Below are 57,671 nucleotides of genomic sequence, written 5' to 3' on the forward strand. Positions count from 1 at the left end.
TGGAATTTAGTCTTTCCGCAACAATATTGAAAAAGCAAGATTTTTCGTGGGTTTCTAGCTTTATTTACACCAAAGCGAAAAACAAGATTACGGCTTTGGAAAACAATAGTCGAGTTGCAGACTTAATTGCTGCTGGCGGATATGGACGGGTTGGTTATCCCGTAAGACCGCTATTTTCCATTCCATTTAATAGACTTCTTCCGAATGGTCTGCCCGTCTACAATTACATCGATGGAGCAGAGACAACAACGGGGGTTTATTTTCAGGAACGCAAGCAAATTGACTGGTTGAAGTATGAGGGGCCAACTGAACCGACCGATATGGGAAGTTTTGGGAACGTATTTTCATATAAGAATTTTAAGCTCAATGTATTTATCACCTATTCTTTTGGAAATGTAGTTCGATTGGATCCAGCATACAAAACAGGTTATTCCGACTTAAATGCTACACCAAGGGAATTTTGGGATGCCTGGACTGTTCCTGGAGAGGAAGCATTTACGAATATTCCTGTGATTTTGGATAGACGTTTTATCCGAAACAATAGTCAATACGATTATGCTTATAATGCCTACAATTATTCAACGGAAACTGTTGCAAAAGGTGATTTTATTCGTTTGAAGGACATTTCCTTGTCTTATGAGCTGCCAAAATATTTTGTGCAATCTCTTAAGATGAGCAATCTTGGTGTACGGTTCAATGTGATCAATCCTTGGTTAATTTATGCGGATAAGCGCCTTAATGGGCAAGATCCAGAATTTGTTAATTCAGGAGGTGTGGCATTACCAATTGCGAAACAATATACATTAACCTTAAAAATGGGATTCTAGCATATGAAAAAGAGATTATCATATATATTAATTGCAGCGGGAATAATAGCGACAAGCTTTTCTTCCTGTAAGAAATATTTGGATGAATTGCCCGATAATAGGGCTGAACTAAATACAACAGACAAAATTGGGAAAATGCTCGTTGGGGCTTATCCAGAGAATGCTTATGTTATGGTAGCTGAGTTATCTTCTGACAATGTGGATGATGTTGGGCCAGTTTACTTAAACTACGCACGCTTCATAGAACAAATATACAAATGGCAAGATATTACTGAAACGAGTAATGATGGAATCGATCGTATTTGGGGAGCGTGTTATGGAGCGATTGCTAATGCAAATGCTGCATTGCAAGCTATTGATGAACAGGGGAATCCAGCGAGCTTAAAAGCACAGCGTGGTGAAGCGTTGTTGGCACGGGCTTATAACCATTGGATTCTTGTAAATATGTTTGCACAGAATTATTCGAAAAAGTATTCAACAACAGATTTGGGTGTTACTTATATGACGAAAGGAGAAACTACCCTAAATCCAAAATATGAACGTAATACTGTTCAGGAAGTTTACGATTTTATTAAAAAGGATATAGAAGAAGGTTTACCATTAATCAATGACGCTTCTTACGCCAACTCTAGTGTTGCAAAATATCACTTTAACCGAGCGGCAGCTTATACCTTTGCATCGCGTGTTGCATTATTTATGGAAGATTGGACAAAGGCAGTGGAGTATTCCACCGAAGCGTTAGGAAACAATCCAACAGCGACTTTACGTGATTATGCAACGATTGCCTCTTTTTCTGCTGCGATCAATAATACAACGAGAGAGTATAATGCGAGCTCAGTGAAAGCTAATTTCTTAGTAGCTACGGCTTATTCGGCGATGGGGACAACTTTTGGGGGGTATTCAACCAACAACAGAATCAGTCACGGTGGATCTATTGCAATGACGGAGACAGCGTTTGCTGCTCAGCCTTTTGGGAAAGCTACGACATCAACGGATTATAGAATTCGTGCATTTTCCTATACGAGTACGACGGCAAATAAAGTGATTTTTCCACATGTTGCCTACATTTTTGAATATACTGATCAAGTTGCGGGAATTGGATTTTCACGAGGAGTCTATACGCCGATCACGTCGGAAGAAGCTTTATTGAATAGGGCGGAAGCAAATATTCATCTTAAGAATTATGCGGCAGCCATTACTGATATGCAAATCCATATTAATAACAATACCATTAGCAAGCCTGGGACAATAAGTGAAGCTTCGATTAACAATTGGGCGAATTCATTTACATATTTTACTCCTACAGCTCCAACACCGAAAAAGAAATTGAACCCAGATTTTCAGATTGAAAGCGGTACACAGGAAAATATGATCCATGCAGTATTATCGCTTAAACGCCTTCAGTTTCTTCATACTGGCTTAAGATGGTTCGATGTAAAACGTTATGGCATTGAAATAACCAGAAGGGTCGCTCCTGCGGTCAACAATGGAACGATGACTTTTACGGTTACCGATAATACGCTATCGATCCGAGATCCTCGTCGTGCAATTCAATTACCTCAAGATGTGGTAAGTGCAGGTTTAACACCAAATCCTAGATCAAATGAAATTAAGTAATAAACTATTTATGTTATTAGCTTCATGCGGAGTGTTGTTTTCTGCATGTAACAAAGAGGATAAATTAAATCCCAATAGTGTTTTTGTAGATTCAACAATACCAAAGAACGCTTTGGACAATTACCTCTATAAAAACTATATTCTACCCTACAATGTCGAGATACTGTACAAGTACGTCGATAAAGAATCTGATATGAGCTATCGATTGGTACCTGCACCTTTTGAATCTTCTATAAGATTGTCCAAGCTTATGCTTTATCTTGTTATGGAGCCATATTCAGAAGTGACTGGAGGGAAGGAGTTCCTTAAAAACAACTTTCCAAAATTAATTACGTTTACTGGTTCAGCTCCAATTCAAACAAACGGTGTCATGATTTTGGGAACAGCAGAATCAGGTACAAAAGTATCTTTGTATAATTTGTTGGAATTAAATGAAACCAATGGTAAAAACCCGGCTTTTCTGACGGGCCGATTTTTCAAAACAGTTCACCATGAGTTTCAACATATTCTAAATCAGAATAAGCCTTATCCAAGTAATTTTAAGGAGATCACAGGTACTAGTTACGTGGAGGATGACTGGAATGCGAAATATCCTGCCAATGCTACAGGTATAGGAGCCGCGATCGCAGCAGGCTTTATCTCACCGTATGCTTCTAAGGCCGATACTGAGGATTTTGCTGAACTGTATTCGTTCTATGTTACGCGGAGTCAAGCTGATTTTGATGCCATGCTGAATGTTGAAAATTCTACGGCAGCGGGAAGGGCTTTGATCCTTTCAAAATTAGCAATTGTGAAAAACTATATGAAATCTGAGTGGGGAATTGATATGGATCTCTTAAGAGCCAATATTCTTGCTCGTTATCCTAATCTTAGCACGTTTGATCAAACAACTTTAAATTAAGAAAAAATGAAATTTAAACTATTTATTTTAGGAATAACCATTTTGTCTTTGGGCGCAAGTTGTGAGAAGAAGATGGATCGTATTTTTGAAGACAGTCCGAGTGACCGTCTAAACGCGAGCGTGGCTAATGTATACTCTACTTTACAAGCGAATAAAGATGGCTGGATAATCAAGTATTTTCCAAGCAGCGGATTAGAATTTGGAGGATATACCTTATTTGCCAAATTTAATAATACCACTGACGTTAGCATTGAAGGTGATTTTACAACACTTGCTGCACAGGTAAGTACTTATACTGTCGCACCTGGTGCTGGCGCAATTTTGACCTTCGATACCTATAATCGCATATTTCATTATTTTGCATTGCCTGCAGTCTTTAATAGAGAGCCTGCATATCAATTACCCGGTTTCCTTACAGCATCAATTGGTGCGAGTAACGAGGGGATGAAAGGTGAAAATGATTTCTTGGTAACAAAGGCATCAGCTGATTCCATTGTCATGGAAGGTAGAAAATCGTACAATAAGGTTGTGATGGTCCCGATTAAATCTTCAGAGGCTTCTACAATTATAGCGACCTACCGCGCTGCGCTTACAAAATTCCATGCATTTTCAAATTACAAATTTGAAGTTGGGACAGAATCCTTCGCAGCAACATTTTCAACCGCAGCAACGAAACGAGCATTATTGATTGCAGGTAATACTAAACCATATGCTTATCGTTATACGCCTACTGGACTTGAATTTTATACGGAATATGACGTAAATGGAGTGAAGTTTAGAGAATTGAAGTATGTAGAACCAACAGGAGCGTATACCAAAGGTTATTTTACCAACGATGCAGGAACGATCAAGTTAGTCCCACAAAGTTAAAAAGCAATTTTCTCCCTGCGAAATCAGGGAGAAAGTTTCATATGTTTATTTAGTGGCCCCTTCAGAATATTTTTTGGAGGGGCTTTTTTGCAAATATTTTTTTCCATGTAATGGATCTATTGATTTAGTTGTCATAATGATGTAGGCCTTTGCCATAGTTAGTTTAATTGATATAAACCAAAGTGTAAATTTTATGAAGTATTTTTTTAGTGCCCTTTTACTTGTTTTTGCAGCTCAGTTATTTGCGCAACAAAAAACCAATCAGACGAAACATCTGCCATTTGAGACGATCTATTTTGCCGGTGTTCAATTTAACAACGCCAGCAATCTGAATAGGATCTTGAAAGAATATGATTCCGGAAAGGTGCCTGGGTTTGGTTGGAATGCAGGCGCCGGACTGGCATACAGGACGAAACAAACCCTTATTGGCGTGAATTTTAGCCTGTCGACAAGCAGTAAAAACGACAATACGATGAACACAGGAGATTTTACGGTTTATGTATCTACCAATGCGATACGTACAGGCAGATTGATCTTTAGTCCGCAGCTGGGAGTCGGTACGCAGTCTACTACTTTTACGGTTCAAAAGAAAAATCTGAATGGAGAATTTAGAGACTTTTTGACCACGCAGTCCAACCAAACTAAAATGGAGCATGATGCTGCTATTGTCGATTTAAGTGTTACGTTGAAAACATCCAATTCCGAACGCACTAGCTTTCGCCCGGAATGTAGAATAGGTTATAAATCTTCTATTACACAGAATGAATGGAAAGTAGTGAATGCTGCGGTTTCAGATGTTCCGAAGGATAGACTGGGACATTTCTATGTACAGTTAGCTTGGGGTATTGGACGATAATAATACGATACTAAGGTTTATAGTGCTCCAAAATCTTAGTATTCATAGCTAGAGCCGCTGTATTTAAAACAGTAGCCAAACCTCTTGTTTTGCTATTGTTTTAAATACAGACTGTTTAATATCAGGTCAATGAGTTCATGCGCTTTTTGTGCGTCCTGTTTTTTGACATAAATGGTTCCCATAACTTTAAATTTTCCCTTGTTGTCTTGAACCAAAAAGCTTTTATAATTGCTACGCGTTTTAAAGTAATCTACCAATACCTCAAAATTATTCATCGATTTTATTTCGCTGAAATAATCATTGGCAAGCGTACGGTCCGGTGTTGTTCCTGCGACATACACTATTTCAGGAGCAAGAGACTGCCGTAAAGCCCTCAAATTCTCTTTTGGGGAAGTTGAAGTACTTCGCGTAACCATTGTAACCAACATTCCATCAATCCACCAAAATTCCCCAACCATCTCATTTACATTTTTCTGAACAGGTTCTGGATCTACTTGGTTCAATTTTAAAAAAGCATCATCTGCTGTTATTCGTGAGCTGGGAGGTAGGAGGTCACAATGTGCCGCATCGCTTAATGGAAGGACATTTGTTCCTTGTAGATAAGTCTGTGCATAAGCGGTTGGGAATATCGCCAAACCGCTTATAATATAAGTTAAAAATAAGATGTACTTCCGCATATAGAGCTAAGCTTTTCTACTGTTTAAAATACAGACTATTTAATATCAGGTCAATGAGTTCATGCGCTTTTTGTGCATCCTGTTTTTGTGCATAAATAGTACCCATAACTTTAAATTTTCCCTTGGCATCTTGGATCAAAAAGTCTTTATAATTACTACGGGTTTTAAAGTATTCAACCAATACCTCGAAATTATTCATCGATTTAATTTCGCTGAAATAATCATTGGCAAGCGTACGGTCCGGTGTTGTTCCTGCGACATACACTATTTCAGGAGCAAGAGACTGCTGTAAATCTCTCAAATTCTCTTTTGGGAAAGTTGAAGTACTTCGCGTAACCATTGTAACCAACATTCCATCAATCCACCAATATTCCCCTATCATTTCATTTACATTTTCTTCAACAGATTTTGGATCAATTTGTTTCAGTTTTAAAAATGCATTGTCAGCTGTTATCCTTGTATTTATCGGTAATAAGTCGCAATGTGCCGCATCGCTTAATGGAATTACATCAGTTCCTTGGAGATAAGTTTGTGCATAATTATTTGATAATATGCCAATATAAATTATTACAAGTAGGATAAATTTCTTCATAAAATTGTTATTAATTACAGTTATTGATTGAAATAAACTTTCTAAATGTATTTGGATCGATTTTGGAGTTCAATGGTTTAAAGTTAGCAGTTCCCGATTCCGAGCTATAGAGCTGTATCATATCCCCATAGAGATCTATCAATGCAAGTTCCTGCGAGGTATAAGCATTATTCCCCATACGCCTGTATCCTCTAGTTAATCTTTTGTACTCTTCAAAATCAGCCTGCCGATTTGGATACCTGTTTACCCATTTGACAGGATCGGTAATGGTAATAGCATAGTCGTGATTTGCTGTCATGACATTAATGCTGTGATAGCTAAGATATACCTGTTTTTGAGCTGGGCTCAATACATCCATATTTGCATTGCTGGTCGCCATATAGATCCCGATACCTGAAAACACATCGATGGACGAGGGAGCACTCTCAAAACCATGGGTATGGGTGTAGTCTACCGTTACCTCGACCTGGTCATTGGCCTTCCATTGCCACCGCTCATGAGAGGTGACTTCGTGGACACCGTCCCCCAATTCGTATCCTACGTCCACATTTGTATAATTTGTTACTTCTTTCGTATTGAGATTCATATAGGTATTATAACCATGCTCTTTGCCAGTCTGTAAAGTTAGATTTTTTATTTCATTGTTTTTAGCTATGGTACTTTGCTTGGTTTTACGGTCATTCAGAGCCGCTCTGTCTGCACAAGGATCTATCTTCGCCAGCTTTTTCAATGTGACTTTTATCATTGATTCCCACCAGCCGTTTAAATTGGGTATAGCTATCCCAGACCCAATGTCTAAGCCAAATCCTCCATTCCCACAACTGGTCGTACTTTTCGGTTTGGCGACAACTCTCGTGACGACCACCTCATCCAGCGTATTCATTCCGCTAAATGAAAATGTGTTTTGCAGGAAACTGCCGAGGTAGTTTGAACTTCCGTTACCTCCGTATTCATCTGTTGGAAATTCGGGATCGCCTATATTTTTCTCCACGCAGTTGGCATTGACATCGTACATGATGGATTCAACTTCAATATCTTCTGGTGGAGCTTCCACATCTTGTGCTTTCGAATCAATGATCATGAAAAGACCAAAGGAAAAGACTCCTAGGGATAAAATCTGTAATAATACTTTTCTTTTCATCGTCTTAATTATAGGTTAGTACATCTCCTACCTTACCCATGGAGACCTTTATCAGTTTGAATGCTTTCCCATCTAAATTAAAGACGACAATATGACCGTCAAATTTTTCATTGGCCAATACTTGCTGATACTCCGTGTAGTCATAATTGGTCATGCTGATATTCTTTACCTGACACAGGCTATCAATGTATGAAGGCCGGGGCCGATATTCCCGTAGTCGGGCATATACATTCTGTTGGTTTTGATCAGAATAAAAATTAATCATCCGATAGCCTTTATCAGCAATGTAATCAGCAATTTTGTCCGTTAATATACCGCCAGTTAAGGGAATTAGATAAGAATATTTCGTGTCGTTTACGACTTCCTTCACCGCATAATCCCAAAGTAATTGATCCATCACACTCCCATTTTCAGGAGCGTTGGAAACATTCGCTTTTGTACCAGCTTTTTTAGCAAAAAGTGCTTTTTCTTCTATAGACTTTGCTTTTGTGAATTTTTTGAGCATTGCTAAATTAAAACTGCTCTTTGGCTTTTTTGTATTGGGCTCCTTCTCCAAACGGTCTCTTTGACAGCTCATAAGACTGATCAAAATACTGGTTAATAATAAATACTTCTTCATAATTCGGTGATTTTCATTTTAAAAGACTATTTTTAACTGCTGTTTTTGGTTTTAGTAATTGTCTTAGCATATGTGTCCTAAATAAATTTTAGGATTGGATTTCTGTGGTACAAGCATAGCTTTTTTCATCATTTCGATATTGACCCCTATTTTTCAATCTGCGAAGATCTTTAGCTGTCCCTTTTTTCCTTTTATAGGCGGCCTGAGAAAGGGATCATCTATCCATTGCCAGATGTTTATTTTCACGAAGATATTCATTCTGATGAATGCGACCAGATTGGACAGGTTCCAGTCATATTTGGCCTTTTTTTGCAAGTATTTTAACAGTAATATGCCAATGAGTGAAGTTCAGATCTAGATCATCACTGCATTTTCAGAAGTCCCTATGAATGTCGATACTTTTAAGCGCTGCTTTAGATGCTTGAAGAAGACTTCGATATGCCAGCGTTGTTTATAGATGTTTGCCACCAAAGAAGCCTTCCACTTCGTATTATTGGTCAAAAAGTGGTGCTCATTGCCAGTGGTGCTGTCCCAAAAGTGGACTAGGCGTAGCGGCTTGCCGTTGTATTTATTGCAGGCAGCACCGGATAGCTCAATGAGCTCATCCTTAAGGATCCCCTTTTCGATGAGTGCTTCACTCTGATAGGACTTGATAACCTTGTACTTCATATTAACTTTACTCCTGGTAACGAAGTAACCCCCCCTGCTGTCCAAATCCCCAAGCCAGCTGTAATCCACGTAGCCACGGTCCACTACCACCACGCTTCCCTTGGAAAAACTGTAACTACCGGCTCGCTGGCTCTCATGTACTTTTCCATCGGTAATCTGCATAAAAACAGGTAGGCAGCCATCATAATCCAAGACAGTGTGCAGCTTTACGGCACCTTTGGTGCTGCGAAACTTTGCCCAGTCAAATACAGATAGACATAAGGGGATGATGCTTGCATCCATCAGATATACTTTACGCTTTAGCTGACCAAGATCTTTGCGAAAATGGGTGTCCTTTTGCCAAAGCCTATCCAAAACAGAATAGTAAAGATCTTTGAAAAGTTCATGGGTACGGTGTGTGTTGATATAGGATATATTAGACTTACTTGGAGCTCTTACTACACAAGACCGTTGCAAAATAATGTTGATATTTTCTGATCGGTTATTTTTGCTTTTTTTTTGCAGTTTTTTCCGATTTGGATTCGGAAATCTAGTTGCGTTTTCTTGAAAAATCCTCTTTTTGAGGCCTTTTCAACTGCTTAATTTGTGTTTTTTATTGCATTGGACACAAGTATCCCAGGTGATCTGTAAAGATTGTACGCCATGGCTTCCATTAGATTTTGTGTATGCATTTTGGCGATCCCCTTATACCTTGCACAGCTTGAGTTGAACCATCGCCGGATGCTCCCGAAGGTCCGTTCAACTTTGAACCTGATCTTGCCGATCAGTTTGTTTCTTAACTTCTCTCTTTCGGTTAACGCTGTTCCTTTCTTTGCCTTATGCAAGATCCTGCTTTTTAGCTTTCCTGATTTGATCAATTCCTCATTTTTAGAGGAACGATATCCCTTGTCAGCATAGATATGGATGCCCTTTGGAAGGTCAGCCGAAGATATTACCTGTTGAAGATTGGCAATTTCATTTACATTTGCTGGAGTGGTTACCACGCCCAGAACCAGGCCTTCTGTATCGGTGACATAATGCTTTTTATAGCCATAACGTGTTTTCCCAGCCTTCTTTATCCAACGAGCTTCATGGTCAACACCCGGGCTCTCTTGTTGGATCAATAACTGTTCACTATTCTCTTTATCCAGCTCAGAATCTTCGCGAGGATGTTCACTACGGTCACTTTCGATCTCGTAAATAACTTTGCCTTTTGGTTTTAGCGGAGAATCAACAATACTGGCATCAACGATAGCTCCACGTTTTACCAATATTTTATGTTTATTCAACTGCTTGTTCAGCTCCTTGAATAGATTCTCATAAACACCCTTTTCTGTCAGCGAGCTGCGAAAACGGCTAATAACACTGTGATCGGGAACCGAATCGTCCAAACTGATGCCAACAAAGCGACTAAAGGAGATACTGTCGTTTATACGGTCTTCTACTTCGTAGTCACTCAGACCATACCAGGTCTGTAGAAGTGTCATTTTGAAGAGGACAAGACCAGAATAACTAGGGCGTCCCATTTTGCTTTCCCCTTTGTGGTAATGCTTGTTGATAATATTTGAAATCGGACGCCAATTTACCAATGTATTGATCTGATCGAAGAATTCCTGCTTGATTTTCCGTCTTTGAACCATGTAATCAACAAAGCTAACTTTTTCTGTCTTTTCCATACCTTAAATATAACGAAAATCAACAAGAAACAAATTAAAAACTTGAATATCAATAAAATAAAAACCAAACACTTTTGCAACGGTCTTTACACCTAAGTGGTTCAGATTACCAGTGGTACTGCGTAGACCGTTACTAATATCACGAACTGAATCTGCCGAGGAAAAATGACAGAAAAGCATACTGACTAGATGCGTCCAGCTGTTGATCCCTTTCTGATGTTTGTCACTTTTGTGCTTTGAAACCAAATCTTTGAATAATTCGCGGTCGATAAGAGATAAAATCTGACTAAAAACATTTAAATTTATCATGGCGGTGTGTTATAATTTTGCAATTTAAATATAGCAACTTTGCTATATCCAAACACCGCCACTTTTTAAACGTTTAGGACGCAAGTGTTGTCTTAGTATCTTGGTTGTCTCAAATATAGTTTTTTTGTTTTATTATTTTATTTTTCTTTGTTTAAATTTATTATTGTTTTTTTAACCAAATTATTAGTGTTCACGTCATATGCCGTTTATAAAAATTATGAAAACACACCGTAAGTTATTTTTTCTTTACTGCCTTATTATGCTAGTAATTATATTAAGTCAGCAACTTATTGCCCTTTACTTTCGAGGTGAAGTAGCGGAGTTCACTACAGGTCGGATAATCGCAACCTTTATTTATCTGATCATGGGAGCATTAACGCTTACATTTGTGGAAATAAAGACAAAGAGAACTAAATAGATTAGAATCTCTAAATATAGCTGCTATAACCGCAGAAAGTGATACCTGGGGAAATATGGGAAAGCTGATTATTTAACCAAAACAAATGATGAAAAGATTATTGTTTCTTGCCTCTTTGGCTGTTTTCTTTATGATGGGATGTCAGAAAGAAAAAGACGAGTTGAATCCTCTTTTGGGCGATTGGAAAATTAAAAGTATTTATATGAAATACACCGATCCGGTTAATGGCTTAGTAGAGGAAACTGTAGATGTAAATAAATTTCTGTCTGAACGAGGGTTCTATCCTACGTTAGTTAAGGAAATACATTTCTTCGATAAAGATAGTGTGATATTTATAGCTCCTGAACGTGGTAGTGTTTTCTCAATTGGTGAAAAATATCATATTCAAGATCCGGGTCAGTCAAGTGAAGAATCAAGAGGTACCTTCGGATTGGAAGGTAATTTTATCAATGTTCAGTTCAAATATGATGGTGGACAATCAAATTCCAAATACCGTTATGCTCTTGACAAGGGAGGACTTCAATTGATAACAAGGGATATTGATCAAAAAGTAGAGGGACGACAGGTAACCCATAAAGAAATTTGGTTTTTGGAGAAATGAGATAACAAAATATTGCAGAGCCATTCTTTCGGGAATGGCTTTTTTCTTTCTAATTCCAAGATGGTGTAACGAAATTTAATTTGTCAATAATTTGTACGTATCTTTGTACAGATAAAAGTACTTGTTATGTTGATTGCTAGTGTATCTGATTTCCGGAAAGACATAAAACGCTATCTGGATAAGGTTTCCAAAAACTTTGAAACCTTAATTATTAATCGAGGTAAAGATTCGGGTATTGTTGTTATGTCGCTTGAAGAATATAATTCCTTGATGGCAACAAACCATGAATTATCTTCCCGAACAAATGAACAGCGTCTTGATGCAGCGATTGAAAAGTTGAAAGCTGGAAACTCGTTTGAGAAGCAGTTGTCGGAGGAGTAATATGAAGTATGTTTTCGTGGATGAATCTTGGGAAGATTATCTGTACTGGCAACAGACAGATAAGAAGAAACTGAAAAAGATCAACGAACTGTTGAAAGATATCGCAAGGACCCCATTCGAAGGGTTGGGTAAGCCGGAACCCTTAAAACATAAGTATTCCGGATTCTGGTCACATCGCATTGATGAGGAACACCGACTGATCTACAAATACGAGGAAAACCAAATTTTAATTGCTAAATGCAGGTTCCATTATGATTGATCAAGAGATAGCTAAAGAATATTGAGTCTTGAACAAATCTAAAAAATTGTAAAAGATTTATTCTGATGAAGCATCTTGATGAGTTGGACGGATTACCTAAATATTTGGATAAAGGAATATTCTCGCGTATTTTCATCCGACTTAATAATATGTATAAAGCGGATGAGAGATCGCTAAACTTCTTTCGTATTGAAATTTAGCTTAGTTTTGCCATAGGAGAACTGGCAAATTTAACGCCGGAAGAGAAAATGGCATACATATCAAGCTTGGAACAAAAACGTGTCTATAATGCCACGATTGCATATGCTGAAAAGGAAGGTATGGAAAAGGGTATGGAGAAAGGTATGGAAAGAGGTTTAGAGCAAGGTCGATTGGAAGAGCGTGCCAAAGCTGAAGCTGAGAAATTAGCTGAAAAGCTTAAATCAGCGTTAGAATTTAAGAAAATTGGTGTAGCTGTAGAAGATATTGCTAAGGCTTTAGGGCTGACTATCGAACAGGTAGAGGAGCTGAAATAGAATTTTTTATTTATAAAATATTTTTGGAGCCATTCTTTCGGGAGTGGCTTTTTTTTGTATTTAGCCATCATAACCAGTTACCTAATTATGATGGCTGAGTAAAATATATAAGCAAATATTTGAATCCCAGCACTGCAGAATCATTGATTATCGCCACCACTCAAAATTCTTTTGAGAGGGGAAGTGAAAATATGGAGGAGGAAGACTAAAGCTTTCGTATATAGTATTAAAGGGGTAGAGGTATAGCGTCTTTACCACGTCTTTGAAGAATTGTAGAACTTGTAATTTCAATGGAGTTTGTCTTCCTCTCCGTTAATCACTTGGCTTATCCACCTTAGAGAAATCTAAAAGATCATTTGGGGTCACTCCAAGTGCATCTGATATCTGGACCAGAATAAATGCTGTAGGGTTTGCTCCCTGACGTTCATAACGATTTATAAATTGTTTATCTTTATTTAATATGGAAGCTAGCTCTCCCTGTTCTATTTTTTTCTCAATTCGAAGTTGTTCAATACGTTTTCCTAATTTGGTGCGAAATGCTTTTTGATTTTGATCCATTTAGTTAAAATCGACATATTGAAAAAAAAATGGTCAACAAATTTGTTTACTATTGTGTTGTTTTTTATATTTGTCTCATTAGTTTGTTAATTAGAATATGATATAAGTTTTAATTAAAATATTGAAAATATAGATATTTAAAAGTCTTGCAGCTCCATTCTCAGGCCAAGTGGCAAGGCAGCAGAAATATCTCACGCTTTCAATGAAAAGTGCTATTTTTGCATTTAATTCATTGAAGTGTGGGGCTGCTGTTCACCCGGCGCAACTTTAGGCCTGAGAATCTTTTGGAGCACGGGATGCAGCCCCCTCTTTAATTTAGCTGCCTTCCAGCAAGACTCGTTTAACCATAAAAACGAGTTATGAACAAAAAGCAACAATCAAAAAACATCATTGCGGCCCCCGAGTAGCTCGGATGGTCTGGACAAATAAGATTTGTCTTCCCTTGCCATGGAACGCGTAATGCCAATATATATACCTTTGTGACCCCTCAATCAAACGCGCTCTGGCTTCCCAGAATGAATTAATTTTTACTTATGTAACCTGAGCATAGTCAGGCCCCGTAAAAAACTGATTTCGGTCGGAAAGGGACTCTATGTGCTTTAGGTTGCGGTTTGCAATACTGAAATATGAACAGGATTTTGGCGCTACAATTCGCTTTTGACCGTTTGATTTATGATGTTCACAAGGCCGATTACGACCCTATAAAGGAGATCGAAACGTTTTGGAATAGATATGCACTGGATACAATATCTGACAATATCTTGGAGCTATTGGGTGCATATGTGAATGACGAAATGCAAAAAGACTGGTCTTACATAGATGAAGAGATGTACGAGTTCGCAACGGAATTGTATCGTGTATTGATCGCATACTGTGTCGCCAATTATCGCCCTACCGATCTCACCAAGCTCGAACTCTCGGCCAAAGCCAGGGAACGTATAGCCAAGGAGTTGGAAATGAGCAAAAAAATCGTTGACTTTTTCGGTCGTTTATCGAAATAACCACTAACAAACAAGATTATGAATACCCTTAAATTATTAGCCTTCCTAAGGCTTTATATCAGCTATATATTTCAAGTGCTTGCCAAACACTACTTAAGAACAAGGCCTGTGCAAATCAAGCGAATGTTAAGGCCACTTTCTTCTGTCTTTTGCCTGACCAACTTCGCCCCAACTTCTGCCTTTTATGCTATTGGCTCCGAGTTTTCATCGGGATTTCATCGGGCCATACCGATTAAAACCCGATGCCGACCCGATGAAAATCCGATGAAATGTAGAAATTCGGCAGGTATTGGTCGGGTAATGCTCTGTTGCATCGCAGTAGTTTCTATGTTTAGTTTATCGGCTCAGACGCCCCGCAAGGACAGTGGGGCGGATGGGCTAAATAGCATCAAGCCATTACAGATCGGTGATACGATCCCAGAAGTACTATGGAAAATGCCACTTGCTGTCATCAACCATCCCGATGGAAAGGAAATAATTTCTTTATCCGATTACAAAGACAAGAAACTACACATCTGTCCTAAATAAATTTTAGGATTCGATTTCTGTGGTACAAGCATAGCTTTTTTCATCATTTCGATATTGACCCCTATTTTTCAATCTGCGAAGATCTTTAGCTGTCCCTTTTTTCCTTTTATAGGCGGCCTGAGAAAGGGATCATCTATCCATTGCCAGATGTTTATTTTCACGAAGATATTCATTCTGATGAATGCGACCAGATTGGACAGGTTCCAGTCATATTTGGCCTTTTTTTGTAAGTATTTTAACAGTAATATGCCAATGAGTGAAGTCCAGATCTGGATCATCACTGCATTTTCAGAAGTCCCTATGAATGTCGATACTTTTAAGCGCTGCTTTAGATGCTTGAAGAAGACTTCGATATGCCAGCGTTGTTTATAGATGTTTGCCACCAAAGAAGCCTTCCACTTCGTATTATTGGTCAAAAAGTGGTACTCATTGCCAGTGGTGCTGTCCCAAAAGTGGATCAGGCGTAACGGTGTGGAATTGTATTTATTGCGGGCAGCGCCGGAAAGCTCAATGAGCTCATCCTTAAGGATGCCCTTTTCCTTAAGGGCATCGCTCTGGTAGGACTTGATAACGTTGTACTTCATGTTCACTTTACTCCTGGTAACAAAATAACAACCCCTGCTGTCCAAATCCCCAAGCCAGCTGTAATCCACGTAGCCACGGTCCACTACCACCACGCTTCCCTTGGAAAAACTGTAACTACCGGCTCGCTGGCTCTCATGTACTTTTCCATCGGTAATCTGCATAAAAACAGGTAGGCAGCCATCATAATCCAAGACAGTGTGCAGCTTTACGGCACCTTTGGTGCTGCGAAACTTTGCCCAGTCAAATACAGATAGACATAAGGGGATGATGCTTGCATCCATCAGATATACTTTACGCTTTAGCTGACCAAGATCTTTGCGAAAATGGGTGTCCTTTTGCCAAAGCCTATCCAAAACAGAATAGTAAAGATCTTTGAAAAGTTCATGGGTACGGTGTGTGTTGATATAGGATATATTAGACTTACTTGGAGCTCTTACTACACCTAAGTGGTTCAGATTACCAGTGGTACTGCGTAGACCGTTACTAATATCACGAACCGAATCTGCCGAGGAAAAATGACAGAAAAGCATACTGACTAGATGCGTCCAGCTGTTGATCCCTTTCTGATGTTTGTCACTTTTGTGCTTTGAAACCAAATCTTTGAATAATTCGCGGTCGATAAGAGATAAAATCTGACTAAAAACATTTAAATTTATCATGGCGGTGTGTTATAATTTTGTGATTTAAATATAGCGATCTCGCTATATCAAAACACCGCCATTTTTTAAACGTTTAGGACGCAAGTGAAGAAACTAATCATACTTGATTTTTGGTCTACCTGGTGCGGTTCCTGTATAGCAGCCATGCCGAGGTTCCATATTTTAAATGATATGTTCGAGGCAGATTTGGAAATTCTGCCGATCAATAGGCAATCCAAACGGCATATCGAAACTTTTTCCAGAGGTAATAAGATATTGGATTCCCTAAGATTATATTCCGTTACAGATGCGGAAGCTGTTTCATTATTTTTTCCGCATAAAATGGTTCCCCACGAAGTCTGGATCAAAGATAGTATTGTCCAAGGAATCACATATGCTCGGGATGTCAATGAGGAAACGATCAAAAAGATCCTTGAAACCGGAGTCCTGAAGACCACCAGTAAAATAGATCAATTGGACTTTGACAGCAACAAGGCATTTTTGATTGATAATAACGGAGGTAGTGATTCTACTTTTAAGTACAGGAGCATTTTTACCCCATTTAAAAAAGGGATACCATCAAGAACAAGTATAGTTATTGGAGCAAATAGAGAAAAATGGCGCATGTCGGCAACCAATATGGGTATATTGGGTCTTTTTGGACTGGCATTTCCTCAATTGAATCGCCTTCCACAGGAGCAGCTAATCATCAATTTCCCTAAAGATAAATTAAAGAGGCAAAAGGACGATGGGTTGTCAATTGAAGCTTGGAACGCTGAAAATTTATATTGTTATGAACTCAATGTCCCACCAATGGATAACGAGCAATGGCGGAAAATGATCAGGCAGGATCTCGAAAGATACCTTGGTCTTGTAGGCCGTATTGAGTATCGAAATGGTGCCGAATATTTTGTGCTAGAACAAGTTGAAAGAAAATACAATACTATAAAATAGTCAAGAGATGAAACAGTTCTTATTTTTTTACTGGCTGCTCTTTGGCTTCGGTATTTTGACGGTGACAGGACAGCAACAGCAATATATTTTAGGAAGAGTAATCGATGGATATACCGATGCTCCTTTGAGTGGGGTAAACCTACGATCCCCGAACAATGAATTTAAGGTACAAACGGATAAAAATGGATATTTTAGGATGGACGCACTTGTGACAGATTCGTTGATCCTATCACATTTGGGATATGAGGAAACTCGTGTTAAGATTTCCGATGGGAAACTGGTCAATGGAATATATCAGTACCATATACTAGCATCTTCCCGTCGCATGGATGAAGTAGTGGTATCAACAGGGTATCAGACTATTCCGAAAGAACGCTTGACTGGCTCATTTGATGTAATAGATAACGATCTACTGAATAGACAGGTGTCAACAAATATATTGGAGCGTCTTGATGGGAACGCTAATGCTGTGTTATTTGATAAAAGGGGGCTAACAAATGACAATATTACAGTGCGGGGGTTGAGCTCGATCCATGCAACAACTTCCCCTTTGATAGTTCTGGATAATTTTCCTTATGATGGAGATATTTCCAATATAAATCCTAATGATGTAGAAAATATTACGATACTCAAAGATGCGGCAGCGGCCTCAATCTGGGGAGTCAGGGCTGGGAATGGTGTAATTGTAATAACGACAAAACGAGGAAGGCGTAATATGCCTCTCAAAGTGTCAGTAAATTCTAACTATACAGTAACGGAGAAACCCAAGCTATTTTACCAGTCTCGGATGTCTAGTTCTGATTTTATTGATGTTGAAAAATACCTTTTTGAAAATGGATTCTATGTAGGTGCTGAGAGTGATCCCGATAAATCCGCACTTTCTCCCATTGTCGAATTACTGATCAAGAAAAGGGATAATCCGGAGCAAGCGGCTGACATTGATGCCCAAATAGAAAAACTTCGTGCCAATGATGCACGCAGGGAATATTTTGATGGGGTATATCAGAAAGGACTTATGCGACAGTCGTCTCTTGCATTGCGAGGTGGAACTGATCGATTGTCTTATGCATTTTCGGTAGGATATGACCGAAATGACGGCAGTTTAAAAAGTCGTTATAAACGAACAACCCTGCGTTCGGATAATTCCTATAAAATTACATACCACTTGGTATTTGAACTGGGGATGCAGTATATTTCTGCAGAAAACAAAGAAGGAATTACTCCCTACGACAATCTTTATTTTACCTCAGGAAAATATTTATTTCCCTATGCAAGGTTAACGGACGACGACGGCACTCCAATGGCAGTGAATAAAGATTATGAAGGAAGTTTCAAACAGGAAGCATTGGCAAAAGGGCTATTAGATTGGGAATATCGTCCAATGGAAGAGGTATCATTATTAAATAATAAGACAGTGAACAGTGAGCTGCTTGTTAATTCGGGAATGACCTATAGCTTTCTAAAAAATTTTCGCGCAGAAGTAAAATATCAATATGGAACAGCTTCTGCCGATCGAAGAAATTTAAAGAATAGGAACTCGTATGAAGTGCGAGACCTTGTAAATAGGTATTCACAGATCTTATCGAATGGTAGCCTTCAAAGAAATATCCCTGACGGCGACATTCTTGCATTTTCCTCAAATAAAGTAAAGAGCCAGTCTTTGAGAACCCAACTCAATTATAGTTATTCAGGTCTCAGTACCGATCTTGATGCATTAGTTGGTACGGAACTTAGACAGGTCAATTCAATTGGTGCAAGAGGGCAGACTTATGGTTATGATGATGCAATATTGACTACCTCTAGGGTCGACTATGCTACGTCTTTTCCTTTATATACAGGCGGTTCTGGCCGAATTCCTGATGCTACAGGTTATTCTGATCAGATGGACCGAATGCGTTCTTTTTATTTGAATGGAGCATATACTTATGCCAAGAGATATGCTGTTTCATGGAGTGCTAGACAGGATGGATCAAATCTTTTTGGTGTAAAAAGCAATCAGAAGCTTGTTCCCCTGTGGTCAGTTGGTACAAGCTGGAATATTGGTAGAGAGTCATTCTATAGATTTGAACCTCTACCGATACTAAAGTTGAGGGCTACCTACGGATTCAATGGAAATGTTAACAATAGTCTCTCTGCTTTGACAACAATTAGGTATTCGAGTGGCAATCTAGCTAATTTACCATATGCATCGATAGAAAATGTACCCAATCCAGATCTGAGATGGGAAAAAGTAGGTGTACTCAATCTTGGGCTCGATTTTGAATCGAAAGGTGGACTTATTTATGGATCCATTGAGTATTACAATAAAAAAGGTGTAGATCTATTTGGAAAAACCTTGCTTGACCAGACGACTGGCGCGATCAATCCCAATCTCACTTTTGAATATATAACCAATTCTGCTAGTATGAAAGGGAAAGGGCTAGATATTCAGCTACATTCTGTAAATATGAAGAGACAATTGAGGTGGCAAACTGATTTAATGTATAGTCTTTCAACGAACAAGTTGGTATCCTATGAAAGCGATATTACTGATCCAAGGCTATACGTTAACGGTGGCTATGCTGTTAATCCCATCGTGGGGAAGCCGTTATTTGCAATATTCAGCTATAGATGGGGGGGACTAGACACACATGGTAATCCACAGGGATATCTGGGGAATAATTTGAGTACAGATTATTCGGCAATTTTAAATAATACCAAAGCAGAGGAATTAATATACAATGGGCCTGCGATGCCTACTAGTTTTGGAGCGTTTAGAAATAGCTTTACCTATAAGAGTGTGTCCCTCTCTTTTAATATAACTTATAGATTAGGATATTATTTTGTGACTAATTCGATCAATTATAATAAGTTATTTAATGGTTACGAATCTCATGGCGATTATGTGCGGCGATGGCAGAAAGATGGGGACGAAAGTCAGACTTCCGTTCCATCTATGGTATATCCGAATGATCCGCTGAGAGACAGTTATTATAGTCAGTCTTCGGTGTTGGTAGAAAAGGGAGATCACATTCGCCTGCAAGATATTAACCTCAGCTATATTTGGAAAAATACAAGCCAAAAGACACCTTTTGAAATGGTACAAGCTTATTTCTATATAAATAATCTGGGAATATTATGGCGGGCAAATAAGAAAGGATTGGATCCTGACTATGTTGTTGGATTACCTGCCCCAAGAGCTTTTTCACTGGGATTAAAAATGTCGTTAAAATAATAGCATTATGAAAAAATTGATAAAAATAGCTGCCATTATCCTTGCTACATTGGTCATGAGTTGTACTAAGGATTTTTTGGAAAAGAAACCTGACAAAGCATTGGTGGTTCCGCAAACATTAGATGATCTGCAGGCTCTTCTTGATGATACCTACACGATGAATCAGCGTTATCCTGCAACAGGGGAAGTTGCAAGCGACAATTATTACCTAAATGATCAGAACTATAATGCAGTAGCAGGTTTAGTCACAAAAAATGCATATATATGGAAGAAAAATGTATTCGATGACGGTGATCGAAATGATTGGTCCCTATGCTATGCGGTAGTATTTTATTCTAATGTAGTGCTTGAAGCATTAAATAAAATTACTCCAACAATACAGGAAAAAGAAAAATGGGAGACTATCAAAGGGACAGCTCTCTTTTATAGAGCGTTGGCATTTTATAACCTCTCGCAGCTCTTTATGAAACCATATGATAATGAAAATGCAGGTGAGGAATTAGGAATTGTCCTCCGTTTGACGCCGGATATTAACGAGCCCAGTCAACGTTCTTCGATGAAAGATACCTATGAGGCTATACTGAATGATCTACATGTTGCATTGGAGATCTTACCGAAGACAGTTCTTGCAAAAACAAGACCTAGTGTAACTGCTTGTAAGGCTTTGTTGGCCCGAGTGTATCTTAGTATGGAAAAATATCAAGAAGCGGCTAACATGGCTGATGAAAGTCTTAAGGATTATGATAAGCTCATAGATTACAATACCATCAGTAAGACATCCATTAGACCATTTTCACTCTTCAATGACGAGGTTATATTTCATTATACCCTTTTTGGCCAACCGATCAGTTTAGCCCGTATAGAACCTACTTTATACGATCAATATGAAGAAAATGATCTCCGCAAGGTACTTTATTTTAGAGAAGCACCGGGAACAGATTTATATAGTTTCAAAGGAAGCTATCAAGGTGGAAGTACTATGTTTGGTGGGCTAGCCACGGATGAACTTTATCTCATCAGGGCTGAATGTGCGGCTAGAACAGGTAATATTGAGTCGGCATTGAATGATCTAAATACCTTACTGCAGAAGCGGTGGAGTAAGGTTGTCAAATATAATCCCTTGTCGGAATCGAATAGAGATGTCGTATTGGCAAAAGTTTTGGCGGAAAGGCGAAAATCGTTGGTATTTAGAGGGCTGAGGTGGTCAGATCTCCGAAGGCTCAATAAAGATCCTAGGTTTAAAACGGTTATCTCGAGAAATTTGAATGGAGAGATTTTTCAGTTAATGCCTGAGAGTAGCTCTTATATCTTTCAAATTCCGCAAAAAGTGATTAACAATAATGGTATGATGCAGAACGAATAAAAGGATAAATAAAGGCCTCCCAAACTCGACTTTAAGTTTGGGAGGCCTTTTTGAATCAATAACAGCTGAAATTTATTGTGCTCTGTTGCGGCTAGCGACAACAGTGGACATGTCAGGCTGATTAGGATTGCTAGTTGATCGTTTAGCTTTCACAGCACATCGGATGTCGTCTCCTTCTGGACAGTCTGGTTCTTCTGTGCCATCTCCAGCAAGATGATAATTAGTTGAAATATTGTAGTCCGATGGCGTTGTAGAAGAACTCGTGTAATCGAACCATACTTCCTCTTCTAAAACCTTCTTCTCTACCTTTGCTTCTTCCTTCTTCTCCATCGCCTTTACTACCCAAAAGGCTCCAATCAATAAAAAGAAAGATAATACAAGACCGGTACGTAACCAGTTAATTTTTAAAGTGCGCATATGCATCTTTTTAAGTTTATATAATTTTATTAGTTATTGTTGCATTTCGGTTTTGCCTCACAGCCATGCGATCGAGGGATCCTAGGTTGAGGTCAGCCAACTTCCTTGAAACCGGGAGACCAATATAATCGGGAATAGTGCAAACTTGCGCGGATACCACATCTTGTCCACGACTCTCTTTAGGGCTAAGGATAGACAGATAGGGGCATAGCATAGCTCCCTGAACACAGGAACGACACTATACCTAAACGGAAGGACAAACCGCCCAAACAGCCTGATCCATAAGGACTGGAACACTGGCCCTAAGCGTAGGCCAAGTCGTTTGATTGTTTCTTTCGCTGTTTGTTGACTTTTCATCTCCGTTTATTTTACCTATCCATAACCTATTGCGCAGCGGCACAACCTTGGCGCGGCCTGCCCTATGTTTTGCTTTGCACTTTGTCGCTGTACCCGCGTCCCTATTTTATATTGCTCCAGCGATCCCGCCAAACCCTTCACAAGCGTACTGAAGATCGCTGGAGCGCCCCGTCGGGAAATACGGTGTGGATTTAACAGCAGTACGCTCGCCATTTCGTTATTATTTATTATCGTCATCTTTTGATAGCGATGTCTTTACCTTGAAAATTTATGCAAGACATCGGCTGTTTATCTCAGTGTCTGAAAGCAAAAGAAATATAAGCTTGATCTTTTTCCATATTTATTGGTTGATATTCATAATTAGCGTGTAAGAAATGATGAATCAAATTGAATAAAAATCTAAATAGTTGATTTTTTAGCATTTTTTTGATATTATAGTATATCGTGTTAATTAGCTGTTAACCATTAGCCAAACTGTATAAATTATGGAATCTGTAAAAAGTACCGAAAGCACAGATGGAGATTGGGACCTCTCGATCAATCATTGGAGATCCAGAACGATATGGATCCTTATTTTTTCTTTTTATAATGCTTCTGCCGGATATCGTATCGGTGCGGGATGGAAGATCTACAAATACTGCTTGTCCAACACAAATTTCTATGTCGATTTCCTTTGGAGTATCTTTTTTCTTTCTGTCATGGTGGAGTGGACCATGCAGACGACAGCATATTTTGATCAAAAGCAACCTTGGCGCAACGAATTTCTAAAACGTTTCTTTATTCAGATCATATTTATCTATCTGCCGACCATTTTTTATCTCGAATGTATGGACCGATTATATCTTCAAATAACGGATCGCGCTCTTTTTCGGATTCCCCAAAATATTCTTCAATTGCCATTCTCCATGGGTATATCACTGATTTATACATTGTTCTATAGTTTGGCTTCATTGTATAGAGAATATATGGCTGGAATTGGGGAAGTTGAGATTTTAATAAATGACGAAAAGCAGGGAAAGATAGCAGCTATCAAACAGAATAATTTACAGGATAATCCGGTCATAACCATACGTGATGGCAAAGATATCCGACTGATGGATTTGGACATTGTTTTAATCTGCAATAATAATGGGATGAATACGATCTATGAACGTAATCCGGCAAATCCACCTATTCAGGATAGCCATGCGTTAAAATACCTCGTCGAGAGGTTAGATACGAAGGAATATTATCAGATCACTCGCTGGGAACTGGTACACCGAAGTGTTATAAAAGGATATGAAGTAAATGGCGATAAAAACTTTAGACTGCAATTAGATTTTCCACTTGAACAGCAGCTTGTGATCAATAAAGATAAAATTGATGATTTTGCGAAATGGTTGTTGGACGAAAATGATGGGTGATTTTGAGTTTTCCACATGATGTTAATAACAATGTGGAAAACGTTTCCCCCTTTTAGTATGTAAAATCAAAATTTGTGGCTGAGCCTACCTAAGCTAACAAGTTGAGGCTTCTTCTCCAGTAAAGTTCAGCATTTTTTTGTATATTAAGTTGTACTATATTAACCCTTGACTAATGAAAACCAAATTTATACTTGTTTTAATATTGTCCTTCATCGTCTGCTTTTCAATAGCAGCTGCTGTATACTATTTCCTAGATGAGAAATCGTCCATTCCCGATTCCTTGTTCGTGGGGGCTATATCAAGCTCTATCGTGATTACATTATTCTCAAAGTTCAATACAGCCGCTCGACGCAAATAATTATATTTTCCTGACAGCAACTCCATACCAACTTGCGATCAACTCCGTACTGTAACCACCTTGTGTGCACAGTGAGTCCACGTTGAGTCCACCTTTTAGGGGTGCTTGCACTGTACAGACATCCTGTCTGCATCTTGCTCGCAATTAGAAGGTGGTTAGGAATTGGTTATAACTAATCCCCAAAAAGGTATCACTAAATTTTCAAATTTATAATTGCTATTTGCTGCAGCTTCCGAAATCCTTAAAAATGAACAAGATACTTGACATAGGGTCGTTTTGGTGGTATATTTATTGTATGGGAATAAATGATAATGGCTATATCCGTGGACTGGTTGGCCCACTGGTAAGCAGAAAGGTAGGAACAAAGAACTACATTCAAGGTAAACCACACCGTGTAAAACAAAACGTCGACACGAAGAATGCTGGTAAAGATTTTGGACAGGCAAGTCGCGCAGGCGCTGCAATTAGGCAGGCTTTTGGGTTAGTGCATCAGGAACTGCATGATGGACAGATGGGCAATCGCTTGAATAGACAGATTTATAGGGCAATGAAGACAAATATCAATGACGATAGGGGAACACTTTGCCTAAACAACTGTAAGCTCGACAGATTGGTGAATTTCCAATTCAACGAAAATTTCCATATGCAGGATGCGCTGAATATCGATCCAATGGTTAACTTAACCGAGGAGAGCAAGATCGAAATATCATTTCCAATATTTGACATTAACCGAGCATTGCTGCTACCCAAAGATTGTAATGCTATCGCCTTTAAATTCCATACCTTTTCTTTCAATTTCAAAGAAAGGGAGTTCACTGAGGTAAAGGATGAAGAATGGGAAATCGATATCGTCTATGGGCAGGATCCAATTCCGGCCAAGACAATCAGCATTCCATGCAACGAATTTGTTGGTACGCCGATCCTGGTTGGATTTACGATCATATATCTTCATAAAAATGGCCGACGGTGCAATGTGCTGAATGAAGTTGATTGTACGCCTGCAACTATTCTAGCTGCTTTCCAGTTATAAAAGTAACGTTAACCCATACCTGTGTTTTTTCCTACCGGAGCGGATATCCATTTACCGCTCCTTTACCTCCATTTACCGACTTTTTTATTCCGTTGATCTAAATGTAATAAAATGGGATGCTGCGTTGTCTTACTTTTGAATCAGAATCTTAAAGGAAATGATGCAACAAAATCAACTTCCTTGCGACAATAAGAAAAGAGATAAAAAAACTAACAATATAAAGTATAGCAATTATGAAAACTTTAGTAAAGACATTCGCAGCAGCAGCATTGATTACACTATCAACTTTCGCAATGGCAGCAGCTGACCCTGGCAAAGCATTGAACCTTTCCACAGCCGATTTGGCCATCGATAGCTATGTGTCGGTAATGACAGAAGGTGCATCTCAGGGCGTAGAAAAATTGTTCGCATCGGAATTCAATCAAAAATTTCAGGGAAAAGCTGCACGCACCAATAGCCGTTCGGAAGTCATTTCGTTCCTAAAAAAGCAAAAAGGTGAAAAATTGAACTGCAGTACAAGTACCGAAGTACTCGAGGAGTCTGAAAACTATAGGGTAGCACGTGTCACCATGAAGTTTGAGGATTTCACGAAAACAGATTTGGTGACATTGATCAATGAATCGGGAACCTGGAAGGTTGCAAGCTCCGTAAACTCGTATAAATAGAAACTGTTTAATTAAATTCATATGTTTATTTTAGCCACGTCGGGATGATGTGGCTTTTTTTGTTCCATCTTTGTTAATGGATCTGTTTAACTAAGTATAACCGAAATGGATGGTCACAAAGAACATGCTTCACAATCTCTTAGCGAATCTGAAATTGCTTTATTGAGGGCCGGACTTAATCGTACTTATAAGGAGCGATTTGAAATGACTACCCGTCTCTATAAAATTCAACAAACGCTTAAAAAGGCAAAAATTATTCATAAACCCTTTTATCAGAAATAGTGTATGGATATTTTTGATCAGGAAATTTTAGAGTTTTGGCAGAATTTAGAGGAATCAAATGTAGCGTACATTATGATTGGGGGGTATGCAACTAATTTGCACGGTTTTCAAAGGTTTACTGGTGATTTAGATATTTGGATAAAAGACTCATTGGATAATAGAAAACGGTTAAGGGAAGCATTCAGGCTATCTGACCTTGGTGATATTCCACAGCTGGAAACTATTCCTTTCGTAGTTGGCTGGACAGATTTTCACTTGAATAATGGGCTTCGCTTGGACATTCTGACGGATATGAAAGGTTATATATAAACCAGCTCATCGCTAATAAAAAGGCAATCAATAGACCAAAGGATCAGATCGATGTTCAGGCATTGGAAGAAATTGTCAGACTTCGAGAGGATGAAGGTGAGTAGGTTTTCTAAGTTATCAACAGTGTTATTAACACCCTGTGGAAAACTTAATGGTATGCAGCCGTGCCGGCCATAACAGAAATAAACATTATTTAACCGATTAATTTTTTAACTATCCTAGATATTTGTTATTATTACCCCTGTATTAACAATTATTATGAAGTATTATTTAGGCTTTTCGACGAAACTTATTTGTTTTTTTCTATTGAACCTGTGCGGATTGAGCCTTTCGGCACAAGTTACTTTTACCACTTACCATAGGAAAGATGGGGAGGAGACTAAGAAGCAAGACTCGGCTTATTTTTTAAGAGAAATTCATATTGATGCGTTGGGAAAGGATAAAGTTTATCGAATAGCGGAGTACTACCTACGTAATGACTCACTAAAGCTAAATGCGATAAGTAAGAGTGGACACCCACCTTTCAATTTTCTAGATAAAAAATATGAATTCTATGAAAATGGTACATTGAAGAGTCTTGAGAAGTTCAGTGATGAGAGTAAATTGATAGATTCTGCTTTTTATCTCTATCCGAATAATAAGTTGAAGATGATTGTATTCTATCCGAGTGAAGTGAAGGAAAAGAAACTACTGATAAAGAAGCCAATCTATGTGGTGTATTATGATTCTTTAAACAATAAAAAGTTAGAAAATGGGAGCGGTTTTATTCGTTTTAGTATAGATGAACAGGACGAAACTGAAGAAGGTCAGCTGGTCAATAATTTGCGCGAGGGGGAGTGGCGAGGAAAGAGGGGACCTGATTCTTTTGTCGAGCATTATAAGGAGGACAAATTACGCTCAGGCACTAAAACAAAAGAAAACGGCACTGTCATTTCATATGATTCTACTACCTATAGAACACAGCCAGAATACCCTGGAGGTGTCAAAGAAATGATGTATTTTGTGGCAAGAAATTACGAATATCCAAAACAAGCTATGATGAATGGTATAAGCGGTACTGTAGAAATAGCGTTCATTATAAATCAACAAGGGCGATTAGAAGATTTGAAAATAAAGAACGATTTGGGTTTCGGTACAGGGGCTGCTGGTATACAAGTCGTCAAAAAACTTAGAAAATGGAAACCTGGTATGCTACGTGGTGAGCCTGTGCGGGTTGGCTATACATTGCCGATAAGGTTAAACTTGAGGGGAATATAATAACAGCCTTCCTATTGGAAGGCTGTTATTTTTTTACGATACTTTATACGTTATTTTCTCAAAGCTGCAGCGCCTTTAACGATACCCTCCACAACAGCAGGATCTTGAAGTGTCGAAGTATCACCTACATTGGCGATATCGTCTTCGGCAATCTTGCGTAAGATACGGCGCATGATTTTTCCTGAGCGTGTCTTTGGTAAATCATCAACAAATTGGATAATGTCTGGTTTAGCAATTGGACCGATAATACGTGAAACAGTTTCCATGATATCCTTTCTGGTGGCTTCTGCATCGGTATGGTGATTCGCAATGACATAAGCATAGATACCCTGGCCTTTTACTGGGTGCGGATATCCGACAATGGCCGATTCAACAACGTCAGCGTGCATATTGATGGCATTTTCCACTTCTGCTGTACCAATACGGTGACCCGAAACGTTCAATACATCATCTACACGGCCTGTGATTTTATAATAACCCTCCGGACTACGGAAACACCCATCGCCTGTAAAATACATATCCTTATACGTCGAGAAATAGGTTTGACGACATCTGTCATGATCCCCCCATGTCGTGCGTAGCATACCTGGCCAAGGGAACTTGATACATAGGTTTCCTGTGACATCATTGCCTTCGATTTCTTTCCCATTCTCATCCATCAAAGCGGGTTGAATGCCCGGCATCGGGAACATCGCATAACTTGCTTTTTCCGGTGTTACTCCCGCCAATGAAGTGATCAAATGGCCTCCATTCTCTGTCTGCCAATAGGTATCAACAACAGGACAATTCTTTTTACCAACTTTTTCGTTAAACCAGTTCCAGGCTTCTTCGTTGATTGGCTCACCTACAGATCCCAAAACGCGCAAAGATGAAAGGTCGTTCTTGTCGACAAATTCGTCACCAAAAGCCATCAATGAACGTAAGGCGGTAGGGGATGTATAGATAATATTGACCTTGAACTTATCAACAATGTCCCAATAACGGCTCGCATCTGGGAAGGTTGGAATACCCTCAAACATTAAAGAAGTAGCTCCTTGTGATAACGGCCCGTAGACGATGTAACTGTGTCCTGTAATCCAGCCAATATCTGCTGTACAGAAAAATACATCGTTTGGCTTATATTGGAAGGTATTCATAAAGGTATAGCCTGTATACACCATATAACCACCACAAGTGTGTACTACACCCTTAGGTTTACCTGTGGATCCCGATGTATAAAGGATGAATAAATTGTCCTCAGCATCCATCTCTTCTGCTGGACATGCTGGATTTCCCTGTGTTTCTACTTTTTTGATCTCATCTTCCCACCATACGTCACGTCCTTTGATCATCGATACCGGTGTACGCGTACGTGTTAAAACAATTACTTTTTCAACAGTGTCACATTGCATTAAAGCATCGTCCACAATGTTTTTTAAACCAATGGTTTTATTGCCGCGGTAACTACCATCTGAAGTGACGATCAGTTTGCATTCCGCATCGACGATACGATCCGCGATAGATCGTGCTGAAAAACCTCCAAACACCACCGAGTGGATAGCGCCGATACGAGCACAGGCTAATACAGCAATAACCAATTCAGGAACCATTGGCAAGTAAATACATACCCGGTCTCCTTTTTTGATGTTATTATTTTTAAGTACGTTGGCAAATTGCTCTACCTTTTGTAGTAATTGCTTATAGGAAAGAATGCGGTGCGCTTCATTGGGATCATTAGGTTCCCAGATGATGGCTGGTTTATCACCATTAGCATAAATATGGCGATCTAGACAGTTTTCTGTAATATTTAATTTAGCACCCTCAAACCATTTGACATTGGGTTCCTCAAAGTTCCAGTTCAGCACTTTATTCCACTTTCTCTTCCAGAAAAAATGATCTGCAATGCTCGCCCAAAACTCCTCAGGTTGTTCTACACTTCGCTTATATTCACTTTGATATTCTTCAAATGATTTTATTTGTAGGCTCATCGTTATTAGGATTATTATGAATTATTTTAATTTATATTGTTATCGTTGCGAAATTGTTTTTGATATTTCGATTTCGGTGTACAATTTAGCGGTTTTTGCCCATTTTATCAAAAAATTGATGTTTAATATAATGTTAAACTACTTTTATCTATAAGATTGTTATCTTGCATCAAGATTTACCAAGATGTCTTTTCTAAGAAAGCTATTCTATATTACAATCTATACCAATCTTCTGATCGCCATGGCGGCCATGGCGCAATGTGCACTGACTTATATCATATTCGAACGATCTATCAATTGGTATATTGTTTTAGTGGAAGGAACGGCGACTTTGTTGCTTTATAATTTTAGCCTGTGGTGGTCCAAACCGAAGCACCCAAAAGAATCAAAATTCCCCCGGACACGCTGGATCTTTAATCATGAATGGGTCATGTGGTTAAACAATGGTATCGCTTTGCTTGTGCTTGGTTATTGCTTGTGGTTTATTCATGTGTATTCCTTTTTGTTTTTGGGATTTATTGGAATCCTGAGTCTACTATACGGAATGCCTCTATTTACCTTCCGTGACCGCAAAGTGGGGCTTCGACAGATACCCGGGGCCAAGATTTTTCACATTGCCCTGGTCTGGGTCTGCAGCAGTGTGGTGCTCCCTTATGTGGAACTAGCCAACATCGGTGTCACAATAGATCAGTGGGTTTTTATTGCGCTCTGCGGATTGAAGTTTATATTTTTGGTTATCTGTACATTGCCTTTCGATATTCGGGATATCCAACAGGATTCCTATTATCATCTACGCACTTTACCTAATATGCTGGGCGAACAAAAAGCTAAAAATCTAACCTATGGACTATTAGGCCTGCATTGTGTTTTGATCTTGACCGTGCCTTATACAGCACCTATTAAAATCGGATTGATTCTGACCAACGTACTCATATTTGCCTTGCTTAAGTTGGCTGTTTTCAAAACAAAAGACCATTACCACTACGCTTATCTACTGGACTGTAGCTTGGTGCTTCAGTTTCTGATTGTTGTTGTTGTCGGTATCTTTAGCCCTGGAACCTGATTTTTTAGAGCTTTCAAGAGCAATGGCTTACTTTAATCTCCTGCACCTGTATGAATAGGGGGTACTAATTGATTACTTGCTCGCTTGCTCGCATGATTGATTGAAGATTTTGGCAAATAACTCTTTGCCAAAATTAAGACGTCAAAAAGGCGACGATCTTATCTGCGGCGACTTCCGACAATTTATAATAACTTTCAAAGGTCCATCCGGCAACATGCGGCGACAAGATTACATTGTCTCTACGGATAAGATCTGCATACCAGCTCTGTTCGGCGAGTTTTGGGAACTTTTCTACGGGCAACACATCAAATGCTGCTCCGATAATGGAACCGGAATCAAGGCCGTTTAATACTGCAGGTACCTGTACAATACCGCCTCGGGCACCAAGTAAGAAGAAAATGGGTTTCTCAAATTTTGCCAGATAATCCACATCAATCATACCTCTTGTTTCATCCGTTAAGGGGATATGGAAACTGATCACATCGGCTTCTTTGCAGATCTTTTCCATGTCTGCTGCCGATGCATATTGATCCGTATAGTCGATTCGATATTTATCATAGGCAAGTACCTGTACATCAAAGCCGGATAATTTTTTTGCCATGGCCACACCATTGTGTCCATAGCCGATCAAACCTACAGTACGCCCCTTAAGTTCATATCCACGATTGGCCTCACGCAGCCACTGTCCAGATCGTATTTGTTGGTCACCACGATTCAAATTGTTCATTAGACTAAGCAACATACCGATCATATGTTCACCTACAGCATCCCGATTGCCTTCATTGGCCGGAATTAACAGCACGTCTCTTTGCGCAGCAATTGTATCGTCGATATTGTCCATCCCAGCACCAGCACGAGCGATAAAGCGGAGGTTTGGCGCCAAGTCAAAAAAAGCTTTATCTACCTGAAATTTGGAACGGATAACCATACCCGAGTAATTAGCGATGATTTTTTCAGCTTCTTCTCGGCTGATATCAGGTTGATAATTGTAGGCGATCCCCGCCTGTTCAAATTTCTCAAGCATGATTTCATGAATGTCGTCGACGATCAAAATAGTAGTTTTCATTCAATTTTTTTTTATGTGGCACTGATCAGTGAATACCGTTGCTATGTAGTACGATGATTTAGATCCCAGCGTCATGATTATGGTTGATCTGCATAAAATCTACAGACAGTAATTTATTTAACTGTTGTTGTTTCATGCGATTGGGCATTATTTTCATGCCAAAATTTCGCATTCCTATCAGGAAAGGATTTTCCCATTGTGCTATTTTTCCTATCCTCCAGGAAGTATTACAGATATAATTTACGCGATCCAATCGTCTTTTTTCGAATCGTTGGAAAGCCAAATTAACGGAAGCTGAGGTTTGGAGTTCATCCACGAGAACAGCAACATCCTCAATAGCCTGGCAGGCTCCCTGGCCCAAGTTGGGCGTCGTCGCATGTCCAGCGTCACCCAATAACAAGATATTGCCAAAAGCGAGTTGTTGAAGTGGTGTGATGTCAATAATGTCATTTGCGATTAGTTCGCTATCTTTTGTCTCCGACAGGATCGTTGGAATAGGGGCATGATAATCTTTAAAATTTTCGAGGAGCTCCTTTGTTTTCCAGTTTTTTAAGACCGGATTCTGTGCTTCTGTATTGATGCAGGCGTACCAATAGATGCGGTTATTGACAAGTGGGGTCATCCCAAAGCGGCCTTTGCTGCCCCAGGTTTCTGTCCCCTTACTGAGCTGTATACTGCTATTATCGATGGTGGCCCGCCAACAGGTATAGCCTGAATAGCGAGGTGCCGAGCCTGGTATGAGTTGTTGTCGTAGTGCTGAGTGTACACCATCGGCAATCAAAAGGGCTTGGCCGCGTACATGGCTTCCGTCTGCGAAATAAACTTGAATATCTTCTCCCTCTCGTTCAAAGGAAACGGCACGTTTGCCGAGATGAACTTGTCCATTGGGGATTTTGGATAAGAGAAACTGATGCAGATCTGCCCGATGGATAGCGAAATTGTCCTGTTGATATTTTTGACTGATTGACCTGGTGTCTGGTTCAACAAGAATATTTCCCTTTTGATCCAAGACATTATAAGATGCAAGGTAATGCCCTATCGGAACGATTTCATCCTTCAATCCGAGATATTCCAAAGCTTGCATGGCGTTGGCCGCGAGCCCGAATCCAGCACCTATGCCTTTGAGTTCAATGGCGCTTTCATAGACATGTGCTTCAATACCTACTTTTGCAAGCCCTATTGCAGCACATAATCCAGCGATACCTCCGCCTACGATAATAAATGTGCTGTCCGTCGAATGCATATTAAAGACTGTTTGCTATTTCGTTTGTTAAACCGACAAAATCATCTACCGTCAATCGTTCTGCGCGTAGCTCGTACAGTGGATTGTCGGACATTTTATCTTTGGGAACAACGCCCGAAAGTGAGTTACGGAGGGTTTTACGACGTTGATTGAAGCCCGCTTTAACAACACGCCAAAATAGTTTTTCATCACAATTCAATTGTTCACGGTCATTGCGCGTCATGCGGATAACGCCCGACAATACTTTTGGCGGTGGATTAAAAGCTCCTGCTTTTACAGTAAAAAGGTATTCTACTTTATAATAGGCTTGTAAAAAGACACTCAAGATACCATATTCCTTGCTGCCCGCCTTAGCTGTACAACGTTCGGCTACTTCTTTCTGGAACATACCCGTCATTTGAACGACACGTTGGCGTTCATCCAAAATTTTAAAGAGAATCTGGGAGGAGATGTTGTAAGGGAAATTGCCAATGACAGCCATTTTCTCACCAAAATACTGTGAAAAGTCAAGGTTTAGGAAATCACCGTGGATCAATCGCTTACCCAATTGGGGATATTTATCGTCCAAATAAGCAATGGATTCGTCATCCACATCGATCAAATAGGTTTCATATTCCTCTTTTTGCAAGAGAAAATCAGAAAGTACACCCATTCCTGGACCTACTTCAAGCACTTGGCTAAAACCCAATTTAGGATCCAATGCTTCCACAATCTTTTGTGCAGCATTTTTATCGTTCAAGAAATGCTGTCCTAAATGTTTTTTTGCTCTTACTGTGCTCATGTTGCAAAAGTAAAAAATAAATAAGTGAAAAGTCATTCTAAGAAAAAAATCCCTATTTTTGAATCAAAGCATTTAAATAGAATGAGCGATAAATTAAAAATCGGAATTACCGTAGGCGATATTAACGGCATTGGACTTGAAGTCATCATTAAATCTTTGGTAGATCAGCGTATGTGCGATTTCTTTACGCCAGTGGTTTACGGAAATACAAAGGTTGCTTCTTTTCACCGTAAAGCGATCGGTGTAAATGATTTTAGTTTTAACGTGATCAATGATGCTGAGCAGGCGCATTCCAAAAGAGCAAATATGATCAATTGCTGGCAGGAAGACGTCAAGATTTCGTTGGGTGAAGAAAACGAAATTGGCGGTAAATATGCCTTCCTTTCGTTGGAGAAAGCTGTTGAGGACCTGAAAGCCGGCAAAATTGATGCTTTAGTGACTGCCCCAATTAATAAGCATAATATTCAACAGGAGGGATTTCAATTTCCGGGCCATACCGAATACCTGCAGGCCAAAGTAGAGGCTGATGATGTATTGATGTTTATGGTTTGTGATGAATTGCGTATTGGTGTGGTAACAGGTCATATTCCACTGCATGAGGTTGCGGCTAATATTACCGAAGAAGCTATTCTTAAAAAGCTAGCCCTGATGAATGACTCATTGAAGAAAGATTTTTGGATTGAAAAACCTAAGATCGCAGTTTTGGGACTAAATCCACATGCTGGCGATCATGGGATTATTGGCACCGAAGATGATCAGATCATTAGACCTACCGTAGAAAAAGCAAACGAACAGGGGATCTTCTGCTTTGGTCCTTATCCTGCGGATGGATTTTTCGCAAAAGGTGCTTATGAGAAATTCGATGCGGTACTCGCAATGTACCATGATCAGGGTTTAATTCCTTTTAAGCATATTGCAAAAGGTGCCGGTGTAAACTTTACAGCCGGTTTACCTATCGTACGTACTTCGCCAGATCATGGTACAGGCTATGATATTGCTGGAAAAAACTTAGCTTCTGAAAGCTCTTTTGTAGAGGCAATTTTCTCGGCTTTACATATTGTAAAACGCCGTCGTGAACAAGCCGAATTACTTAAAAATCCACTTGCTTTCCGTAAGTTATCCAAAGATAGGGATTAGGGAAAAAAATTGTTACTTTTGCAAACTGTTTGGTTTTTTACCTGCTGTTTTGACTATGTACGATAATTTACAACATCCAATCTTTTCAATCATTAAGGAACTCGCCGAGACAACAAATACAGAATGTTATGTCATTGGGGGGTATGTTCGCGACTATATTATGAAGCGGCCTTTTAAGAATGATGTGGATATTGTTGTCGTCGGCAGCGGCATTGAATTTGCGACTTTATTGGGTGATAGGCTACATACTAAAGTGGCTGTCTACAAGAATTTTGGTACAGCAATGTTGGTTTATGAAGGACTCAATGTGGAGTTTGTCGGTGCCCGAAAGGAATCTTATCGTGCCAACTCGCGTAAGCCTATTGTGGAAGACGGTACCTTATCCGATGATCAAAATCGACGTGATTTTACGATCAACGCGATGGCGTTTTCTTTGAATAAAGCGGATTATGGTACTTTAGTGGATCCATTTGACGGCGTGCAGGATCTTGAACAGCGCGTTATTCGAACACCGTTGGATCCGATAGAAACGTTTTCCGATGATCCACTGCGTATGATGCGGGCTATCCGTTTTGCGACACAGCTAAATTTTAAAATCACGATTGATGCGATCAAAGCGATTAGCGATACCAAAGAACGAATAAAGATTATCTCGAAAGAACGTATTATCGATGAAATCAATAAGATTATTCTCTCACCTAAGCCGTCAGTCGGTTTTAAATATCTTTTTGATACCGGTCTCCTGGAATTGATATTTCCGGCCATGTATAATTTACACGGAGTTGATGTCATTGATGGCAAAGGCCATAAAGATAATTTCTACCATACGTTGGAAGTGCTGGATAATGTATGTGAATTGTCTGAAGACCTCTGGTTACGTTGGGCAGCGATTATGCATGATATTGCTAAACCGGCAACAAAACGTTTCGATAAAAAGCTCGGCTGGACGTTTCATGGCCACGAAGATCGTGGTGCCCGTATGGTACCAAAGCTTTTTGCTGAATTGAAGCTGCCGCTCCATGAGAAAATGAAATTTGTGCAAAAGGTGGTACAATTGCATCTTCGGCCAATTGTCTTGGCGCAGGATATCGTAACAGATTCTGCTGTACGTCGTCTGTTGTTTGAGGCTGGCGATGATATTGAAGCCCTGATGATGTTATGTCATGCGGATGTGACCACAAAAAATGAGTTTAAAAAGAAGAAATATCGTCAGAATTTTGAACTTGTCAAACAAAAATTGAAGGATGTCGAAGAGCGGGACAAGGTTCGGAACTGGCAGCCGCCGATCAGTGGCGAGGATATCATGATCCTATTTGGCTTGGCACCAGGGCGTACTGTAGGGTTGCTGAAAAATTTGATTCGCGAGGCTATTTTAGAGGGCGAGATTCCAAATTCCAGAGTAGAAGCATACCAATTTTTGGTGAAAAAAGCAGGGGAAATGAACCTGACGATCAAAGAAGAAATCCCATTGGAAATTTCCAATTCTTAAAATATAGTATTAATTTTAGAGGGTTAAAAGAAGAAAATAGCAGAGATGGCAATTTATAGATTTAGAGTTACTTTTGAGGATTATGAAGATGTATATCGTGAGATCGACATGCCTTCTAAAAGCACATTTATAGACCTACATGAGGAAATCCATAAATCAACAGGTTATGCTGCAGATGCATCTTCCTCGTTCTATGTGAGCAATGATCAGTGGAAAAAGGGAACAGAGATTGCATTCAAGCCTACACAACGTAAAAAAGATGCTGAGGTATTGTTGATGGAGAATATCCGTTTAAGTAAGTTTATCGATGATCCACATCAGAAATTTTACTACGTTTACAATTTTGATCGCCCTTATGATTTCCAGGTTGAATTGATCAAGATCTTGAAGGAAGAGGATGGAAAGGACTATCCGGCGTTGTTTAAATCTATGGGTCAGGTTCCCAAAACAATGACTGCTGCTAATTTTCCGGTCTCAGATGCTGTTGAAGAGGACGATTATGTGGAGGAAGACGATACGCAATATGGGGTCGATGATGAAGACGAACTGGATGGCTTCGACAGTGATGGTGACGATGAGGGCGAAGAAGGTGAAGAGCGTGAAGAATCCAGCGGCTACGAAGACGAATATTAATTAAGAAGACTTTACAGGTTCTTTCGGCCTGTGAAGTGCTATATTATGGCAAATAAAAAAACATTGATAGCCATTGTGGGGCCAACTGCTGTTGGTAAGACTACAATGGCTATTTCATTGGCACAATATTTTAAAACAGCGATCATTTCGGCTGATTCCCGTCAGTTCTATCGGGAAATGTCTATTGGTACGGCTAAACCAGATCCAGTGGAACTTGCTGCTGCTCCCCATTATTTCATTGATTCACACTCCATCACGCAGGATTATTCTGCAGGAGATTTTGAACGGGAGGCTTTACTGAAACTAGAAGAGTTATTTCAATTGCATGACGTCGTCATTATGGTAGGTGGATCAGGCTTGTTTGTACGGGCCCTATGCGAAGGATTGGATGATCTACCCAAGGCCGGAGATGAAGTGCGCGAGCGACTTAATCATGAACTTGCAGTATTGGGATTGGAGGTCTTAAAAGATCGATTGAAAAGTATTGACCCTGCATATTTTGAAACGGCAGACATCGATAATCCGCAACGTGTCGTACGGGCGCTTGAAGTTTTTGAGGCGACTGGTAAACCGATGTCATTTTACCATAAGAAAGATGTCGAGAAAAGACCTTTTGATATCCTTACCATTGGCTTGAATATGGATCGGGCGAACTTGTATGAAAGGATCAATTTACGTGTAGATTTGATGATGAAAAATGGCTTACTGGACGAAGTGAAAGCTTTACTTCCTTTCAGAACGAAGCCTGCATTGCTCACTGTTGGCTACGCTGAGTTGTTTGATTATCTCGATGGCAAGCAGTCTTTGACGGAAGCGACCGAAAAAATCAAACAAAATTCGAGACGTTATGCCAAGCGACAGATTACATGGTTTAAAAAATATGGTAATACGCACTGGTTTCAATCCCAGGAGACAGCTGCTATAATTGATTTTATTCAAAAGGAGCTGACAGGAGAGCATTCCTAAGGATCTAGCAGCAGTGAACTAGATGTTATCCTCGAAGGTTCAGACGAGGTATATAGACCGCGTTTCAAGGTATGCATAACGTATATAGGCCATAAAAAAAGCCTTTGTTATTAATAACAAAGGCTTTTCTATTTTATTTTGGAAATTACTTTACTAAATAGTTCCATCCGAATGGATCTTCTACTTTGCCATAGCGCAAGTCGTTGAGGTAATTCAAAACACGATTTGAAAACTCGCGGCCCTCTACTGGTGGCAAGTGGTAATCTTCTCCTTCAAAACCGATACGGCTGATATCCGTAATTGTGGCTGCAGTACCAGCTGCGAAAGCTTCAGTTACTGTACCGGCTTTAATACCGTCAATTAGTTCTTGAATAGATACCTTTCTCTGCTCGGCTTTATAACCCCATTTCTCCGCCAATTCCATAATTGTACGTCGTGTTACACCGTGTAAGATTGTATCACCATGTGGTGTAATAATCGTATCTCCAATGCGGAAAATAAGGTTTGCCGTACCTGCTTCTTCAATATATTTATGTTCAGAAGCATCTGTCCACATAATTTGGTCATAACCTTCATCATTGGCCAATTGTGTAGGGTAAAGCGATAATGCATAGTTACCTGCATTTTTAGAAAAGCCAACACCACCTTCTGCTGCACGCGTATAGTAGGTCTCAACTTTTAAGCTGATTGCTTTGCTGTAATATGCGCCTACAGGGCCAGTGATAATGATAAATTTGTATGACTTTGAAGGGTGTACACCTAATGCTGCTTCTGTTGCGAACATAAAAGGACGGATGTACAATGATGAACCTTCTTTTGCCGGGATCCAGTTACGATCGATGTCCAATAGTTTGCTTAGGCCATCCATAAAAATCTCCTCAGGTACCTCCGGCATTTGAAGCCGTGCGGCAGATTTGTTGAATCTTTCCCAGTTTCTGTCCGGACGGAAGATACTCACTGTTCCATCTGCAAATTTATAAGCTTTGATTCCTTCAAAGATCGCTTGACCATAATGTAAAGCGGACATCGAAGGACTAATACTGATATCTCCATAAGGGACGATGCTGACATCTTTCCATTCACCGTCATCATAGTTTGCGACCAGCATGTGGTCGGATAAAATCTTTCCGAATTTTAGATTGTCGAAATCTACTTGCGAGAGTCTTGAATTTTGAGTTGGCTCTACGCGAATTGAATAGTTCTCTGTCGCGTTCATCTTATTTTTTAATTACTTAGGCTAAGTTAGGAAAAAAATGAAATATAAGTTGCACCTGTACCCGGATAATTTACCCGCGTTGATATGCCTTTTATTTCGGACAGTTGTTCCCTATTTTACTACACTTTTTTTGAAATGGAAGAATTTTACTTCATATTTCTCGACTAGACTGTATTAATAATTAAATGTGTTAAGTATTTATTAATTAATACCGTGATTCCATATTATGGCATAAAGTTTGGCCATAAAGAATGCGGTCCTATAGATGGGCTTTTTGGTCCGCAGTAACGCTATAAAATCACTTATCATAAAAATAAACTTAATATGGAATTGACTCACAGTCTTAACAAAAGTAGTGAAGTAACATCAGGCGACAATCGCTCCGTGTTACAGGGTGAAGTTGAAGTTCAGAAGAAAGGTATTTCTATGAATTTTATCCTTGGTTTTTTTGTTTTTTTATATAAAACGGCAATTAAACCTTAACAAACCTCCATTATAGTCTAAGCTTTCTTGAGCTTACCAATTAGACGAACGCACAGCGGTTCTTTAAAACAACAAAATTCAGCAATACGAGATTAGCCAAAATAAGGGAATCCAAAAATTTTGGCTAATCTCCAGCCGGAGACCCCCTATTATTCGGTTAATGTGCGGAATATTTTAGTCTGTATGCCGATTATTCGGCTAGTATTTTCAACAGCGGGTCGAGATATTCGCGACTATTGCTCAATCTTGGAACCTTATTTTGTCCACCTAGCTTACCTCTTGATTTCATCCATTTATAGAACGTATCTTCGGGCGCATTGTGTACAATAGGTGGTCGTAGGGCCATATTCTTAAAACGTTTGGCGTCATAATCCGAATTGATTTCACGGAGTTTAGCATCCAATATTTCACAAAAACGCCTAAAATCATTGGGTTGTTGTTCAAATTCTATCACCCATTCATGTGCTCCGGCTTCGGCATCTTTAAAATAGACAGGTCCAGCGGTATAATCTTTTATACGTGCCTGTGTCAACTTGCTCGCTTCGGCCAGCGCCTGTTCGGCGTTGTCAACAATAACCTCTTCGCCAAAGGTGTTAATGTATTGTTTGGTACGTCCGGAGATCTGAAAACGATAAGGGGATAATGATGTAAACTTGATGGTATCTCCGATTTTATAACGCCACAAACCAGCATTCGTTGAAATGATCAATGCATAGTTTTTGCCAAGCTCCACCTGATCCAAACGTAAGGTTGACGGATTTTCTTCGTGCATTCGCTCAGTAGGTAAGAATTCGTAATAAATACCATAATCTAGCATAAGCAGAAGATCTTCCGAATCCGATTGATCTTGTAAACCAAAATATCCTTCTGAGGCATTATAATTCTCTAGATAATACATATTGTCAGAAGGGATCAATTTTTGGAATTGCTCGCGATAAGGTTTGAAGCTCACTCCGCCATGCCCATAAAACTCTAGATTTGGCCATACCTCCAAGAGGTTGTCTTTGCCTGTAATCTCAAGAATACGTTTGGCCATAACAATATTCCATGTCGGTACGCCAGCTAGACTCGTTACGTTTTCTTTGAGTGTAATTTGGGCAATCTGTTCAATTTTCTCTTCAAAGTTTGGATTTAAAGTAACCTCCATATTGGGCGTTCGCTTAAATTCTGCCCAGAACGGAAGGTTACGGATGAGGATTGATGAAAGATCGCCGTAGTAGGAATCCGGACTGAAATTGTTGATTTGTGAAGAACCACCAATAACAACAGATTTTCCCGTAAATACGCGATTTTCGGGTCTATTATGACAATAGATTGTAAGCATATCTTTACCGCCCTGGAAGTGACACTCTTCGAGTGCTTCCTCACTAACGGGAATAAATTTGCTACGGTCAGATGTGGTGCCTGAGGACTTGGCAAACCATTTGATATCAGAAGGCCACAGGATATTCTGTTCGCCTTTTATCATGCGATCAACGTAGCCCTTAATATCATCATAGTCCTGTATAGGGACACGTTCTTTGAAGATTTCGGGCGTTAATATACTTGTATAATCGTATTTTTTTCCCCATTCCGTAGCTTCAGCAGTGGCAATTAAACTCTGAAACCATTCTTCTTGTACATCGTGTGGGTATTTCATGAAAAGTTCAATCTGGTGAATTCTTTTTTTCATGAACCAAGTAAAAATGGAGTTTAATAAGGCCATAGGGGGAGAGATTCTTTAATCTTTAAAATTTTTTCCTTCTTAATTCAAAATGTCTACCGAGATAAAATTTACGGGCAAGCTCATTATCTGCAATTTCCTCAGGTGTACCCGTCAGCATAATCTTTCCTTCGGTCAGGAGATAGGCCCTGTCCGTAATAGATAGCGTTTCCTGTACGTTGTGGTCGGTAATTAAGATGCCAATGTTACGGGTTTTGAGCTTGGCTACGATCGTCTGAATTTCTTCTACGGCAATCGGGTCAACCCCTGCAAAAGGTTCATCCAGAAGAATAAAGGATGGATTAGCAGCTAATGCTCGCGCAATTTCGGTACGTCGACGCTCACCACCGGACAACAAATCACCTCTGTTTTTACGGACACGGTGTAAGCTGAATTCTGTGAGTAGTTCTTCCAATTTTGCCAAACGTTCTTCTTTATTCGGATAATGGATTTCTAATACAGCCAGGATGTTGTTTTCTACGGAGAGCTTCCGAAAAACCGATGCTTCCTGAGCGAGATAACCTATCCCACGTTGTGCGCGTTGATACATCGCATCCTGCGTAATCTCCTGATCGTCGAGAAATACTTTCCCTTCATTGGGCTTGATAAGACCAACAATCATATAGAATGAGGTCGTTTTTCCTGCCCCATTAGGGCCCAATAACCCGACAATCTCGCCTTGTTCCACATGGAAGGAAACATTGTTGACAACGGTACGCTGCTTATATTTTTTTATGAGATGTTCTGCCTTTAAAATCATCTTCGTGGAATGTCTTGTGTTGTATGTATCTGTTCAATAGGACTACTTAAGAACCCTCACCGTTCTTTCATGCCTGGTATCTAATCCAGTATGAGGGTTTTATGCCTGACCAAATCTTGTGTAAATATATTTAATATCTTCTTACTATTGCAATACTAATACTTAATCCCTTTGATGTTTAGCTGTAAGTTTCTTTTGTTGCGCCACACATTCTCTTCAATGCTGTAACAGATGTCAAAACTTTGCCCAGAATTGATGTGTGTGATATGTTCTGCCAGTCCAAAACCGATACAGTCAAATGAAGGAGAGTCTTCTTGAATAACCGTCATCTTGAGGTGATTGGTGCCTACAATAAAAGCTTGTCCTACTGCATTTACCTTTTTACTGAGGAAAATAGGAGATTCATTTTGGGGCCCGAAAGGTTCAAACTGCTGGAGAATACGAAAGAACTTAGCGTCGATATCCTTCAACGCTAGCTTAGCATCGATCAAAATTTCTTGGGTCAGCATTTCAGGACTGATACGTCGCGATACCACTTCCTCAAAACGATCCTGGAATAGCGTGACATTATCTAAGGACATCGTTAGTCCGGCAGCATATTTATGACCACCAAATTGCTCCAACAAGTCAGCGCATTCGCTTAAGGCTTCATACAAGTCAAAACCCAGTACCGAACGGCAGGAACCTGCAATATGACCATTTGTTTCGGTCAATATAATCGTCGGACGGTAATATTTTTCGGTCAGTCGGGAAGCGACAATACCAATGACACCTTTGTGCCAGTCGGCTTTATACAACACCGTGGATTTTCGGCTTTTAAGAAGAACATTATCCTCAATCAGTGCAAGCGCTTCTTCTGTTATTTTGAGATCAAAGTCTTTCCGTACATTGTTTTGATCGTCTATGCTCGAACTGAAATCTTTGGCTTCTTGCAGCGATTTGGAGATTAAAAGTTTGACGGCGTCCTTAGCATGGTCTATTCTGCCCGCTGCATTGATGCGGGGCCCGATCTGGAACACGATGTCATTCACTGTAAAGATCTTCGTTCGATTATTGGATAAATCAATCAGTGCCTTTAGTCCGACGCAGGGATTCGTATTGAGTTTAATGAGACCAAAGTGGCTGAGTATTCTATTTTCGCCGGTAATAGGAACAATGTCCGAAGCAATACTCACGGCCACAAGATCCAAAAACTGATAACAGGCATTGATATCCATGCCATTGGTGAGTATAAAAGCCTGAATAATCTTAAAGCCTATTCCACAACCTGAAAGTTCTTTGTAAGGGTATTCACAGTCTGCACGCTTGGGATCTAACACGGCGTAGGCTTTGGGAAGTTCCTCACCGGGAAGGTGGTGATCGCCAATGATAAAATCAATTCCTTTGCTATTTGCGTAATCTATTTTATCGATTGCCTTGATACCGCAGTCCAATGCAATAATTAAGCTGAAACCATTTGCTGCGGCATAGTCAATACCCTGTGTGGAGATTCCATAGCCTTCGGCATAGCGGTCTGGAATATAAAACTCCAGCTGGCTATGAAATTCCCTGAAAAAACTATAAACAACGGCAACAGCTGTTGTACCGTCTACGTCATAGTCTCCATAGATGAGTATTTTTTCTTTGTTGCCAATGGCTTGGATGATCCGGGTGATGGCTTTTTCCATGTCCCGCATCAAAAATGGATCGTGCAAATCCGATAATTGAGGCCTAAAAAACTGCTTTGATTCGTCAAAAGTCTCCACTCCTCTGCTCACGAGCAACTCTGCCAAGACAGTGTTGATGTTTAATTCCTCGCGCAGTTTGTTGGTTATTTTGACATCAGTTTTAGATTTTAGTACCCACCTTTTTTGCATATCTTTGCACAATATTTTAAGTGTAAATATACGTTTTAAGGCTGGACTTACCTAATTCCTAAACCCGGTATTGATCCGCTGTTGCTTAACGTGCATATTCCCAATGTTTTAAATATGGTGCAGGCTTATTCTTTATATGAAGGTTCTTTTTCAGTCGACAAAAGCAGAAAATTTATACCCTTTGATCCGTTAATAGACAAGCCCCAGGACCGGCCAGGCTCCCTATTTATTCAAGTTCACCCCTTTTTGATCGAAACTGATGCGGGACTTGTGCTCTGTGATACCGGTCTTGGCTATACCGATGACAGTGCTGTGCTACAACTGCATCATAATATCCGTAAGTTGGGTTTCAGACCAGAAGATGTAAAATATGTACTGATGTCTCATCTTCATAAGGATCATGCTGGGGGGATGGTCACATTTGAAAACGGAACCGGACGCATCGCATTTCCTGAAGCCGAATATATTGTTCAACGTGGCGAGTGGGAAGATGCTTATTCAGGCATCTCCAGTTCATATAGAACCGAGATTTTTGATGTGATTCAGCGCAGTGGAAATTTGGTTCTGGTGGAAGGTGAAGGAAGAATAAATGCAGAAATCAGCTATGCGCTCAATGGTGGACATACAGCACATCATCAGTCGTTTCATATTCAAACGGGCGACCAGCACTATTTCTTTGGCGGAGATGTATTACCTGAGCCTGAAGAAATTTTCCATAACTATGTTGCCAAATATGATTTTGATGGTCGGCGTTCCAAAGAGCTACGTCAGGAGTACTGGGCAGAAGGTGCACCAGCGGGCTGGATTTTTTTGTTTTACCATTCAAAAAATATAACCATTGGTCGTAGTCAGATCCGGGAAGATGGCACCTATAAACTGATTGAAGCAAAGTCGTAAAAGAAAAAACCTCCATGGCCTTTGGGCTCATGAAGGTTTTTTGGAAGGTTTAGTATCCCGGATTTTGTGGGAAGGCTGCACCAGTGTTACTGTCAATAACTTCCTGCGGTATCGGCCAAAGAATAAATTCTTTTTTCACCACATTTTTCGATTGTGTGTTTAACGTTTGCACGCGGCGTAAAAAGACATCCTCACCGAAACGGGCAAGAGTCATGCGACGCATTTCCTCACCAATAAGCTCGCGGGCACGTTCGTCTAGAATGAAGTCTGCATTAACCGCTGAAGCATCAATTAAGGAGGCTTTCGCACGGGCACGGACAGCATTGATGGCGTCTTTAGCTTGTGCTGGTTTATTGGCGCGCCAGTATGCTTCAGCCAATAGCAGGTAAGTTTCTGCCAAACGTACTTTCACACGGTCCTTCATATTTCCTTCAAATGCAGGGTCAACAGCTGTCTTTCCGTAGAAAAATTTGGTTGTTGTCGGGAATACATTGCCTGATTCTTTGATGGCGTCGGTAAGTTCGATCTTCTTGCCGTAAAGTTCAGGGACGGAAGGATCGTTGTAATACCAATCGCGTTTGATATTGAAAGATGAATTTCTGACATCTTGTTTTTCATAACTATCCAGCCACCATTGATAAGGGCGTACGTGCCCAAGACCTCTTCCACCAAGTGAGTCGGCCAAGGCAAATCCTTTTTGTTGCGAATAGAAAGGTACCCAGGCACGTTTACTCCAATCCGTGTAGCGGTCGCCGCCCCTTTGTGTATTGTATTCCAATTGGATGGCCCAGATCGTTTCTTGATTGCCAGAACCGCGATTTTGATTGTTTTCGATAAACATATCGTGGAAATAATCCCCGGGTTTATCTTTTTCGGCGCCAAAACGTTGATCGTTCAATTTAAAGTAACCACTTTGAATAACTTTGTTGGCAGCTTCTGCAGCTAAATCAGGCTGTCCAGCTTCGATATATGCTTCTGCCAGGTAGTGTAAAGCAGCCCATTTCGTCAATTTCCCTTCCTGAATTGTTCCTGGATTGTCGGGTAGGTTTTCACTTGCATACTTAAGGTCTTCAATCATGTGCGTCAAGATTTCAGCTTTCGGTGTACGTGTGAAATCACGACGGGGTGTTTCGGATACTTTGTCCACCCAAGGCACATCGCCGTACAGGTTGACTAAATAGCGATAACTGTAGGCACGGAAGAAACGAGCCGTTGCTTCCACACGTTTTGGATCGTTGTCCTTGTCTAAATGGTGTTATAGCCGTTCATGACAGGGACCTGTTCACTTAATAAAAGATCCGATGTTTTTGAGGAGTAGTAGTCGATCGTTCCTGAAAGTCTATTTTTGAGAATCCCAAAATCCAAACCAAGGTTTAATGAAGCTGTCGTTTCCCACGTTAGATTGCTTCCACGTCCATTGAAATTCATCACAAGTCCTTTGACTGGATCAAGACCATAGATATAATCGACGTTGGTCAGACGGTCGTAAGTTTGATAAGGTGATACGGCCTGATTTCCATTTTTACCATAAGAAACACGAAGTTTTAACAAGTCGAAATAGTCCTGCACATTCCCTTCTTTAGAAACTACCCAGGCTCCTGCAACGGATGGGAAAAATGCATATCGGTTGTTAACAGAAAATGCGCTATAACCGTCCGAACGACCTGTTAAGGTTAATAGGTAGCGATCCTTAAAGGCATAGTTGATTCTTCCCATATAGGAAATCATCGCTGTATTTTGAAGGTTGGATTCGATCTTAAGATTTTTAGAGGCAGAAGCCATGTTGTTATATCCGGCATCTGATACAAAATCGTCTCCATTCATTCTTGAAGTTTTCAAATTTGTTTTCTGGGAAGAATAGAGGCCCACGACATTGATCTTGTGGTCACCAAAGGTACGGTCATAGGTCAAGAGATTTTCCCAGGTCCAGTCCCAGAAATGCTCATTGTAAATTGATCCGGTACCATTCACGCCGCGTCCTGTGACCGTATTTGAGCCATAGTAGGAGTTTTCGTTAATATTTCGGTAGTTGGTTCCGAAGGTGGTTTTGAAACTTAATCCTTCAATAGGAAGTTTTACATCAAGCCAAGTATTCGCATAGACCGTTCTTCTGGTCTGATCCCACTGGCCTTTTTCGTCTGCGAAAGGGTGTGCCCACAAGGTTTGTGCGTACATCGGGTACGTTACAGCAGTGCCATCGGCATCACGGTTTTTACTGTAAGGGGAAAGTTTTACAACACTTTCAAGGTTAGGCTGTACGCCGTCACGGTTCCCTTGAGAAGCCTGCATGGTCATTCCTAGCTTTAACCAAGAGCTTAAACTTTGGTTGAGGTTTAGATTGACATTATATCTTTCGTAGGGCGTGTTTTTTACCACACCATCTTGATTTAGGTAGCTTACAGATGCATAATAATCGGATTTATCCGTTCCACCCGAAAAACTGAGTTGATGTTCCTGAATGGGAGCGCCACTATTGAATACTTCGTCCTGCCAATTGACTTCTTCCCCTTTTTTGTATTGTTCCAATACGTTGGCAAAAAGATAATTTTCTGGGTTGAGCTGATCGCCGGTTTTTCCTTTCGAAGCCTGGTAATCACGCATAAATTGGATGTACTGTGGGCCGTTCATCAATTTAAGGCGGCGTTCTACACTTTGAACCCCAAAATAGCCGTTATAATTGATGCGTGCTTTTCCTGCAGCACCCTTTTTTGAGGTAATGAGGATAACGCCATTTGCAGCTCTTGAACCATAGATTGCGGTGGATGAGGCATCTTTCAGTACCGAGATACTGGCAATTGTATTGGAAGAGATATCGCCCAGGGAACCACTAAAAGGAATTCCATCCAGGATAATCAGGGGTGCATTGGACGCCGAGATCGAGTTCTCACCGCGGATATTGATAGAAGCTGTTTCGCCAGGTTTGGCCGAACCGGAATTGATCGCTAAACCAGAAATCTTACCTTGAAGTTTATCGACAACATTCGGTGAATTTATTCGTTCCAGGGATTTTGCTTCCACTGTAGCGATACTTCCTGTCAAATCGCTCTTTTTCTGTTTACCATAACCTACGACCACAACTTCATCCAAAACATCCTCGGATTTTGTCAAGGTTATTTGTGCTGCTTGTGCTGCAGAGACTTCTTTCGCCGTAAATCCGATCGAGTTAAATGTTAGGATGGCACTTTTTGAACTGACGTTCAGTGAGAAGATACCGTCTTGATTGGTTGTAGTTGCTGCTGCTTTACCTTTTTCAGAAACGGTAACACCGCTTATTGGTTTCCCCGTTTCATCAACGACCTTTCCGGAGACGACTTGCTGGAAGGGTGAACGACTGGTTATTGCAACCAAATTACGTGGATTTGCTACCCCGTAAATAGGTGCCGCTAATGACAAAATTGATAATGGTGTCAGAAGGATGAGATGACTCTTTTTGACCATAGGTGTGTAATTTAGATTCAGTAAGTGTTTAATGCGGCAATTATAAAGAAATAAAGCGTTGGCAATTCTATTGCTTCTTGGAGCAAACGATTGCACGAACTACGAAAACGTTATAGAAATGGGGTTTTGTAATGAAAAATTGGAGCTAATGAAAGCTGATTTGTTCGGCTAGGAATTCCGATCGTTAATAACATGTGTGCGTCGAGCGCTTTTATTGTTGTTCAGTTGTGTCATCAAGATGCCATACGTCGAAAAAAGGGATGAAATCGGTTAAAAGGGTCGTTTTTCTGCTCTTTTTTTAGTATTTTGGGGTAATTTGGTCTTTGTAGCCCATCCCGTCAGATACCAGCGGATTCGTTTAAGATTGATTTTTTGGGTAAATTTGTGTTTTAGTAGCTAAGGGCTGATGCTGTTTTTTCTAAAAGCCTTTGTTTTTTTGTTAGAAAGAACCTTTAGCTTGTTTTCGTAATTGTTGTAAACAACGTTATGAAGCTTATATTATTAGTATTTATTTAAATAGAAGATTATGTCTATTGTAAGAGAGTCCGATCTGATTGGAATTGGAAAAAAATTTCAAATTGAAACCGATGCGGGAGACAATATGGTTGTTGTTATCCATGACGATGGCAGACGGGAACTTTATCGCTATGATGACGAGGAACATGAGTCACGTTGCGTCATGACACTCAATGACGATGAATCTCGGCAGATTGCGGGTATTATCGGTGGTTTGTCCTACAAGCCTAAAGCTTTGGAGACAATTGAAGTTGCTTTGGACGATTTACGCATTGAATGGTACAAAGTTGAAGGCAAAAATGAGGGGGCCGGAAAGACAATTGGAGAACTGGAAGTTCGTCAACGTACAGGTGCATCGATTATTGCTGGCATACGGGATGATGATACGGTTATCAATCCAGGACCGTCTTATTTGATTAGCCCAGGCACCACACTTGTCATTGCTGGAAAGAAGAATAATATTAAACTTTTGAAGGAAATTTTACTGTAATTTATGCTATCACATACCTTAATACTGGAAATTGGAATCGCTGTAGGACTTGTTGCCATTGTTGGCCTAATAGCCAATAAGCTTAAGTTTTCTGTTATTCCATTTTTCATTATTATAGGAATGGTTTTGGGACAGCACGCTCCGCAGGTTGGTCTGGTGGATTTAACATTTACAGAAAGTAAACCCTTTATAGATTTCATGGGACGGTTGGGCGTATTATTCCTACTGTTCTACCTGGGCCTTGAGTTTTCGGTCAATCGCCTTATTAAATCCGGTAAAGCAATTGTCACAGGCGGGACAATTTACGTCTTATTGAACTTTACTTCAGGCTTGTTGATCGGATGGCTAATGGATATGCCATTTAAGGAGATGATGGTCTTATGCGGTATCATGACAAGTTCTTCCACGGCCATTGTCGCAAAGGTTCTTACAGATCTCAAACGCACGGCCAACCCGGAGACTGAGGTCATTATGGGGATGATTATGTTCGATGATCTGTTTATAGCGATGCATATCTCTTTCCTTTCAGGCTTGATACTGACAGGAAGCAGTTCGTTTTGGACGGTAGCAGGAACATCCTTACTGGCCTTGGGATTTATATTGGCCTTTTTGATTTTGGGCAGAAAATTGGTTCCTGCGATTGATCGCTTATTGAAGGAGAAAACTTCTGAACTATTTATATTGATCATCTTTGCCTTACTGTTTATTGTGGCAGGTTTCTCTGAAACCATCCATGTTGCGGAGGCTATTGGGGCATTGATGGCTGGCTTGGTGTTGGCAGATTCGCAATACATCAAAAAGATTGAATCGATGGTACTACCTTATAAGGACTTTTTTGGAGCGATGTTTTTCTTTAGTTTCGGATTATCTATTGATATTATGTCCCTTGGAGGAGCTGTCTTTTGGGCTTCGATTGCAGCGCTGGTGACGGTGATGGGTAATCTTGCATCGGGGTATTTTGCAGCTAAATTTTCGGGCATGAAACCTAAAACTTCTTTTGATATTGGCTTTACGTTGTCTGCACGCGGAGAGTTTTCCATTATCATGGCAAATATTGGTAAAGCAGGGGCTTTATTGCCCGTTATTCAATCCTTTGTGGTTGTATATGTGCTCATTCTTTCCATCGTATCCCCACTATTGACCAAAGAGTCCCGTAATCTGTGGAAATTACTTTTCGGTACGGACGCCAATAGCTCCAAGCCTTTGAAAAAGTTGAGTGATTTGGAAAATAATCAGACCACTTAGCGCTTCTGGATGATAGAGTTGCTCTTAAATGAGTGCTCACAAGCAAAGGAGGATCCTACCGTACGGTAGGATCCTCCTTTGCTTGTGAGCTATTGAATTTTACAAAAATCCTAATTCTAGCTTTGCTTCTTCCGACATCATGTCTTTTGCCCAGGGTGGATCAAATGTCAATTCGACCAATGCTTCTTTGACACCTGCTACAGCAGCAACTTTTTCTTGAACTTCATTCATGATTTCGCCTGCCACGGGACAGCCAGGAGCCGTCAGCGTCATTACAATCTTTGCAATACCCTCTTCCTTCGTAATGATTTCATATACAAGCCCCAAATCCACAATATTTGCGGGTTTCAGTTCAGGATCATAAATTGTTTCCAGTACAGCTTGGATCTGTGGTGCTAGACCCAGTTTATCTAATACGATGATACTCATTTATTCTGTTTTTATCGTGAATAGCGTCCTGATAGATCGCTAATAATTTCGCTTCATTTATTTCAGGCGTAAAATTACTAAAATAGTAAGCAATGCAGGTCTTTCTTATCTCATCTTTTTCATTTGTTGTTTTTGTGCTCCACTCCGTCAAACATTGGATAATATCGTTTTTGTTGTGGGGATCGAACGTTTGTCCTGTTTTGCCGGGGATAATCAGTTCGGGGAGTGGGCCTAAATTGGAGCAAAGCACAGCTGTTCCGACTGAATAAGCCTCAAGAATCGTAATCGGCATCCCTTCAAAACAAATCGATGGTACAAGTAAAGCCTGTGCTTTGGCTATCAAGGGAAGTATTTCTGATCTTTTTTTAAAACCGAGGTAGGAAATATTCGCCTGGTGTTTAATGCTTCTCAAAACCTCATTTTCGAGCGGACCGCCGCCAATAATTGCTAGTTGAAAATCTGTGCCGATGAAAGCATCGATCAGCTGTAATATCCCCTTTTCATCTGAAAGACGACCGACATATACAAAGTGGGCCTGCGGACCCTCTGGTGCTATTGTCGTAGGAAAGACAAAATTCGGTTTGATCTCGAATTTAGTAGGCGGAAGGTGCAATGTCGATTCAACGAATATGTTCTTTGCAAAGGAGCTTAAATTGATGTAGCGATTTACTTTTGCCCAAGTTCCAATTTTGCGGTGAAACCAGTAATTCAGTGCGAGAAGAAATGTTTTTACTATCGAGTTGTTAAATGCTTTTTGTCGGACGGCTGTCCACGGAAACTCCTCTTGGAGTGAGTCCAGAAAGAGACGGTTGTGATGGTACAGTGTCGCCGAAGGGCATAGTAAACGAAAATTGTGCAGGGTCATGACCTGGGGGACGCCGAGTTTGGCAATGGTACGCACGATAATCGGGCCTGCTGCATAATGCGTGTTGTGAACGTGAACGATGTCTGGTTTAAACGCCCGAATTATTTTTTTGACACGTTGAGCAGCGCAAATATTCCAAAAAGATCCTATTGTCTGTAGTGCACCCTGCAACCCCTTTTTATTTTGAAAGGTTAGCGTTTGGACCTCATGTCCTTGCGCGAGGAGGGAAGATTCCTGCTGAAATACAGTGTCTTCACCACCAGGATCTTGATAAAATGTATGGATAATCAGTATGCGCATAATAAAAGACTTATACAAATGTACAATTTTGAGGTGACTTCCTTTAAAGGGACAAAATTGCCATTTCTATATGATTATTGCTATATTCGCAAGATTCGATCGTAAAGATATATGCAACATTTACAACAACTCGTGATAGAGGCGATAGAGACAAGTCAATTTCCTGAAACACCATCAAATTTATATGATCCGATACGGTATATATTGACTTTGGGCGGAAAGAGGGTTCGACCAGTGCTGACATTGATGGCCGCCGAATTATTCGGCATGCAAGAGATGGAGGAAATTATCCCTGCTGCCAAAGCAGTGGAGTTTTTTCATAACTTTTCACTGATCCACGATGATCTGATGGATAAGGCTCCTTTAAGAAGAGGTAAAACGACGGTTCACGAAAAGTGGGATGCTAATATTGCCATATTGTCTGGAGACGGCTTGTTGGTCAAAGCGTATGAGGAAATTTCAAAGTGTAATCCTATTTACTTGCCTGCAACTTTGAAAATTTTGAGTAAAGTGGCTATGGAGGTATGTGAAGGCCAGCAATTAGATATGGATTATGAGAGCCGGGATTCGCTGACAATGCCTGAGTATCTTGAGATGATCCGTCTTAAAACTTCGGTGTTATTGGGCGGAGCATTACAGTTGGGGGCTATTCTGTCGGGAGCAGATGAACAGCAACAGCAGCTGATCTACGATTTTGGAGAGAACGTAGGCTTAGCATTTCAATTACAGGACGATATCTTGGATGCATATGGAGATCCAGATACCTTTGGAAAGATTGTTGGTGGTGATATCATGATCAATAAAAAAACTTTTTTATTGGTGAAGTTGATGGCAGTAATTTCGGATGATGATAAGCCGGTTTTACAAGCCCTATTAAATGCCACTATAGAGACTGCTCCATCAAAAGTAGCGGATATGCTTGCCTTATACGACAAGTATGCGATTAAAACTGCGGCCGACGAGTTGAAAGATATATATACACAACGGGCATTTGAAAAAATGAAAGCATTGAATGTACCAAATGATCGCAAAGAAGCGTTATTAGTGTTAGCAAATAACCTTTTGGTAAGACAGCAATAAGTATAAATTCTATTAAAATTCGTATCTTGCCATTAAATGTTTTTTTTGTAAGAAAATAATTAAATAAATTTTTAGATTACGTTCATGGAGCCTTTAAAAATCACCGTATTTCAAGCATATTTATTCTGGGAAAATATTGAGAAGAATCTAAATAATCTAGCCTTGAGACTTTCCTCATTGCGTGAGAAAACGGATGTTATTATTCTCCCCGAAATGTTTAATACAGGCTTCACGAATAATGTCGAGAAATGTGCAGAACCTGCAAATGGACCTACAACAAGATGGCTATTTGAAATGGCAAGCTCACTTAACTGCGTTGTTGCCGGTTCTTTGATTATCGAAGAAGGCGGGAAATACTATAATCGTTTTGTATGGATGTTCCCTGATGGTAAATATGTCAAATATGATAAACGTCATCTTTTCGGACTATCTAAAGAAAGCGAGTACTTCGAGCCAGGAAATGAACGTATCCTGGTGGATATCAAAGGATGGAAAATTTGCCCGATGATTTGTTATGACCTTAGATTCCCCGTCTGGTCTAAAAATCAAAACGGAGCATATGATATTTTAGTGTATACAGCCAGTTGGCCGGACAAGCGCTCCGCACATTGGAGAGCCCTTATCCCAGCACGTGCTATAGAAAATCAAGCTTACGTTGTTGGAGTAAACCGGGTTGGGCATGATGGTAATGATATTTACTATTCAGGTGGTTCTATGTGTATCTCTCCACTTGGTGATGTGGTGTATTATAAGCCAGAAGACGAGGATTTGTATACATTTACCTTAAATCCGAATGACCTGTTGGAAGCACGGGAGAAATTTCCTTTCTTAAAAGACTCCGATTCTTTTACAATCGGGTAACACGCTCTAAATTAGGTATAATTGCAAGCATTTATTTTTTCTGAGAGTGCCTGATCTTATTGGTCAGAAAGAACCTTCAGTTTGATTTAATTGCTGTTGGTGTTTGCAAAGTTATGAAGGTTTTGTTTGTCTCCTTTTTATTTGTTAAATTCAGTCTAGTATAAATTAAATTGTTATGATTTATCAACATCTACTGGTGACATGTTGATAAAATTTTGTTTGAGACAGTTAGATTAAAGTGTAATTTAGGCTAACTATTAGCCAAAATACGTTTAGCTTTTTCTCAAATTATATGAAAGACAACGTTTTATTATTGCAAGAAGTTGCGTAAACAACCATAACCATTATTCATATGTTAGACCAAGATTTAGTATCACAAGAGTATTTTTATAATTTCTTAACAGGGAAATACTCAATTGCAGTTATGCGGAGATTACAGCGTAATCTCAAGGAGGCCGGGTTAAACATTACTTCTGAACAATGGAGTATCATGTATAACCTGTGGGTAGAAGAGGGGCTTACTCAGCAGGAGCTTGCTGTTCGCACATTTCGAGATAAACCAAGTGTCACTCGATTAATTAATAACCTGGAACGGGTAAATTTGGTTATCCGCGTTAATGATAAAAACGACAGACGGTCCAATCTGATCTATTTAACAAAAATAGGACGAAAGATGAAGGATGAAGGAATGAAGCAGGCAAAAAATACCATTGAACAGGCTTTAGGCGGATTAGCCGACGATCAAATTGCCTTGTCAAATACCATTCTGCATCGCGTATTATTTAATTTGAAATAAAGATACTTAGTGGGGGTTATTTTATAAGGGAACTATCAAGGTATAAAAAAAGGTCCCTATGAATACATGGGGGACCTTCTTTTTATGAATTGCTAGCAATTAATCTTCGAAAAGTTTGCTTTCGAAATCTGTGTGGCTATTGACCAATTTACCTTCAGTTCCGAAATAGATTTCCTGAAAACTTAATGTACGGATAGCGTCTACCTTACGATAGAATTTATCAGCAGATACATCTGAAAGTGTTTTGAAACCACAAGCTTCCATAATTTCGACTGTAGCACGTAATGTGTTGCGGTGGAACTGAGCTACGCGTACATATTTATCATTTACGTCGAGTCCTTTGTATAAATGCGGCTGTTGCGTGGCAACTCCAACCGGACAAACGTCTTCATTACACTTAAGTGCTTGAATACAACCTAAAGCGAACATCATACCGCGAGCACTATAACATGCATCTGCGCCTAAGGCAATAACTTTTAAGATGTCGAAACCCGTTACAATACGGCTGGATACGATAACTTTAACATGTTTTTTCAAACCAAAAGCAATCAAGGTTTTCGTTACAAATGCCAATGCATCGTATAATGGCATCCCTAGGTTATCTGTAAACTCCAGTGGAGCAGCTCCCGTACCACCTTCTGATCCATCTACGGAGATAAAATCCGGGAAGATCTGCGTGTTTTGCATGGCGTGACAGATGTCGATAAACTCATGTTTATCGCCGATACAAATTTTGAAACCGATAGGCTTTCCACCCGATAGCTCGCGCAGCTGTTGTATGAAGTGCATCATTTCAGTCGGTGAGGAGAAAGCGCTATGTGCTGGAGGCGACATCACATCTGTTCCTGGAATGACGTGACGAATAGCCGCAACCTCAGGTGTATTTTTTGCCGCTGGAAGGATACCTCCATGACCAGGTTTAGCGCCTTGCGAGAGTTTCAACTCGACCATCTTCACGTTTTCACGATTGGATTTTTCTCGGAAGAGCTCCGCGTCAAATTTTCCTTCCTGATTCCGACAGCCAAAATAACCTGTACCCACCTGCCAAATTAAATCACCACCGTTGTTGTGGTAGTCACTGATTCCTCCTTCGCCGGTATTGTGTGCAAAGTTTTGAAGTGCAGCACCTTTATTTAATGCCGTTATTGCTGTTTTGCTCAATGCACCATAACTCATTGCTGAGATATTGAACACACTTAAGCTATAGGGTTTTTTACAGGCTGCATTTCCAACAGTGGTACGCAGATCGTGGTTTTCGATATGGCAAGGGAAAACAGAGTGCGCAGCCCATTCGTTCCCGACAGCCTGTGGATCAGTCTGCATACCAAATGCTACAGTTTCACGCTGATTTTTTGCACGTTGGTATACGATCGAACGCTGTCTTCTGTTAAATGGACGTCCATCCATGTCTGATTCCCAAAAATATTGTCTCAACTCAGGACGAATAGATTCGAAGATATAACGGAAATATCCAACTAAGGGATAATTTCGTAGGATGGCATGTTTGGTCTGGAAACTATGATATAACGCAATCAATAGCAATGGAAATGGGATGATAAGCAGCCAAAACCAGCTTGATGTAAATATAAATCCAAATGATACAATGATTAAATTAATCACAATCATTATTGAAAGAATGAGTTTTCTAACTTCCATAGAAAATACGATTGTTTAGTTTTAATTCGCTATTTTAATGTTTAGCCCAACTGATTATTTTATTACTCAATTAGCATTCCAAAATGCGCTTTTGGACGAAGCAAATGTACTAAAGTTCCTGAAGTAAATGGATATATTTACCCCTTGGAGGTAAGTTTTGATAAGTTTATAACCGTTTCTAACAAACTATTTTCTTTTAGTAATCTCCTGCGACAAAAGTTGATAGATTTGCTGTAAATCTGGTTTATTGCTAATAAATTGCAAATGTTTTTGCATTGTTGTGCTGTCCTGTCGGATCGCTGGTCCTGTCTGAACTGTTATTGGAATATGATTTTGCGCCTTTTCTGCCGTCTCCAGGATGATTGGTTTAATTAGATCAAAGGACAGGTCGTTTTCTGCTAAGAGCTCGTAGGCCATCTGATAAAGGATGTTAGTGAAATTGTTGACCATAACCGAGGCAAGGTGGATGGCTAAACGCTGCTGGGAATTACAATAGATGCTCCGCGGTGCAAATGTCTGTGCTAACTGAAGTAGCTCGGCACTATTTTCATCCGCGTTACCTTCAACACAAAGTGGGACGGTCGAAAAATCGACTGCTTTATTTTTGGATAATGATTGTGGGGGATAGATGACTCCCGCATTTTTAAATCCGGCCAGGACAGAAAGATCGGTTGCTCCCGAACAATGAATAACAACACCTTTTATATCTTTTGGTAGCGCTTCTACCAGCGATACAATGGCCTGATCGGTAACGGCAATGAGGTAAAGATCAGCATGTAGGTCGAGTTCAGACAGTAGGTCAGTTGCTGTGCAATGAAGCGCAAAAGCCAATGCGTCTGCATTGGCTTTTGTTTTACTGTAGATCTGAACGATATGCTGTCCTGTTTTTTGAAACTGTTGTCCAAAATGC

58 protein-coding genes and 1 pseudogene (2 of these 59 cut by a window edge) are annotated in these 57,671 nt (G+C 40.0%); 31 read left to right on the forward strand and 28 right to left on the reverse strand.

Features of this window, described 5'->3' with window-relative positions; translation table 11 throughout:
* From AACH28_RS18765 to AACH28_RS18785, 5 genes are all read left to right on the forward strand, one after another.
* Nucleotides 1-827, forward strand: the end of a protein-coding gene (locus AACH28_RS18765; RefSeq protein WP_341831221.1) for a SusC/RagA family TonB-linked outer membrane protein. The gene continues 2,752 nt to the left of window position 1, outside the view; only the last 827 of its 3,579 coding nucleotides appear in the window; the start codon falls outside the window, past its left edge; its stop codon occupies nt 825-827.
* A gap of 3 nt (nt 828-830) precedes the next feature.
* Nucleotides 831-2,444: a RagB/SusD family nutrient uptake outer membrane protein gene (locus AACH28_RS18770; RefSeq protein ID WP_341831222.1), complete on the forward strand. Its 1,614-nt coding sequence runs from the start codon at nt 831-833 to the stop codon at nt 2,442-2,444.
* The gene (locus AACH28_RS18775) at nt 2,431-3,345 is read left to right on the forward strand and encodes a putative zinc-binding metallopeptidase (RefSeq protein ID WP_313185170.1); all 915 of its coding nucleotides are present in this window, start codon (nt 2,431-2,433) and stop codon (nt 3,343-3,345) included. Before AACH28_RS18770 ends, AACH28_RS18775 begins: the two co-directional genes overlap by 14 nt.
* A gap of 6 nt (nt 3,346-3,351) precedes the next feature.
* Complete coding sequence (locus AACH28_RS18780; protein WP_341831223.1) at nt 3,352-4,215, forward strand: DUF4302 domain-containing protein; 864 nt, start codon at nt 3,352-3,354, stop codon at nt 4,213-4,215.
* Nucleotides 4,216-4,408: 193 nt separating this feature from the next.
* On the forward strand, nt 4,409-5,071 hold the full coding sequence (locus AACH28_RS18785; protein ID WP_341831224.1) for a hypothetical protein: 663 nt from the start codon (nt 4,409-4,411) through the stop codon (nt 5,069-5,071).
* 92 nt (nt 5,072-5,163) lie between these two features.
* On the opposite strand, the gene AACH28_RS18790 is transcribed toward AACH28_RS18785, so the two are convergent.
* From AACH28_RS18790 to AACH28_RS18825, 8 genes are all read right to left on the reverse strand, one after another.
* Nucleotides 5,164-5,748 (reverse strand): hypothetical protein, encoded by a 585-nt coding sequence (locus AACH28_RS18790; RefSeq protein WP_341831225.1) that lies wholly within the window; start codon nt 5,746-5,748, stop codon nt 5,164-5,166.
* Between the two features lie 16 nt (nt 5,749-5,764).
* On the reverse strand, nt 5,765-6,340 hold the full coding sequence (locus AACH28_RS18795; RefSeq protein ID WP_341831226.1) for a hypothetical protein: 576 nt from the start codon (nt 6,338-6,340) through the stop codon (nt 5,765-5,767).
* A gap of 10 nt (nt 6,341-6,350) precedes the next feature.
* Entirely contained in the window at nt 6,351-7,481 is a 1,131-nt protein-coding gene (locus AACH28_RS18800; RefSeq protein ID WP_341831227.1) for a hypothetical protein, read from the reverse strand.
* Nucleotides 7,482-7,485: 4 nt separating this feature from the next.
* The gene (locus AACH28_RS18805; protein WP_341831228.1) at nt 7,486-8,100 is read right to left on the reverse strand and encodes a hypothetical protein; all 615 of its coding nucleotides are present in this window, start codon (nt 8,098-8,100) and stop codon (nt 7,486-7,488) included.
* Between the two features lie 153 nt (nt 8,101-8,253).
* Nucleotides 8,254-8,415, reverse strand: coding sequence for a hypothetical protein (locus tag AACH28_RS18810; RefSeq protein ID WP_341831229.1), 162 nt, complete (start codon nt 8,413-8,415; stop codon nt 8,254-8,256).
* A gap of 39 nt (nt 8,416-8,454) precedes the next feature.
* On the reverse strand, nt 8,455-9,225 hold the full coding sequence (locus tag AACH28_RS18815; protein WP_341831230.1) for an IS4 family transposase: 771 nt from the start codon (nt 9,223-9,225) through the stop codon (nt 8,455-8,457).
* Between the two features lie 122 nt (nt 9,226-9,347).
* A complete protein-coding gene (locus tag AACH28_RS18820; protein ID WP_112374319.1) occupies nt 9,348-10,370 on the reverse strand; it encodes an IS5 family transposase in 1,023 nt (340 codons plus the stop codon).
* A gap of 57 nt (nt 10,371-10,427) precedes the next feature.
* The gene (locus AACH28_RS18825; protein WP_341831231.1) at nt 10,428-10,733 is read right to left on the reverse strand and encodes a DUF4372 domain-containing protein; all 306 of its coding nucleotides are present in this window, start codon (nt 10,731-10,733) and stop codon (nt 10,428-10,430) included.
* 503 nt (nt 10,734-11,236) lie between these two features.
* Here AACH28_RS18825 and AACH28_RS18830 point away from each other — a divergent pair.
* The 4 genes from AACH28_RS18830 to AACH28_RS18845 all read left to right on the forward strand — a co-directional run bounded on the left by AACH28_RS18830 (nt 11,237) and on the right by AACH28_RS18845 (nt 12,907).
* Nucleotides 11,237-11,752 (forward strand): hypothetical protein, encoded by a 516-nt coding sequence (locus tag AACH28_RS18830; RefSeq protein ID WP_341831232.1) that lies wholly within the window; start codon nt 11,237-11,239, stop codon nt 11,750-11,752.
* A 126-nt stretch (nt 11,753-11,878) separates the two neighbouring features.
* A complete protein-coding gene (locus AACH28_RS18835) occupies nt 11,879-12,133 on the forward strand; it encodes a type II toxin-antitoxin system prevent-host-death family antitoxin (protein WP_341831233.1) in 255 nt (84 codons plus the stop codon).
* A gap of 1 nt (nt 12,134) precedes the next feature.
* On the forward strand, nt 12,135-12,392 hold the full coding sequence (locus AACH28_RS18840; RefSeq protein WP_341831234.1) for a Txe/YoeB family addiction module toxin: 258 nt from the start codon (nt 12,135-12,137) through the stop codon (nt 12,390-12,392).
* A gap of 248 nt (nt 12,393-12,640) precedes the next feature.
* Entirely contained in the window at nt 12,641-12,907 is a 267-nt protein-coding gene (locus tag AACH28_RS18845; protein ID WP_341831235.1) for a hypothetical protein, read from the forward strand.
* A gap of 312 nt (nt 12,908-13,219) precedes the next feature.
* On the opposite strand, the gene AACH28_RS18850 is transcribed toward AACH28_RS18845, so the two are convergent.
* Complete coding sequence (locus AACH28_RS18850; protein WP_145329880.1) at nt 13,220-13,465, reverse strand: helix-turn-helix domain-containing protein; 246 nt, start codon at nt 13,463-13,465, stop codon at nt 13,220-13,222.
* A gap of 626 nt (nt 13,466-14,091) precedes the next feature.
* On the opposite strand from AACH28_RS18850, the gene AACH28_RS18855 reads away from it, so the two are divergent.
* Both AACH28_RS18855 and AACH28_RS18860 read left to right on the forward strand, forming a co-directional pair.
* Nucleotides 14,092-14,466, forward strand: coding sequence for a hypothetical protein (locus AACH28_RS18855; protein ID WP_341831236.1), 375 nt, complete (start codon nt 14,092-14,094; stop codon nt 14,464-14,466).
* A 264-nt stretch (nt 14,467-14,730) separates the two neighbouring features.
* A complete protein-coding gene (locus tag AACH28_RS18860) occupies nt 14,731-14,994 on the forward strand; it encodes a hypothetical protein (RefSeq protein ID WP_341831237.1) in 264 nt (87 codons plus the stop codon).
* 68 nt (nt 14,995-15,062) lie between these two features.
* Here the strand turns inward: AACH28_RS18860 and AACH28_RS18865 are convergent, their stop codons facing one another.
* Nucleotides 15,063-16,238, reverse strand: a complete 1,176-nt coding sequence (locus AACH28_RS18865; protein ID WP_115046003.1) for an IS4 family transposase — start codon at nt 16,236-16,238, stop codon at nt 15,063-15,065.
* Between the two features lie 84 nt (nt 16,239-16,322).
* Between AACH28_RS18865 and AACH28_RS18870 the strand changes: the two genes are divergently transcribed.
* Genes AACH28_RS18870 through AACH28_RS18880 form a run of 3 tightly spaced genes read left to right on the forward strand, consistent with a single transcriptional unit; the run spans nt 16,323 to nt 21,748 of the window.
* On the forward strand, nt 16,323-17,171 hold the full coding sequence (locus tag AACH28_RS18870) for a thioredoxin family protein (RefSeq protein WP_341831238.1): 849 nt from the start codon (nt 16,323-16,325) through the stop codon (nt 17,169-17,171).
* 7 nt (nt 17,172-17,178) lie between these two features.
* The gene (locus tag AACH28_RS18875) at nt 17,179-20,385 is read left to right on the forward strand and encodes a SusC/RagA family TonB-linked outer membrane protein (RefSeq protein ID WP_341831239.1); all 3,207 of its coding nucleotides are present in this window, start codon (nt 17,179-17,181) and stop codon (nt 20,383-20,385) included.
* A gap of 7 nt (nt 20,386-20,392) precedes the next feature.
* Nucleotides 20,393-21,748: a RagB/SusD family nutrient uptake outer membrane protein gene (locus AACH28_RS18880; protein ID WP_341831240.1), complete on the forward strand. Its 1,356-nt coding sequence runs from the start codon at nt 20,393-20,395 to the stop codon at nt 21,746-21,748.
* Between the two features lie 72 nt (nt 21,749-21,820).
* Here the strand turns inward: AACH28_RS18880 and AACH28_RS18885 are convergent, their stop codons facing one another.
* From AACH28_RS18885 to AACH28_RS18895, 3 genes are all read right to left on the reverse strand, one after another.
* Nucleotides 21,821-22,171 carry a hypothetical protein gene (locus AACH28_RS18885; RefSeq protein WP_341831241.1) on the reverse strand — a complete coding sequence of 117 codons (351 nt, stop codon included), beginning with the start codon at nt 22,169-22,171 and terminating at the stop codon, nt 21,821-21,823.
* Between the two features lie 75 nt (nt 22,172-22,246).
* Nucleotides 22,247-22,522 carry a hypothetical protein gene (locus AACH28_RS18890; protein ID WP_341831242.1) on the reverse strand — a complete coding sequence of 92 codons (276 nt, stop codon included), beginning with the start codon at nt 22,520-22,522 and terminating at the stop codon, nt 22,247-22,249.
* A 15-nt stretch (nt 22,523-22,537) separates the two neighbouring features.
* Nucleotides 22,538-22,759 (reverse strand): hypothetical protein, encoded by a 222-nt coding sequence (locus AACH28_RS18895; protein ID WP_341831243.1) that lies wholly within the window; start codon nt 22,757-22,759, stop codon nt 22,538-22,540.
* A gap of 248 nt (nt 22,760-23,007) precedes the next feature.
* On the opposite strand from AACH28_RS18895, the gene AACH28_RS18900 reads away from it, so the two are divergent.
* From AACH28_RS18900 to AACH28_RS18920, 5 genes are all read left to right on the forward strand, one after another.
* Nucleotides 23,008-23,925, forward strand: a complete 918-nt coding sequence (locus tag AACH28_RS18900) for a hypothetical protein (RefSeq protein WP_145329896.1) — start codon at nt 23,008-23,010, stop codon at nt 23,923-23,925.
* A 605-nt stretch (nt 23,926-24,530) separates the two neighbouring features.
* The gene (locus AACH28_RS18905) at nt 24,531-25,313 is read left to right on the forward strand and encodes a hypothetical protein (protein WP_341831244.1); all 783 of its coding nucleotides are present in this window, start codon (nt 24,531-24,533) and stop codon (nt 25,311-25,313) included.
* Between the two features lie 233 nt (nt 25,314-25,546).
* Entirely contained in the window at nt 25,547-25,978 is a 432-nt protein-coding gene (locus tag AACH28_RS18910) for a nuclear transport factor 2 family protein (RefSeq protein WP_341831245.1), read from the forward strand.
* Nucleotides 25,979-26,263: 285 nt separating this feature from the next.
* Nucleotides 26,264-26,569, forward strand: a complete 306-nt coding sequence (locus AACH28_RS18915) for a hypothetical protein (RefSeq protein ID WP_217493566.1) — start codon at nt 26,264-26,266, stop codon at nt 26,567-26,569.
* A 258-nt stretch (nt 26,570-26,827) separates the two neighbouring features.
* Nucleotides 26,828-27,826 carry an energy transducer TonB gene (locus tag AACH28_RS18920; protein ID WP_341831246.1) on the forward strand — a complete coding sequence of 333 codons (999 nt, stop codon included), beginning with the start codon at nt 26,828-26,830 and terminating at the stop codon, nt 27,824-27,826.
* A 50-nt stretch (nt 27,827-27,876) separates the two neighbouring features.
* On the opposite strand, the gene acs is transcribed toward AACH28_RS18920, so the two are convergent.
* Nucleotides 27,877-29,793 carry an acetate--CoA ligase gene (acs, locus tag AACH28_RS18925; protein WP_341831247.1) on the reverse strand — a complete coding sequence of 639 codons (1,917 nt, stop codon included), beginning with the start codon at nt 29,791-29,793 and terminating at the stop codon, nt 27,877-27,879.
* A 184-nt stretch (nt 29,794-29,977) separates the two neighbouring features.
* Here acs and AACH28_RS18930 point away from each other — a divergent pair, with 184 nt between their 5' ends.
* On the forward strand, nt 29,978-30,856 hold the full coding sequence (locus AACH28_RS18930) for a hypothetical protein (RefSeq protein WP_286752644.1): 879 nt from the start codon (nt 29,978-29,980) through the stop codon (nt 30,854-30,856).
* A 133-nt stretch (nt 30,857-30,989) separates the two neighbouring features.
* On the opposite strand, the gene AACH28_RS18935 is transcribed toward AACH28_RS18930, so the two are convergent.
* Genes AACH28_RS18935 through rsmA form a run of 3 tightly spaced genes read right to left on the reverse strand, consistent with a single transcriptional unit; the run spans nt 30,990 to nt 33,946 of the window.
* On the reverse strand, nt 30,990-31,922 hold the full coding sequence (locus tag AACH28_RS18935) for an NAD(P)-dependent oxidoreductase (RefSeq protein WP_341831248.1): 933 nt from the start codon (nt 31,920-31,922) through the stop codon (nt 30,990-30,992).
* Nucleotides 31,923-31,980: 58 nt separating this feature from the next.
* Nucleotides 31,981-33,165, reverse strand: a complete 1,185-nt coding sequence (locus AACH28_RS18940; protein WP_341831249.1) for an FAD-dependent monooxygenase — start codon at nt 33,163-33,165, stop codon at nt 31,981-31,983.
* Nucleotide 33,166: 1 nt separating this feature from the next.
* A complete protein-coding gene (gene rsmA, locus AACH28_RS18945) occupies nt 33,167-33,946 on the reverse strand; it encodes a 16S rRNA (adenine(1518)-N(6)/adenine(1519)-N(6))-dimethyltransferase RsmA (RefSeq protein WP_070560762.1) in 780 nt (259 codons plus the stop codon).
* 81 nt (nt 33,947-34,027) lie between these two features.
* On the opposite strand from rsmA, the gene pdxA reads away from it, so the two are divergent.
* From pdxA to miaA, 4 genes are read left to right on the forward strand one after another with little or no spacing between them, the layout of a single operon-like run.
* Nucleotides 34,028-35,083: a 4-hydroxythreonine-4-phosphate dehydrogenase PdxA gene (gene pdxA, locus AACH28_RS18950; protein ID WP_070560760.1), complete on the forward strand. Its 1,056-nt coding sequence runs from the start codon at nt 34,028-34,030 to the stop codon at nt 35,081-35,083.
* A 55-nt stretch (nt 35,084-35,138) separates the two neighbouring features.
* The gene (locus tag AACH28_RS18955) at nt 35,139-36,572 is read left to right on the forward strand and encodes an HD domain-containing protein (protein WP_341831250.1); all 1,434 of its coding nucleotides are present in this window, start codon (nt 35,139-35,141) and stop codon (nt 36,570-36,572) included.
* Nucleotides 36,573-36,617: 45 nt separating this feature from the next.
* Nucleotides 36,618-37,205 (forward strand): IS1096 element passenger TnpR family protein, encoded by a 588-nt coding sequence (locus tag AACH28_RS18960; RefSeq protein ID WP_341831251.1) that lies wholly within the window; start codon nt 36,618-36,620, stop codon nt 37,203-37,205.
* 45 nt (nt 37,206-37,250) lie between these two features.
* Complete coding sequence (gene miaA / locus AACH28_RS18965) at nt 37,251-38,171, forward strand: tRNA (adenosine(37)-N6)-dimethylallyltransferase MiaA (RefSeq protein WP_201640096.1); 921 nt, start codon at nt 37,251-37,253, stop codon at nt 38,169-38,171.
* 145 nt (nt 38,172-38,316) lie between these two features.
* Here miaA and AACH28_RS18970 read toward each other — a convergent pair whose 3' ends face one another.
* Nucleotides 38,317-39,387, reverse strand: coding sequence for a branched-chain amino acid aminotransferase (locus tag AACH28_RS18970; RefSeq protein WP_286709639.1), 1,071 nt, complete (start codon nt 39,385-39,387; stop codon nt 38,317-38,319).
* Nucleotides 39,388-39,711: 324 nt separating this feature from the next.
* Between AACH28_RS18970 and AACH28_RS18975 the strand changes: the two genes are divergently transcribed.
* The gene (locus tag AACH28_RS18975) at nt 39,712-39,870 is read left to right on the forward strand and encodes a hypothetical protein (RefSeq protein WP_157698580.1); all 159 of its coding nucleotides are present in this window, start codon (nt 39,712-39,714) and stop codon (nt 39,868-39,870) included.
* A 190-nt stretch (nt 39,871-40,060) separates the two neighbouring features.
* Here AACH28_RS18975 and AACH28_RS18980 read toward each other — a convergent pair whose 3' ends face one another.
* From AACH28_RS18980 to recJ, 3 genes are all read right to left on the reverse strand, one after another.
* Nucleotides 40,061-41,575, reverse strand: a complete 1,515-nt coding sequence (locus AACH28_RS18980) for a GH3 auxin-responsive promoter family protein (protein WP_070560751.1) — start codon at nt 41,573-41,575, stop codon at nt 40,061-40,063.
* Nucleotides 41,576-41,597: 22 nt separating this feature from the next.
* Nucleotides 41,598-42,332: an LPS export ABC transporter ATP-binding protein gene (gene lptB, locus AACH28_RS18985; RefSeq protein ID WP_028072074.1), complete on the reverse strand. Its 735-nt coding sequence runs from the start codon at nt 42,330-42,332 to the stop codon at nt 41,598-41,600.
* A 155-nt stretch (nt 42,333-42,487) separates the two neighbouring features.
* Nucleotides 42,488-44,188, reverse strand: coding sequence for a single-stranded-DNA-specific exonuclease RecJ (gene recJ, locus AACH28_RS18990; protein WP_046672806.1), 1,701 nt, complete (start codon nt 44,186-44,188; stop codon nt 42,488-42,490).
* 114 nt (nt 44,189-44,302) lie between these two features.
* Between recJ and AACH28_RS18995 the strand changes: the two genes are divergently transcribed.
* Nucleotides 44,303-45,085 (forward strand): MBL fold metallo-hydrolase, encoded by a 783-nt coding sequence (locus AACH28_RS18995; RefSeq protein WP_341831252.1) that lies wholly within the window; start codon nt 44,303-44,305, stop codon nt 45,083-45,085.
* A gap of 49 nt (nt 45,086-45,134) precedes the next feature.
* Here AACH28_RS18995 and AACH28_RS19000 read toward each other — a convergent pair whose 3' ends face one another.
* The 3 genes and pseudogenes from AACH28_RS19000 to AACH28_RS19010 all read right to left on the reverse strand — a co-directional run bounded on the left by AACH28_RS19000 (nt 45,135) and on the right by AACH28_RS19010 (nt 48,523).
* Entirely contained in the window at nt 45,135-45,926 is a 792-nt protein-coding gene (locus AACH28_RS19000) for a RagB/SusD family nutrient uptake outer membrane protein (protein WP_333801991.1), read from the reverse strand.
* 138 nt (nt 45,927-46,064) lie between these two features.
* A pseudogene (locus tag AACH28_RS19005) lies at nt 46,065-46,313 on the reverse strand (RagB/SusD family nutrient uptake outer membrane protein); the annotation flags it as partial.
* Between the two features lie 17 nt (nt 46,314-46,330).
* The gene (locus AACH28_RS19010; protein ID WP_286882931.1) at nt 46,331-48,523 is read right to left on the reverse strand and encodes a SusC/RagA family TonB-linked outer membrane protein; all 2,193 of its coding nucleotides are present in this window, start codon (nt 48,521-48,523) and stop codon (nt 46,331-46,333) included.
* A gap of 526 nt (nt 48,524-49,049) precedes the next feature.
* Here AACH28_RS19010 and AACH28_RS19015 point away from each other — a divergent pair.
* Nucleotides 49,050-49,529 carry a cation:proton antiporter regulatory subunit gene (locus AACH28_RS19015; protein ID WP_046672804.1) on the forward strand — a complete coding sequence of 160 codons (480 nt, stop codon included), beginning with the start codon at nt 49,050-49,052 and terminating at the stop codon, nt 49,527-49,529.
* A 3-nt stretch (nt 49,530-49,532) separates the two neighbouring features.
* A complete protein-coding gene (locus AACH28_RS19020; RefSeq protein WP_159727233.1) occupies nt 49,533-50,774 on the forward strand; it encodes a cation:proton antiporter in 1,242 nt (413 codons plus the stop codon).
* 99 nt (nt 50,775-50,873) lie between these two features.
* Here AACH28_RS19020 and AACH28_RS19025 read toward each other — a convergent pair whose 3' ends face one another.
* Both AACH28_RS19025 and AACH28_RS19030 read right to left on the reverse strand, forming a co-directional pair.
* Nucleotides 50,874-51,203: a metal-sulfur cluster assembly factor gene (locus AACH28_RS19025; protein WP_286709642.1), complete on the reverse strand. Its 330-nt coding sequence runs from the start codon at nt 51,201-51,203 to the stop codon at nt 50,874-50,876.
* Nucleotides 51,181-52,368 carry a glycosyltransferase family 4 protein gene (locus AACH28_RS19030; protein ID WP_286709643.1) on the reverse strand — a complete coding sequence of 396 codons (1,188 nt, stop codon included), beginning with the start codon at nt 52,366-52,368 and terminating at the stop codon, nt 51,181-51,183. The genes AACH28_RS19025 and AACH28_RS19030 overlap by 23 nt, the downstream gene beginning before the upstream one ends.
* 111 nt (nt 52,369-52,479) lie before the next feature.
* Between AACH28_RS19030 and AACH28_RS19035 the strand changes: the two genes are divergently transcribed.
* From AACH28_RS19035 to AACH28_RS19045, 3 genes are all read left to right on the forward strand, one after another.
* Nucleotides 52,480-53,448, forward strand: coding sequence for a polyprenyl synthetase family protein (locus tag AACH28_RS19035; RefSeq protein ID WP_341831253.1), 969 nt, complete (start codon nt 52,480-52,482; stop codon nt 53,446-53,448).
* 84 nt (nt 53,449-53,532) lie between these two features.
* Complete coding sequence (locus tag AACH28_RS19040; RefSeq protein WP_046672799.1) at nt 53,533-54,309, forward strand: amidohydrolase; 777 nt, start codon at nt 53,533-53,535, stop codon at nt 54,307-54,309.
* Nucleotides 54,310-54,733: 424 nt separating this feature from the next.
* Nucleotides 54,734-55,105, forward strand: coding sequence for a MarR family winged helix-turn-helix transcriptional regulator (locus AACH28_RS19045; RefSeq protein ID WP_244294551.1), 372 nt, complete (start codon nt 54,734-54,736; stop codon nt 55,103-55,105).
* Between the two features lie 99 nt (nt 55,106-55,204).
* Here the strand turns inward: AACH28_RS19045 and AACH28_RS19050 are convergent, their stop codons facing one another.
* Together AACH28_RS19050 and AACH28_RS19055 are read right to left on the reverse strand one after the other, a co-directional pair.
* Nucleotides 55,205-56,761, reverse strand: a complete 1,557-nt coding sequence (locus tag AACH28_RS19050) for an FMN-binding glutamate synthase family protein (protein ID WP_120333658.1) — start codon at nt 56,759-56,761, stop codon at nt 55,205-55,207.
* 186 nt (nt 56,762-56,947) lie between these two features.
* Nucleotides 56,948-57,671 carry the 3' portion of a Rossmann-like and DUF2520 domain-containing protein gene (locus AACH28_RS19055; protein WP_286709645.1) on the reverse strand. Its footprint extends 38 nt past the window's final position, so the window shows 724 of its 762 coding nt (coding positions 39-762); its start codon lies beyond the right edge, outside the window; its stop codon occupies nt 56,948-56,950.

The sequence above is a fragment of the Sphingobacterium thalpophilum genome (genome assembly GCF_038396785.1).
Taxonomy (GTDB): domain Bacteria; phylum Bacteroidota; class Bacteroidia; order Sphingobacteriales; family Sphingobacteriaceae; genus Sphingobacterium; species Sphingobacterium thalpophilum_A.

Excerpts from the sequence above, each read along its gene's own strand:
- AACH28_RS18885 (WP_341831241.1), bottom strand. The coding sequence starts at position 22,171 with ATGCATATGCGCACTTTAAAAATTAACTGGTTACGTACCGGTCTTGTA.
- rsmA (WP_070560762.1), bottom strand. The coding sequence starts at position 33,946 with ATGAGCACAGTAAGAGCAAAAAAACATTTAGGACAGCATTTCTTGAAC.
- AACH28_RS19020 (WP_159727233.1), top strand. The coding sequence starts at position 49,533 with ATGCTATCACATACCTTAATACTGGAAATTGGAATCGCTGTAGGACTT.
- AACH28_RS18855 (WP_341831236.1), top strand. The coding sequence starts at position 14,092 with ATGAACAGGATTTTGGCGCTACAATTCGCTTTTGACCGTTTGATTTAT.
- AACH28_RS18800 (WP_341831227.1), bottom strand. The coding sequence starts at position 7,481 with ATGAAAAGAAAAGTATTATTACAGATTTTATCCCTAGGAGTCTTTTCC.
- AACH28_RS18915 (WP_217493566.1), top strand. The coding sequence starts at position 26,264 with ATGGATATTTTTGATCAGGAAATTTTAGAGTTTTGGCAGAATTTAGAG.
- acs (WP_341831247.1), bottom strand. The coding sequence starts at position 29,793 with ATGAGCCTACAAATAAAATCATTTGAAGAATATCAAAGTGAATATAAG.
- AACH28_RS18805 (WP_341831228.1), bottom strand. The coding sequence starts at position 8,100 with ATGAAGAAGTATTTATTATTAACCAGTATTTTGATCAGTCTTATGAGC.
- AACH28_RS18935 (WP_341831248.1), bottom strand. The coding sequence starts at position 31,922 with ATGAAAACTACTATTTTGATCGTCGACGACATTCATGAAATCATGCTT.
- AACH28_RS18890 (WP_341831242.1), bottom strand. The coding sequence starts at position 22,522 with ATGAAAAGTCAACAAACAGCGAAAGAAACAATCAAACGACTTGGCCTA.
- AACH28_RS19025 (WP_286709642.1), bottom strand. The coding sequence starts at position 51,203 with ATGAGTATCATCGTATTAGATAAACTGGGTCTAGCACCACAGATCCAA.
- AACH28_RS18790 (WP_341831225.1), bottom strand. The coding sequence starts at position 5,748 with ATGCGGAAGTACATCTTATTTTTAACTTATATTATAAGCGGTTTGGCG.
- AACH28_RS18980 (WP_070560751.1), bottom strand. The coding sequence starts at position 41,575 with ATGGCCTTATTAAACTCCATTTTTACTTGGTTCATGAAAAAAAGAATT.
- AACH28_RS18940 (WP_341831249.1), bottom strand. The coding sequence starts at position 33,165 with ATGCATTCGACGGACAGCACATTTATTATCGTAGGCGGAGGTATCGCT.
- AACH28_RS18795 (WP_341831226.1), bottom strand. The coding sequence starts at position 6,340 with ATGAAGAAATTTATCCTACTTGTAATAATTTATATTGGCATATTATCA.
- AACH28_RS18845 (WP_341831235.1), top strand. The coding sequence starts at position 12,641 with ATGGCATACATATCAAGCTTGGAACAAAAACGTGTCTATAATGCCACG.
- AACH28_RS18995 (WP_341831252.1), top strand. The coding sequence starts at position 44,303 with ATGGTGCAGGCTTATTCTTTATATGAAGGTTCTTTTTCAGTCGACAAA.
- AACH28_RS19030 (WP_286709643.1), bottom strand. The coding sequence starts at position 52,368 with ATGCGCATACTGATTATCCATACATTTTATCAAGATCCTGGTGGTGAA.
- AACH28_RS18905 (WP_341831244.1), top strand. The coding sequence starts at position 24,531 with ATGAACAAGATACTTGACATAGGGTCGTTTTGGTGGTATATTTATTGT.
- AACH28_RS18830 (WP_341831232.1), top strand. The coding sequence starts at position 11,237 with ATGATGAAAAGATTATTGTTTCTTGCCTCTTTGGCTGTTTTCTTTATG.
- AACH28_RS18825 (WP_341831231.1), bottom strand. The coding sequence starts at position 10,733 with ATGATAAATTTAAATGTTTTTAGTCAGATTTTATCTCTTATCGACCGC.
- miaA (WP_201640096.1), top strand. The coding sequence starts at position 37,251 with ATGGCAAATAAAAAAACATTGATAGCCATTGTGGGGCCAACTGCTGTT.
- AACH28_RS19040 (WP_046672799.1), top strand. The coding sequence starts at position 53,533 with ATGGAGCCTTTAAAAATCACCGTATTTCAAGCATATTTATTCTGGGAA.
- AACH28_RS18875 (WP_341831239.1), top strand. The coding sequence starts at position 17,179 with ATGAAACAGTTCTTATTTTTTTACTGGCTGCTCTTTGGCTTCGGTATT.
- AACH28_RS18785 (WP_341831224.1), top strand. The coding sequence starts at position 4,409 with ATGAAGTATTTTTTTAGTGCCCTTTTACTTGTTTTTGCAGCTCAGTTA.
- AACH28_RS18770 (WP_341831222.1), top strand. The coding sequence starts at position 831 with ATGAAAAAGAGATTATCATATATATTAATTGCAGCGGGAATAATAGCG.
- AACH28_RS18860 (WP_341831237.1), top strand. The coding sequence starts at position 14,731 with ATGAAATGTAGAAATTCGGCAGGTATTGGTCGGGTAATGCTCTGTTGC.
- AACH28_RS18900 (WP_145329896.1), top strand. The coding sequence starts at position 23,008 with ATGGAATCTGTAAAAAGTACCGAAAGCACAGATGGAGATTGGGACCTC.
- AACH28_RS18840 (WP_341831234.1), top strand. The coding sequence starts at position 12,135 with ATGAAGTATGTTTTCGTGGATGAATCTTGGGAAGATTATCTGTACTGG.
- AACH28_RS18970 (WP_286709639.1), bottom strand. The coding sequence starts at position 39,387 with ATGAACGCGACAGAGAACTATTCAATTCGCGTAGAGCCAACTCAAAAT.
- AACH28_RS18910 (WP_341831245.1), top strand. The coding sequence starts at position 25,547 with ATGAAAACTTTAGTAAAGACATTCGCAGCAGCAGCATTGATTACACTA.
- AACH28_RS18930 (WP_286752644.1), top strand. The coding sequence starts at position 29,978 with ATGTCTTTTCTAAGAAAGCTATTCTATATTACAATCTATACCAATCTT.
- AACH28_RS18955 (WP_341831250.1), top strand. The coding sequence starts at position 35,139 with ATGTACGATAATTTACAACATCCAATCTTTTCAATCATTAAGGAACTC.
- AACH28_RS19000 (WP_333801991.1), bottom strand. The coding sequence starts at position 45,926 with ATGTTTATCGAAAACAATCAAAATCGCGGTTCTGGCAATCAAGAAACG.
- AACH28_RS18775 (WP_313185170.1), top strand. The coding sequence starts at position 2,431 with ATGAAATTAAGTAATAAACTATTTATGTTATTAGCTTCATGCGGAGTG.
- AACH28_RS18850 (WP_145329880.1), bottom strand. The coding sequence starts at position 13,465 with ATGGATCAAAATCAAAAAGCATTTCGCACCAAATTAGGAAAACGTATT.
- AACH28_RS18780 (WP_341831223.1), top strand. The coding sequence starts at position 3,352 with ATGAAATTTAAACTATTTATTTTAGGAATAACCATTTTGTCTTTGGGC.
- AACH28_RS18975 (WP_157698580.1), top strand. The coding sequence starts at position 39,712 with ATGGAATTGACTCACAGTCTTAACAAAAGTAGTGAAGTAACATCAGGC.
- AACH28_RS19050 (WP_120333658.1), bottom strand. The coding sequence starts at position 56,761 with ATGGAAGTTAGAAAACTCATTCTTTCAATAATGATTGTGATTAATTTA.
- recJ (WP_046672806.1), bottom strand. The coding sequence starts at position 44,188 with ATGCAAAAAAGGTGGGTACTAAAATCTAAAACTGATGTCAAAATAACC.
- AACH28_RS19045 (WP_244294551.1), top strand. The coding sequence starts at position 54,734 with ATGCGGAGATTACAGCGTAATCTCAAGGAGGCCGGGTTAAACATTACT.
- AACH28_RS18865 (WP_115046003.1), bottom strand. The coding sequence starts at position 16,238 with ATGATAAATTTAAATGTTTTTAGTCAGATTTTATCTCTTATCGACCGC.
- lptB (WP_028072074.1), bottom strand. The coding sequence starts at position 42,332 with ATGATTTTAAAGGCAGAACATCTCATAAAAAAATATAAGCAGCGTACC.
- AACH28_RS18960 (WP_341831251.1), top strand. The coding sequence starts at position 36,618 with ATGGCAATTTATAGATTTAGAGTTACTTTTGAGGATTATGAAGATGTA.
- AACH28_RS18880 (WP_341831240.1), top strand. The coding sequence starts at position 20,393 with ATGAAAAAATTGATAAAAATAGCTGCCATTATCCTTGCTACATTGGTC.
- AACH28_RS18895 (WP_341831243.1), bottom strand. The coding sequence starts at position 22,759 with ATGACGATAATAAATAATAACGAAATGGCGAGCGTACTGCTGTTAAAT.
- AACH28_RS19035 (WP_341831253.1), top strand. The coding sequence starts at position 52,480 with ATGCAACATTTACAACAACTCGTGATAGAGGCGATAGAGACAAGTCAA.
- AACH28_RS19010 (WP_286882931.1), bottom strand. The coding sequence starts at position 48,523 with ATGGTCAAAAAGAGTCATCTCATCCTTCTGACACCATTATCAATTTTG.
- AACH28_RS19015 (WP_046672804.1), top strand. The coding sequence starts at position 49,050 with ATGTCTATTGTAAGAGAGTCCGATCTGATTGGAATTGGAAAAAAATTT.
- AACH28_RS18835 (WP_341831233.1), top strand. The coding sequence starts at position 11,879 with ATGTTGATTGCTAGTGTATCTGATTTCCGGAAAGACATAAAACGCTAT.
- AACH28_RS18920 (WP_341831246.1), top strand. The coding sequence starts at position 26,828 with ATGAAGTATTATTTAGGCTTTTCGACGAAACTTATTTGTTTTTTTCTA.
- pdxA (WP_070560760.1), top strand. The coding sequence starts at position 34,028 with ATGAGCGATAAATTAAAAATCGGAATTACCGTAGGCGATATTAACGGC.